Here is a 57671-nt window from a genome sequence, read left to right as displayed (position 1 = left end):
AACACTAGGATCTACAGACTTTAATTGCAGACATACACCACTAAAAATCGTCTTGAGATCGTTATCTACAAAAGGAATAACCTTATCTAAAGCCTGTTTAAATTCTAATGCTTTAATTTTGGCTACAGGTTCATACTCAGCTTTATCTTCAGGAAAAACATCTTTATAGGTTAACAACTCATAGCTATAAGTTCTTTTGCGATTGGCAACAGTAACTTTTTCTTCACCCAAAGTCAATTGCTGATCGGAAGTATCGAGATAAGAAGCCAAACTCTTAATTTGTTTGCAGCTAACCTGAACTGTTTCTGCTTTTAATGTTTTATTTGCTTTATAGGCAATTTCAACACTAACATCGCCTCCAACACTGAAAACACTCTTACCGTCGCCCACCTCAATTTTTAGTCTATCTACACCTTGCCTGTTGCTACCAATTGCTGCGTAGAGTAGCCCTAAACTACTCGTCAGAATTTTAGGTTTGATACTCAAAGTACATTTACCTGACTCAATTGTAGCCGCAGTTTTAGTAGCATTAGATTTTCTGCCAGTGTTCTTTGAAGCAGTTTTAACCATAAGTATTTATTTATTAATTTAATAACGATTAATCGTTATTTTTAAGGCGCAAGCCGTTTAAATATAGTTTTAAACGACACAATACTTGCCATGCCTCCCATTTAGGACTGTATTCACTTAGCTGGGGCTGCCTGAGTAAATAGGCAGGATGGTAAGTTACCCACACTGGATATTCAAAATATTGATGCGAACTCCGCATCATCTTCTCAAACTTAGCTGAGCTATTAATAATGGTTTTAGTAGCAACTTTACCCAAACAGAGAATTGCTTTGGGCTGCACCAGGACAATCTCACTTTGCAAAAAACCCCAACAGCTAAGACATTCTGCTTTGGTGGGAGTGCGATTGTTGGGGGGACGACAGCGAACCACATTGGTAATGTACCAAGAGTCCAAACCAACTGCATTCAACATAATATCGAGCAAAGCACCCGAATCCCCCACAAAAGCTAGTCCTTGTTCGTCTTCTTTTTGTCCTGGTCCTTCGCCAATGATGAGTAGGTCCGCTTTTTTATTTTTGCTATATCTACCAGCCACCACCTGAGTGCGAGATTTTGATAGTCCGCAAGTCTGACAACTACTGGTGTACTGTTCTAACTCTTGCCAGGAATGACAAGCCACATTGGGATTAAACTGTAAGCTACCAGAATCTTTTCCTAAAAGCGATTTTGACCTATATTTAACCATAAAAAATTAACCAGGTAATTACTTGGTTAATTTTTGCCGCAAGGCAATATGTATTTGTGACAAGTTAAGAGACTACGCTACCCCTGTTAAGGTGAGCGTTTGTACTAATAAATCTTCTGCTATCAAATATAGAAAAAATCATCGCCTCCGTGTAATTGCTGAAAAATTAAAACTATTTTTGAATGCATCAGTACAATCACTATTGAATAATAGTTTAAAACATAGATATCTTACATTAATATTTGATTTAAATAGTTATTTATGTCGCTCGCTCTTAATGGCTTTAGAATAGAACTTTCTTCGCCTATTTTTAAAGCGTATGTTCTAGATATGCGTGACAATAAGGAATTAAAAGCATTTAAACACGAACATGAAAATAATTGGTTTTTATATTGGCAGAAAGGAAAGCTATATGGATTCCCTAAAAAAATCCTAGAGTTAGAACAAATTCCTTTCAGTCAGATTTGCGAATTAAATTGTATAGAAAATCTAAAATTAATTAATAGAAAAATCACCGATATTCTTTCTGAAGTATTTCCAAAATATTCACTTTTTAAACAAAGACCATTTACCGTATTGTCTCAAAAAAATGAATTAATTAGTACTATTTCCAAGAAGTTAGATAATCCTCCAGGATTACTTTCTGCCTTCACCATAACGCCAAAATTAACAATAGAATCCAAGACCGTCGAATTGCGAGCGGATGAAGTATTTATTGGCTTGTTTCTCAAAGTAAGTACCTGTTGGGAAATTAAAGCTTTACTAAGCAACTTGCAGAGGGAAGGAGTAGATTTAGAGGGACTATATGTAGTTCACAGAACTTCTGAGCCTGGTAAACGCCGTCTTGTAGGGAAAATTAGTTCTTTTTGTAACGGATTAGTTCATCTATCGGAATCATATGATGGCATAAGCTCAATTAGCGAATATGAAGTGTGGTTAGAAGGGTCAAAAAAGTCTTTTACTCGTTGTTTAAAAATTATATTAGGAGATCGATACGGCGCATTTGAAAATGAGCGAGATGAAGCAACAGGTAATTTGCTAGACGGAGTTGCTCTTGAAGATGCTATTACAAAACTAGGAGAATATATTAAACAAAAATCACCTCTACAAATTACTCCTGATTTACAGGGACATATTGGAGATCGTATTGAAGCATTTAATGATAGTAATTACAAAAGCATCATTCAAGCTTCACCTGTGGAATTTTGCTTTGATGCTGCACGCACGAAAAGAGATATATATCCTTGGAGAGGAATTTGCAATTATGGTACTTTTAGTCGAGATAGCTTTGCCAGAAAATCTCCTGAAATTGCTGTATTTTTCCTCGATACTGTGCAAGGTGCAACAGAAAATTTCCTAAGAAATTTTAAAGACGGAGTAAGTATTAAAAAGCAAATACCCGAGCGCTACGGAACTATGGAGAGAGAAGAATCTCGTTACACGGGTGGATTTGCCAAAATATTTGGTCTTTTTAATCCTAAATTCACACTGTACAAGATTCCTTGGCTAAAGCAAAGCAATCTACCACCTGCGATTGCTTATAAAGAAGAAATTGAGAATGTTTTGAGAGATATCGACAAGAAACCTGATGCTGCAATAGTTGTGGTTTTAGACGAACATTCAAGATTACCAGATTCAATAAATCCCTATCTTCAATCCAAAGCTCTGTTATTGATGGCAGGAATTCCCGTACAAGGTGTTAGAGAATCAACGTTAAAGCAAAGCCAATCGTCTATACAGTACACCTTGCAAAGTTTTAGCGTTGCTCTTTATGCCAAAATGAAAGGAATACCATGGACAGTAGACCACGATCTTACAATTAGCGATGAATTAGTTATTGGAATAGGTACTTGCGAATTATCAGATAACAGATTTCTGGAAAGACAAAGATTTGTAGGAATTACAACAGTTTTTCGCGGTGATGGTAATTATCTTTTAGGCGATTTGTCAAGAGAATGTTCTTATAATGAATATCCTGATGTTTTGAGAGAATCAACAATATCGATTCTGAGGCAAATTAAGCAACGTAACGGTTGGCAACCTGGAGATACTGTTCGCTTAGTATTTCATGCAGCCCGACCACTGCAAAAAGTTCAGGTTTCTAAGATCGTTAAGGAATGTGTTGAAGAAATCGGTCAAGAACAAAAAATTGAATTTGCTTTTTTAACGATATCTCAAGCTCATCCTTTCTTTGCTACTGACAAATCACAACCAGGAATCAAGCCCAAATACAAGAGTTATCAGGACGGAGACGCTGTAAAAGGCAAATATGCTCCAGCCAGAGGAACTATAGTACAGTTGGGAAGGTTCACAAGGCTTTTATCAACTAATGGCTCTCAGCAGGTCAAAAGAATTACTTCTCCTTTACCTACTCCTCTTTTGATACACCTAGACCGCCAATCAACCTACAATGATTTAACTTATCTGAGCGAACAAGTATTAAAATTCACCTCCTTATCCTGGCGTTCTGTACTTCCTATTTCAAAACCTGTAACTATTTACTATTCCGAGTTAATTGCAGAGCTTCTCGCCCGTTTAAAAAGTATTTGCGGTTGGTCTCCAGCCCTATTAGATATAAATTTAAACGCAAGTAAATGGTTTCTTTAATGAATATGATGGAGATAAGTTTTGGCTATCAGCTAGACAATTTAAAAAATCTCATTGAGGACAATTACAGTTGTAAATCTCCTGAAAGCGGTTTTGCTGAGTATATCTTTTTAAATTCTGGTAATGAGTTATTAAGTGTAACAGAGAATCATATTTTTAATATTTTTAATCAACAGAGGTTTTATCAAGCACCCATACTTGCAGCAATAGGTTATAAAATTGCTTCCAATATAGAAGAGCTAGATCGAGATTTATTGGCACTATGGAAAAATGGGTTTTCCAGACTGGCAACTAAAAATATATTTACTCCCGATAGAACTTCATTTTTCTATCGTCCTGTAGAGTTACTGGGAATATCTCTCGGAGCAATTAACTGTCCTGAAGTTAGTAATAAGAATTTAGATTGGTTAAAAAGCATTTTGCAAAAAGGTGAAAGTAAACTAGATGTTAATGACTATTGGGTATACTTCCTAGGAAATGTAGCAGCTAGTTCTCTTGACGTTATTTGGACACAAAAAAGCCAACTGCTACCAAAAGAGATGAAAATAGAAGAGTTGGCTTTGCTTAAGTTTCTTTGTAATTTTAATATTTTCATCCCTCAAGCTCAAGAGATAAAGGCTATGGAAGACAAAGTTAATGAAATTTTACTCGAACGTTGTTTATTTGAGCCTGAAATGCCGCGAGATATTGCTCGTGCTGCCATTATCTACTGTTCTTTGAAGCAAATTGTTACCCAAGTACTTCGTTCGAGTTGCCATCGGTATTATGAAGTAGCTAATAATTCCGAAGCAGCAATAGAATTTATTGACTGTATTAGCGATCGCTTTTCACTCGCCACCAAACAGCTTAAATCTCAAGATGAAATCAACTTATCAAAAGAAAAGCTCAAAAATATAAGTAAAAAGTTATTAGCAATCGAATCTGATGCCAGAAAAGCTTTAGAGGTAGTAAACAATATAATTGAACAAAAAACCTCGGATTTAGTCATTAACAATCAGGAAATTTTATTTATTGGAAATAATATTAATATGAGCGAATACAATTTACAAAATTCTAAGTTTGGTGGTGGTTTTGCAGCAGAAGGTAGTGTACAATCTGGTGGTGCTCTAAATGACTATTCAATCATTATCGCTCAAAATATCGATGATATAAACCATATAATTTCTTCTTTAAGAGAAGCCATACAACATTTTCCAAATGAACAAAAAGAAGATGCTGAAATGGAATTAAATGATTTAGAAGAAGAAATTATAAATCCAGAAAAGCAAGATCCAAAGAGGCTTGGAAGAAGATTAAAAAGACTTGCTGCTGTCGGTACTGCCGTGGCTACATTAGCTGGAGGTGCAGTAAGCATATCAGAAGATATTAATAAGTTTACTAACAATGTAATGGAACTAGGAGAAAAACTAGAAGTTCCATTTGAATTTACTAAAGCTAGACTTGATGATTAAGTGTAGCAATTTCGGAACTTGGGTAATTCCGCTTCTCTGGAGCAGATAATTGTCAATTGTTCGCATTGTTAATCATCTGCTTCACATCTTGATAAGTATTTTCATCAAAACGCTTATCATTACGCATACGCTCTAGCAGTTCATGATTACACTTTCTTTTAACTACCACAATTACTTTTTGCATAGTTGAATTAGGTAAACAACCATCCTCTCTAAAAAAATCTTTTTTGTAAATCTCTTGCAGAAAGCTTGGATTTAGTCCAGATAAAACATCCAGTAAACCAAATGCGATCGCTAAAAAACACAAGTTTCTTTTTGAAGTATTGCTTTTGCTTTTAAGTCAAGTCGGAAATTACAAGTTTGTAAAACTTTATTACTTCGTTAAATATCAGAAACTTTTATTAGTACAAATGCTCACCTTAACAGGGCTAGCTCTTAGCCTTGGAAGCACTTTGATACACTTTAACTACAAAGATGAAGAAAGATTATGGTTAAGTCACTCCCAATCAAACAAGGTATTAAAGCTAGTAAAAATGAGGATTTGACAAAAAACAAATTTTCTTAACTTGTCATCAATGGACAATATACTTGTAAAATTTAACGCTACTGTTAACGAGAACTACATCGCATCCCAAAAAGAGACGTTATGAATCATATCTTCTACCGAATCGCTGCTCCAATTTACGGGAGTAGGGGGATGCAGGGTGTACCAAAACGGAAAAGTTTGATACTCAACCTCTACAGTTTCAGATCCGTCTTCTAGGAAATCTCGAACATAACCACGATAGTCTTGGATAGTTAGCTGTAGTGCGCGATAACAAGCTTCTTCAATTATAGGCACCTCTTCGCCCTGTTCTAAGGCTTGTTTTACCGCATCAAAATCAAACCCTTTAGGCACTTTGACCTGGTGGTTGGCAAAGTTTTCACTCATGATCGATAAATCTAGATTCTGTATAGGACTAAAGTACGACCCAGCTCATTAGCTAAACGAGGGTTGAAACAATTAGCTAAATCTAAAATTTGAGTTGTAACAATAGGATTATATCGGAAATTATGAGCAGCAAAACAGACTCTAACTTCAAAGTTAGGGTTTTTAACCTAGCTCACAACAACTTTGACGGACATCAAGATTTAGGCAATTGTCTCCTATCTCAATTAGTTCCTGACATAGCAGAACAGGCGATCGCAGTGAAGATCGATGACGGGCTGCTGCGAGCCACGAAAGATCGAGACTACAACCTCCAAAGGTACTTTGACCAACTAAACAAGCTTAATTTGGAAAACTGCACCGAAGTCTTATTGGCTTCTGGGGGAACAGTGTTCATGGCAGAACCAGAAGTAGTAGCACGAGTCCGCGATCGCTTTTTTGCTTCCCAACCCGACCACTGCTGTCGATATGGATCTTTGCTGGTATCTAGCTGTAAAGAAGGGATAGCTAATTTAGAGCAACCAATCACCGTCAAAATTGTTGATTTTGAGCATGAAAATGAAATGGAGCGTAAGGTGGCAAAAGACCTGGGAGTGGGGGATTGCCACGGCAAAATATCTCCTCGTTTAGCCGACCGGTTAGGAGGTAAACCCGATACCCCATTCCAATTTCGCCTAGCTAACTCCAGTCCCGATAGTCCCTTGCCTGCCTTTATCGCTAAAGGTACGGTAGCAGTAGACCAAAGACGTACCTCCAATCGCGGATACGACTTGGTTCTCGACCGTAGCTCGGTTAAAGGCTGGGCAAAAAACACAGGCCCGATGAAGGTCAGTCAAACCAATAATCAATGGAAACTGACTCCCAAAGCCAACCTCAATCAGCAACAGGTCAGAGACTTAAGCTATTTACCGCAGATTCTGCAAAATCTAGGTGTTAACTATCAAACTGATAATCATGGTAGTTATATTCTTAATAATCCCAGCAAACAAGCTTTGGATACCTTAGCCAATGTCTATGACTGGGGAAGCGATCGCCTTGCCTGTGGAGTTTATCAAATGCCCGAATTAGTTATGGGAAATAACTCCAATGCTCAACTACAGGACTACAAAAACTCTTGGCAGTTAATGCAGTGGTATTCCCCTCAAGCGATCGAGCAGGATATTGTCCCGTCTACTATAGCTGAAGCAGAGTACCTTAAGTCGGTGCAGAATGATTATCGTCTTTTGGCTCAGTATCTTGTAGCCAATCATGACCAAAAACAGCAGTTAAAAAACTTAGACGAAGAAGAAGTCGAAAACCAAGATCGAAACGAATTTGGTTTAATTGAAGTTTTGCGGGCTGACACCAGGGGAGAATTAGCCAATCATCCTAAAATCGTGGCATTTTGCCAAGAACAGCTCCGTAATAGATGGGCAGAACTAGCTACCAAAGGAGCAAATACTCTAGAGTCAGCTATGGCTCAACCTGCCGCTCTCAAGCCAGGAACAGTGGTGGCTTCCCATTTAATCAATGGTACTGAGGTAATTGTCACCCGTTATCCCATCATTAACAAGGACAATATCCGTCGTTATCTAGTCGATAACGAGCAAGCCCCCGAATTGATGAACAGTAAGGGCTGCATCTTTATCAATCCCGATGATGCCATGAAATATCACCAGTGCGATTTTGATGGCGATCAACTTGTATGTTCCCCTGTTGACCTGTTTCCTACTATCGCCCAAGAAACCCGTACAGCTCAAGTTCATCTAGACGGTGAAGGTAACGACATTAATCGGGACTTCAACCCCGTAATTAAGAAGAAGAAAGAAGCTTATGCTCAAAGCGACCTTAAGCAAATGGCACTGGCGGTTAGGCTCAACTCAATTGGTCGAATTGCCAATGCGATTGGACGGGTAAACTGCGCCCAACCCAATCCTGAAGCAGATCTCCAAGACCAGCAGTTCTTTCTCCAGCACAAAGCTGGCATGATGGATGTCCTATTTGACTCTTTGCAGATAGAGGTAGATTCCCCTAAATCTTCTACTCGCTATACCGATTATTATCCCGACTTAAACAAGCAGTTAAAAAGTCCTGCCTTTGCCCTACCGTTCTTCGACTTTAAATCAGACGATCGCGTCTATAGTTCAGCTGTGATGCCTATTGCTCAAAATGCTTCTGTAGTAGACATATTACCCCATAGAATCAATCAAATCTGGTCGAGTTGTGAACTAAAAGAGATGGCTGCTAGCCAGTATAACTACCTATTGCAAAACAATGATTCTGCTTTAGATGACATATCTAGAACGGCTGTTAACCAACTGGCAGGTAATATCCTCCAACAGTATAGCGATACGGTAAAAGCTGTCATCCAAGACCCAAGTTCAGATTCCAAACAGAGCAAAGAAAAATTTGCCCAAACCTATGGTGCGATCAAAGAGCAAATTATGACTGCTCAATTAAGCACTGTAGCTAAGGATGAACTTGCAGCAACTATCTGGCAAAAACAACATACTGATAAGTCCGAAACTTCTTGTCGTCGTAAAAGCCTTGATATCTGTCGTCACTACGATCCTAGTATCTATGCTTACCAAAAGGATAAGCATCAATATCAGCGAGATCTAATCAAAGATCGGCCAGCTTATATCGTTGAAGCCCCTTTTGAATCTAGTCTTTTTGCCAATCAAGGTAGAAGAGACTGTGCCACCTATATTAAGGAAATGCTGGAAGCTCATGGTCAGGATTTTGAGGCAACAGTCCACCCAACTAAACCCTGTGTAGTCTTTGCCGTTAAAAACTTGTCTCCCAATGTCAAGCAGATGTTTGCCCCTTTTAACGATCCAGCGATCGCCAGACATCACGATCTGATTGATGTCAAAAAAGCCCAACAAAACTTATTCAACCAAGACCGTCAGCTATACAATCAGTTATTTTCTTTTTCAACAGGAAGTAAAAAATACAATGCTGTTAGTATCACCCCACCCAGACATATGAACTGGGTAATGGGTCAATCTAGTCGCAAAGCCTCTTTAACATTTTCTATTTTGCCAGAGCGGATCGCTAAAGCCCTAGGACAAGAAATAAGTCAGGTCAAGTTACTCGGTAAAGATAAAAATGCCTACGCTGGGCATGATTTTAGCTCTGTCCATTACCAAGGTCGAGAACTCAACTTTACCGTCACCTCTTTTAATGACCCTACATCAGATCGACATGGAGATCCCATAGTTTATATGCAAAATCCTGGAGACGGTAACTACTATTGTTTAGCTATGTTTGCCAGAGAATCTAGCAAACTGCCAATCAACGCCAGTTTTCAAGGTCAAGTATTTGAGAGCGGTACGAGTGTTGACCTCTATATCAAACCAGGTTCAATTGTAGTTCCTGTTAAGGAAATGCCTCAAAGCCCTAAAAAACAGGTTAGTAAGGCTCGTCGTCAAGAGAAAGCTCAAGTACAAAGCTCTAACAAATCTCTACTTGCTTCATTAAAAAATAGACACAGCCAAAATAGGCAAAATGCACAATTAAGCTCAAAAAAGCAGAATATCGTAGCTAATGTCCAGTTTAAGAGTCCAGAAGCTAAAAATAGCGAGAAACAGCTAGAAATTTAGCTCTTAGCTTTTAGCTTTTAGCTTTAAGCTTTATTCAAATCTAATCAATAATTAGCCAATACTCAGACTAATTTAAAACATCCAAAATCATGGCATACACTAAAAAACTAAACAATCGCATTCAAGACCCCAATCAAATCAACTACGTTAAAAGCATTTTAGAAGCCTCAGCTCAACAGTGCCAAAACGAGGGCATGTATAGCCCCGAAATCTATCAAGCTACCGCACAAAACATGGCAGATACTTATTCTGCTCACAGCTCTAGCTATCCCCGCATCACCTTTGGCAATAAAGAACAGCAATTGAAAGACCAAAATTCAGTACAAGAACTCACCGCCACAATTGGTGATAAAACCAGTACTAGCTACTTCCTAATCAAAGATTCTCTTCCCCAAGGTACAAAGGCTAGCCAAGAACAATTAACCTATTACCGTCCCGATGTGGTTTCCAATCGCATTGCCACTAGTTTAGGTATCGTTGTCCAACCTTTTGTTGTAGCGACTCCCACCATTCCTCCCATCCCTCCTATTTCTATTGTTGCGCCCATAGGTCAAGGGATCCCTAACCCCATTCCTATTAATTCCGTTCAACCAGCAGCGTTTCAACCAATGACTCAACCAGGTATGTCGAAAGTGGAAATACTGGCTCAACAAATGGCTCAGGTCAATCAAACTTCTGTTACTCCCGTTGCCCCTGTTCAAACTGCACCAAACCCTGCTTTAGATAACTTTGCAGCGATGGATACAGATGTGGCAAAAGGAGCATTTCCTCCAGTAGCCCCTACCATGACAACTCAGGCAATTCCATCTATTCCAAATATGACAGCTCCAAACGTAGTCCCTGTAGCGCCAGTTATAAACCAGAACCCCTATGCGGCAAACAATTCAGAGGAAAAATTAGTAGTCAATAGGGTCGCTGTTGCAGCACCAATGGTTCAACCACTTACTCAGACTAAATTTAATGCGAACGCTGTTGCACCTATGCCCGTTACTTCCCCAGTTGAACCCATGCACAATCAAACATCTGCCCAGAATCTTAAGGGTATTAATCAAAACCTTCAGGCAGTAGGCAACTTCAATCAAATGCTGGGTAAAGCACTTAAAGATATGTCGAGAGGAGAAATTAATCCCATTCAATTATGTGGTGACACTCTAAATATTATCGGCAACTTCATGAACGGTATCCCTAAAGGTATTCATGAGGCTAGATTGCAGAAAATCGGTGAGCAGATGAAACTCATTCAAGAAAAGAGAATTGCCCTCGATGGCAAGATGGACTTGGTGGGAGACAACCTAATGTCATCTCAAGTGTCACCTAATACCATTGCCGATGCTACCGCAATCCCTGCACCCAAATCTCAAAATACAGCTCAAACTGGTGTTGTACCTGCTCCTACTCCTGCTAATGCTCCCGTCGCCCCTGCTTCTACTTCAACAGAACCCGCAGCAGATCCTATGACCAAGACGATTGACGACTTGTTAAAATCCAACGTATCTATTGATGACAAATTAACTGCGATCGAAAAGACATTAGACAAAATGCTAGAGCAGCTAATCCAAATAGAAAAGAATTTAGAGGCAATCCAAGCATCTCTTGAGGTCAATAAACCTCAACAAAACCAGTCACAAAATATGGTGCTAGAAACTGAAGTAAAAACCCAAGTCAACGACGTAATCAACAATCCTGATGCGGAAGTACCCGTAATAACTGAAATAAATACAGAAATCACAGCAGAAGCGAAAACCCAAATCCAAGCTGAGGCTGATGTTGAAGTACCCCAATTCACGGTAGCTCCTACCCCTGATGAACAAGATTCTGATATTGCACGAGAATTAATGAACATGATCGCCGAATATGAAGGAGACTTAGATAGTCTTAACAAACATCTGATGAAAAACAACCTGGTTGTTACTGTTGCCGCAGAGGGTAAATCTATTATGGTCTCTGAAGTTAATGGCAGTATAGTCAGTCCAATCTTGACCGCAGACGCAAACGGAGAGGGTTGGAACATAGATCGTTCTATTAATGACACTAAAACTCTTGAATTAATGGAAAATTTTGTTGAGGCGGAAGAATTAGCCCAAAACAGTTTTGAACAGGTTGACGAACAAGAGGTTAAAGCCCCTATGGAAGAGGATTTTTGTATCGCCTAATCGCCATACTACGATACAATAACTTTGCAAGTGCAATCGCCATAGATTAAATGCCTGTAAACCCCAATCTCTACCCCGACAACTGGCAAGAATTAGCTCGGACAGTGAAAGAGAGTCAAAATTGGTGCTGTGAGTGTTGTGGCAAGAAATGCTATAAACCAGGAGAAAAACCCGATGATTTAACTCGTGCGGAGTGGACGGCAGATATTCTTCAGGTACACCATCGCAACCATGACACTATGGATAATCGATTATCTAATCTGTTGTCTGTCTGTGCAGCCTGTCATTTAGATTTACATAGGGGGCGGTATAGCAGCGTTAGTGAGGGTCAGTTGTCGTTGTGGTAAGTGCGATCCGTAGGGTAGGCGGAGCCTAATCGCCTTTTTATTTAAAACTTCTCACTGTAAAACTGACCCATTTGATCAACAATCCCATTCATCATAAAGTTAAAGAAGGCGACCTACACCAAAGCGATGGACACCTTTATGTCCAATTCGGACACGCCAGATTTGAGCATCAGGATTCCGCTAAAGTAATCGATTAGAAGCGGTTATCGTGTCTTTGGCAAGCTCAAACATTCCTATCTCGATATCGATCGCCACAATCTTCCCATGATTTCCTTCCTCAACTTAGGGACGCACCTGAGATTTATAAATCTCGTTGCCCTGCCGAGCAAATTCTTCTTTAGTGTAGAGGAGTTGATTAACTGTCATTGGCTTAACCTCATTTCAACGTTGCTTATTTATTTTAGCTTAGGTATAACGCTGAACTTTGGGCTGCTGAAAAACTTAGAAAGTTTACAGTTAATTTAAAACTAGGGTGATAATGTGACGAACTGAGTAAGAAGTTCAGCAATACGAGGGTGATATTCGTTAAAGTCTCGGTCAAGAACCTTTACAAAATTAATAAAAGCTGATTGTTGTTCCTGAGCATTGATTTCTATCACTATTCGTCGCGCAACTATGTCATCAAGAATTGTTCCGCACATTTGTATTACACGACGCATTACAAAGAAGCGATGATGTTTTTTACCAAGCTGTACGGCAGCAAGTACAACATTGGCTTTACACTCAATGTCACCCAATTCAAAAATTTGCTCCAAACGACGAATGAGAACGTCACAAAAATCCCATGCAAAATCTGAATTTCCGATCCATTCACAGTAGATACTAGCAATAGTCTTAAAGAGATCTGTGTCAAGTAAATTAATATGAGTCAAAGCTTCTTCATTGAGATCTCGCAGAACTGTATACCGATCACTTTCATCAGCTTCGTTAGAAAGAAAGCGGATAAACTTCATAAGTTCTGTGCTATCCCATTTAGTAACTTCTGAAACAGCTTCAAGCCAATCTGCTGCTTCAGGACTTGGAGTTATGGTAGGTGCTGAACTAAGAAGAGTCAGAAGTACCCCACGTAATGCCCTGACACTTTGAAATCGCTTTTCTGGTCGAATCTCCGTACACTTTTCAATAATCCCACCAATTTCACCTGGAGCAGAGTATCGCTGATAAGGCACTCGCTGACGATTTCCATAGATATCATGAAGGATACATCCGAATGCATAAATATCTGCCGAAAAAGTAGCATTACGAAACTCAATTGACTGCTCAGGCGCGCAGTAGCTTGCAGTCCCCCAATTGGAATCAATAGATGTTAGCTTCGTAGTTGTACCTTCAGGCGGTAGGACAAGACCAAAATCACTAAGCTTCCACAAGCCTTTTAGAAATAGAACGTTAGCTGGTTTCAAATCACGATGCACATATCCTAGCTCATGAAGTTCCTCTAATGCGTTCAACACATCTGATAATGCTTGTCGTGGAACAATTCCAGATTTTTTTGATTCTTGAATTTCTTGATATAAGTTTTTTTCAGCGAGAGGCATTAAATAGTATGGTTCATAGTCGTTGAGTTCTTCTTTTACAACTGGAATAAAAGAACTTGATTTTAGTGCAGATTGAACACGAACCTCACGCTGAAAACGCTTGACTAGTTTCTGATATTCATATTCCGATGAAGTAAGAAAGGCTGGGTTAAAAATTTTACGCGCATAATGTTCACCGTTAGCCAATTTAACTTCTTCAACTCGACCAAAACCTCCGCGACTAATTTCTCTAATTACTTTCATTATCTAGAAATTTTAGGAATCTTATCTTGATTTAGACTGCACTATCCTAACCTCAACATTCCCCACTGCATACTGCTCCTTAAAAAGTGAGATCGCCCTATCCAACTCACAATAATTCAACTTCAAATTACTCCCAATCAACGGTAGAAGTTGTAGTGTCTAAATCGGGAAGCTGAAAGCCAATGATTGCTAAACCAAAGGCTAAAGGGTTAATAGTGCCGAGGATTGGGGAAGTTCTCGATAGGGCGCGATCGCAGCGTGAGTAATTGCCATCATGGGCGGGAAAGAGTAGAGTTACTTTACCAGTTTGAGTTGTGGTGAGAGCGATGTCTACGGCTATGCTCTGCAAATCGTCAGTTATTTAGCTCACTATAATTGTTAATTTTTAATTGCATTTGATGAAATTTTTATTTGCTTGTTTTTGCTTCTTCTAGACATACTTTTATCAGCTTCTTTATAGTCATTTCCAGAAGGAATACATAATTTATAATTGCTATTTGCTTTGAGATATTCATCTTGTAGAGAGTCAAAGGATTGACTTAATTCATTAGAATCAATAATTTCATCTCTATATTTAGCCAATAAACTTCCACTTCTATGATAAATACTTGCATACACTTCACCAGCACTCAGATGTAATTCTGATTCTTTTTGCCAGTTGAAAAGTGTCTGAATACCAGCTAAAGCTGCTCCAACAATGGCTAAAATTTTGATTGTGATTGCCAATTGATCTGGATTGTTAGAAAAAATCAAATTAATTAAAGGAGAAAAGATTAAAATATTAGCTATTATTATGGACACACCAATATTTGTATGCTTTTGTCTTTTTCTGTGGGCAGCATTAAAATGTGCTTCTTTAGCACTTCTAGAGTTTCTTTCTAAATCCAATAATTCTTCGTAAATATTTTCAGCTTTGTTAATAGTATTCATATTCTTAATTATTTTATTTGTTAAATATTGCTATTTTCCCAACCTCTTTCTCGCACCTCTAACATTCCTCAACTGCTTCAACGCCATCGCACTTACCAAACAAACACCACCAATATACAATCCCTTATTCTCCGTTCCCATCCCAATAAATCTAACTACTGCAAAAGAAAACAGCATCGCGATAATCACGGGCATAATCACCACATAGTTCGTGTATTTGTTATTGTCTGCACAAATGTGCATACAATAATTTAATGAGGTATCAATGGGACAGAAACAAGGCATTAAGCAACTTAAACAAACATGGCATAAATTTTGCTGATGCCATATCAGTCTTTTCAGACGAATTAGCAATCACCCTTTTTGATGAATGAACTCAGAATATGATTTTAGTCAAGGCTCACGGGGTGCTGTTGAACCAATTCCACCAGGAAAAAGCCGTATTACGATTCGCCTAGATGATGATGTCTTGGCATGGTTTCGAGGGGAAGTTCACGAAAGGGGCGGTGGCAATTACCAAACATTAATTAACGAGGCACTGCGACAACATATCCAACAAAAACGTGAACCGTTAGAAGATACATTACGGCGAGTTTTGCGAGAAGAACTAAAGCAAGTAGAAAAACAATAAATTTTTCAAAAGCTCTCAAATTGCTCCCGAACTTTAGTACGAGGAGCAAGGCAAAAAAACTGTAGTTCTGTGGAACTAAATATCGATTAAAGACGAGTCAAATCTTAGGGTTACCAAGGTTGACTCGTTGCTATTTTAGATATGTAAAGCACACAAACACATATAAACTACAGTTGTTTAAACAATGAATAGCACTTTTAACGTAAAACCCCAACCTCAAGTAAAAGAGCGAGTACAAGAAGAATTTCAATTTGAACCTCAATCCAAATCCAAAAACGGTAAAAAACTTTATTCCAAACAGTTCATATCCAGCTTCCGTATCGAATCCAAAGATATACCTTTTGTCGCTGTCGGTATTGCAGGCAGCATCTACTTGGCGGTTACCGATCTAGTCTTGTTGGTTACTATTCTCTCAAGTTTTTTGGTAGCAGGGAGCATCTATTTCATCTCAGCCTGTTTGCCTCTAGTAAGTAAAAAGCTCAACTTGAGAATTTCTATCTGGCACATTTTAACAATTGTTTTCGGTTTAACTATGGCTTTTAGTGCTTGGCAACCCAGTCACGCTTTATTCCTAACTGGATTAGAAACAGCAATTAATGGTTTGGTAACGAATGGAGGAGTGGGCAGTATTAGTACGACTCAAATCGCCACTTTATTTACCTTTGTCCGAATTTCCTTAGTCTTAGTTGGTCTTGGTGGTGGTTTTGCAGCTTGGCAACAGCAACAACAAGGTCAATCCATGACACCTATTATCATGTTCGTCGGCGGTTTGTTCGGTATTGTTCTGGCGATTGATATCCTGACAGCGGTAATTGCCACAGGCGCGTAAAAACTTATTTTTGTCTCTTGAATGAGTCTGGTTTTTAGCTATAAGCTCTAAGCTCTAAGCTTTAAGCTTTTTGAGTAAACCTCCTAACATTCTGTTGATTGTGTAGTATCTTTGACTTAAATAGTTGGTATTGATTTAAGTCTATATAGCCTAAATCTCTAGCTATTAAATGTTGGCAACGAAGTTCAAAAGAACTTCCCATTAGAGATATCAACTAATTTGGCTTATTAAACGCTGCGCGATCGCGCAGATCGTCGTAGACGATGACTGGGTTGCTACCCATCCGCTTTCTCTTCAGCAGGCAATTTCTTGGTCAATTTATATACACATCTTTTTCTAAAGCTTACAGCTTATAGCTTATAGCTTATAGCTAAAAACTAATTAATCCCGAACCTAGTCTATCAAGCAACCTACTACAAAGTCATGGAAACTCTAGAAAAGCTGATTTCAATCAATCCTGCCCTTAACCGTAAAGCCAAGTTCTTTGGCTTCATGCCTATCTCTCAGGTTATGCCCCTGGGAGTAATTGCCTTCTTCTGCTTTTTAATTGTGGGCGCAGCGGGAGGAAAAGACAAGCACTTTGGAATCGCCTTTGGCTTTATGACTGGTACATGGCTTCTGGCAACTGGCGCTCACCCCCACTATATGACTGACAGGATGCGTCCTTTTCCTGGAAAAAATTGGGCTTACACCAGACTTCCTTATGTATCACCCATACCCGAAAACCGACCAGCCCAACTACGCGAAGTAATCAAAGATGACGAATTAACCCTCAGACCAAAATATATCGCTCAAGCTATGCAAAACGGTAGAAAAGAAATTTATGCCCCCTTTGTAGGATTCCAACACCTAACTTCTTTGATCAAATATTCGTACCAGGGAAAAGATCGGGGGGCATTATTGCTCAAAAAAGGTCAACAGTATCAGATTGTTTTTTGTTTTAAATTGACTCCCTGGCACAGTATCTTCACCCCCAAACAGGCTTACACATATATAGAAGCCACAGAAACCGCCGCCAAAGAAATTATGCCAGCAGAAAGCCTCACTTTTTACTGTGAGAAGTATGCTGATGACACCCAAAGAACGGCTCAACTCAAGCAAGTAATCCCTAACTGTGACTCCGAAGGCGTAACTATTCTCGCCGAATCAGAATTAGGAAAAACTCAATCTTTAAGTACCAACGGTCTCAGACAAAACCTCAGCTATACCATCACCTGCACCTATACCTTTAGTCGAGGTGGTGACGTGGGTACGGATTTTGTCTCTACCTTAATCCGCATGGGCAACAAACTATTATCCACAGCAGCAGGAGATAAAAATCAGCTACAGCAAAATTTCTATCACGAATCCCTTGAATCTGCTTATAATCAAGGCTTTTTAATCTGGCAGTCCATTCTCAAAACTGCTTGGAAACTAGACATCAAACCTTTAACTGTAGACCAAATTTGGAACTATCTCTGGTATCAGTTTAATGCTCGCTCTACTACTCCTAAAACCATTCCTAATTATTGGACTTGGAATGGTAAAAATTTAGGAGAAGTAATTAACACTCCTGTTCATCCTTTATCAATTCTGGCTCAAGGTATAGATCATATCCATTCTACGCCCCAACACAATCAACGCCATGACGAGATAGTTCTACCTGGTCGTCGGCAAATCTGCGGTGTTATGACCATTGAAGAAATTTCTCGCAGAAAGTTAAACACCATCGAACAGCTAAATCATCTATTCGAGATCGTACAGAGTGATGATGTAATTGACACAGAATTTGTCATTCAACTAAATACCGTTTCATCACAAGCTTTAGACCAACAGCTCGAACAAACTATCGCTCAAGCCAACAGTGCCAAACTCATGGCCGAAGAGACAGCCATCGGCAGAGATGTAAAGTCAGAACAAATGTTGGAAGAGTCCTTTGAGGCTCAAAAGCTGGTAGGAGGCGGGGGAGCTGGTATTTATCTTTCCTTCTTAGCCAAGGTCTATCGAAGCGATCGCCAGATCCTTGATGAAGCCTGTTCGGAATTAGGTCGCAGATTTGGTGGTAATCTTAAACGTCAAGACAGTGCTGTATGGGCACTGTGGCTAGAAACTTTACCCATGACTATTGGGCGTATCCTACATAAAACCAGTATTGTCGAAGACCGCAGAATTAAACTTGACAACCTATCCTACTATCGTTATCTACCCAATCTTGCTCCAGAAGATGTCCACCAAGACGGTATCGAACTAATTGTCAAAGGTGGCAAACCTATCTATCTAGATATGTTCCGAGAAAATACCTTACGAGGTCTAATCATTGGTGAATCTGGTTCGGGTAAATCTGTAATTGCCTGGCGTATAATCCTTGACTTTTTAACTAACAATATTCCTGTAATCGGCATGGATAGTGCGGTAGGGGGAAATAGTAGCTTCCGTTGGGCAATCAAAATGCTTGAAGGAGCGCACATAGACATCAGCCGTAACGCCAGTAACTTAGTTGAACCTCCAGATCTTCGTGACTACAAAGGAGACGACTATCAAGTCAGGTTCAAACAGTGGAAAGAAACAGTCAAAAATACCCTAACTAACTACATTATGTTTGGCATTGACGACCCTAAACTAACCCAAAGAGTTGAAAGTACTATCGTAGCTACTATTGAAAAATTTATTAACAACAACAACATTAAAAGACGGATCAATCAAGCTTTTGAAGCTGGATATGGTAGCCCCCAATGGGATAAAATCCCCGTTTTAGCTGATTGGCTAACCTTTTGTACGAAAGAAAAGCTCAATTTACGCAACTTTGAAGAACTGGACAAGCAGGCGATCAACCAAATTCGTACTCAAGTCACTACCCTGCTTAGTTCGGCTTTGGGAGATACAGTCGGTCGTCCCAGTACCTTTGACCCTAGAAATCGCCTGAAGTTTTTCACGATCGTCAACCTAGAATCAGCAAGAGACCAGGTGCTGGTAGCTCAAACAATTCAAAGTACCTGTATTCGCCTAGCGCTCCAGTATCCTAAATCCCTAATTGTGGGCGACGAGATAGCAGATTTGTTGAAAAAGGGCAGCTTTGCTAAAACTTGGGGTGCAATGCACGCTATGGCTCGTAAATCTGGGATATCTCTACTCACCATCAGTCAAAATATTGAAGAAATTCAAAAGTGTAGTGCCGCAGCCGATATTCTCAAAAATATCTCGTTCAAACTTATCGGTCGGATCACTACTGATGGTGCTACTAGTCTAGTTGAGTCCCTCAAATACCCCGATTTAGTCTACGAAAACTCCACCAAAGCTTTTAACACCGACAAAGAAAAAGGCTGTTCCCACTGGCTACTGGAGATGCAAAACCAGTTTTGGCAGACACAGTTTTTTCCATCATTACTAAACCTAGCAATGGTAGCCAATGGTACAGATGAAATCAAAATCCGTACCGAAATTATGGACAGGGCGATCGCTAATCAGACTAGTCGTTGGGTAGCCTTGAAAGAATACGGTAAAGCGATTACCAAAAACTAACGGGTTTAAAGCCTTACATCGGAGCGCATTCACGGTTAAACCGCACCGAGGCCCTTGCACCCAATGCGACGGGTGTAAACGCCTGTCGGCGAACGGGGCTTACGCCCCATCGTCATGCAAAGCATGACTCTGAGCCGATAGGCTCTGTGGGTCGCTCCTCCTTTTAAGGCATCCAGTTTTTGGTAGCTATTAGCCATTAGCTCTTAGCTCTTAGCTAGAATCACCGTTCCCTTTAGGGCTTTGCCCTAGCTCTTATCCGCTAGCACATATAAAAAAAATCATGAACAAATTTAAATTAATTATTTTGACCCTCAGTTTAAGTTGCTGCTTAACTACTTTAGTTCAGCCAAGGGCGATCGCTCAATCAGATGGAAAAGATCTTGTAATCAAAGGCTTACCTAAGATTAATCGCAGTGCAGCCCAGTCCATTGCCGACAAATTAGGTTTGGGAAATATATTCAGCGGAGTTCTCGACTTTTTTGCAGGTATTGAAAAAGCTAACGATCGCACTCTTGATGTCCAAACCCCCGACTGGAATGTTGTCAAAGATACAATCGATTCTAACGACACTAGAGCCAAAGAACTAGGTAGGCAAATAGAAGATAGAACCACTGATAGTTGGCTCATTAACCAAGATGAATCAGAAGAGGTTCAGCGCGCCTTGATTCAAGATGCCATATCTACTAGTACTACTTCCACTGAAGCACAAGAAACTGCTGCGGCGACTCTAGTTGAAATTGAAGCTGTTCTGCAAAAAAGTGGAGCTTTATCTAAAGACTCAGCTGAAACTGATGTATCCCAACAAATTCTGCAAAATATGTCAGAGCAGACAGGCATTAACACTCAATTGTTGGGAGTAATCGCCTCTCAAAACGTTCAGTCCCAAAAAGATCGAGCTCTTTCAGTCAGCCTCCAAATCCAGACTGCCAGACAAAACTCAATTGCCAATACTCGCGCCCGTCGCGAAGCTTCTGTCGCTACTGACTTAGGGATCTCCGCTTGGGGAGCAATTTCTACACCAATCTTTCTCTATGAGGAAACACCCTAAATCATGGAACTACTGGAAACCTTAACTAACATCACTACATTTGCCGAGATACCCGACTATGGTGCAAATCACGCTTTGGATATCCTGCAAAACTATAGCTATATCTCTAACAAATTAGGGGAATCATTCCAAACCCTATGGGACGGCATTATTTTTGACACTAAATCTTCTTACTGGAGAGCAGTAATCTCAGGAGCATTAGACTTTGCTTTATTAGGAATATTCTTATTTGCCTGGAACGGTTTTAAGAGTGAAAACGATAATCGTCAAAAGCTAATTGTTGAAGGTTTTGCGATGATTACAATCCTCGGCATTCTCTTAGGAGGCAACGGTTTTTTTACCAGCCAAATTTTAGCTGTTACCCATTCTTTTGACGTCAATCTCAATAGAACTCTAGCTAAAACCCAGGTGCTAGACCTGAGCATAGCAGATGCCCTAAAAGACATCGCCCTCAGTCAAGCATCTCAGGATCAGGTCAATAAGCTTTTAGCCGAATGTCAGGTACTTCAGGCTAATGAATCATTAGCCTGTTTAGAAAAGCAAATTCCCGAGATTGAAGAAATTGTCAAACAAGCAGAGCTGCAAGACCCGATCGCTAATAGTCCCGCTGGAAAGTATGCCCGAGGTGTTTTGGACTACCTCAAAGATTTGGCGAGCAATGCTGCTTCAGGAAACGGGTTAAAAGCTGCTTCTTTAGCAGTTAATAACCTATTTTTTGGCAACCCATTCATTATGGGTGTCATCAAACTAGTGTTCGGCGGGATACAGCTAGCCTTTAACTTTGCTCTAGAAACAGCCAGTATCCTCCATGCACTGCTTTTACCTTTAGTAATCTCGACTATTTTTACCCCTTTAGGTCCAAAATACACCGAAACATGGATTCAAGGCTACGTCCAGATCGTATCTATCAAATTTCTCTACATTGCTTTAATTGGCTTAACGGCACAAGCGATTGTTTTATCCCAAGCTCAGTTTGCTACGGGTATTTCCTTTTTGATTTTTAGTTCCGTTATGGGTCCAATGGTCGCTTTTTTGATGGCAAAAGGAGGAGGAGCGAACTTAGCCAAGTTTGTTGCCAGTAGCACTACTTCAGCCTTATCCAACACGGTTCAAGGCGCGACTACCCTAGCAACAGGAGGAGCTGGAGGAATCGGCTCATTAGTGGGCAAAGGTCTATTTAAAGCTGGTAGTAAAGGACTCGCCCGCCGAACTACCCAACGTAGCAGATAGTTAATTAAAAGGCTTATAGCTAAGGCGCGTTTTGGGTATGAGTATTCACACCCAAAAGCCGCCGTTACAGCTTATAGCTTTCGATAAAGTCAACACCAATTTATTAACCATGAACAATATAAAAACCAAACTTACCCAGACGAGCAATCAAAGAGTCGTTTTATTCCAGTTAATCTGCTTAGTCATGCTGCTATTTAACACCATGATTTCCTGCTCCAATAACAGCAAAATTAGCAAAGTGAACAAAAAGCAGATCATTGGCATCCAATTAGCAGACGGTCAAGTGGTCAATGCTCAAACCACTAAGGTAAGCGATCGCACGGACGCAACTATTTATAACTTTGTTGAAAAGTGGACGTATCTATCTTTTAACTGGACGACTAATGACCTCAAGGTAGAGGTAGAAAAAGCCAAATCTAAAGTGCCAGGTAACGTCTACGCCTCTACTTTTGGGATTACGACCAATAATGACTTTCGCAACTCTTACATCAAAGAATTTTCGGAGTTAATCAACAAAGCTACTCAAAACATAGGATCGATTCAGTCGGCAATTAACATTGACTACATTTCCCAAAAGCCTACCAAAATCAAAGACGGCGAGTGGGAAGTCACAGTAGTCTCTACCTGGATCGGTCTCGATACAACTAGTGGAAAAGAAGTATTCCAAATCCCTGTCAATAAAAAACTCCGCTTAAGAGCGATACCCATTGCCGGCAAACCTACTTTTCAAACTCCAGAAAATAACTCTCAACTACAAACCATCGTTAACGAAATCAACCAATACGGACTACAAATCATTTCTATTGAAAGCTATGACCCACAATAATTCAACCAACCAACTCATGGAAGATGTTCCACCAAGCGGAATTGATGCCTACGCTCGTCACAGCGTCACTGACTACACTCCCGAACCAGTATCGGTAATCGATACTGGTTCAACACCTCTTCAAAGTCCAACTATTCAAGATATAGTAGCCCAAAGAGAAGATAATCCTTTCCTTCGCCTAGCGGTAATTGCTGGAGTGATGGGTATTATTGCTGCCTTTTTGTGGATTATCTTTGCTATCTTAAGTCCCAAAGCTCCTGAAGTAGCCAAAGAAACACCAACAGAAGAGAAGGCAGAAGCACCAGTAGAACCTGATTATCAGGCTAAACTAGCTTTTCGCGACCAGTTCCATTCTTTAGAGGTAAAAACTGAAGTCGTAGAACCTCAAATCGATGCCACAGAACTTCCTCCTGCTGTCACTCCACCCCCTTTACCTACAACCTCTCAAACCATTCCTCAAGCTCAAATAGTAGCTCGTCCTATTCCTCGTCCAGCACCTCCTATTCCTACTCTACCTATTCTCCGAGCAGTTCCCCAGGCAAAACCAGGGTTCAAAACAACTTCTAAACCAATTTCTAGTATAGACCCCGAAGAGCAATGGCAAACTATAGCTAATTTTGGTACGGGAGTTTCTTCGCGATCGCTTGTTTCGAGTACAAAATCTCCAACTATTGCCAACCGTCGCGATTCTCTGGTTGCCCCCATTAATCCTGCTGTTAATCCCGCTTCCCAACCAACCGTTTTATTGGCTAGCAATAACAGCGTATCTCAGGGAGAATTAGGAATTTTGAATCGTCAGAAACAAGCAAGTTTTCCCCCAGCAGCTCAACCACTCAGGTTAAATCGAGCCATTACGAAGGGAAAAATCGAACTCCCCCTTGTTTGGGATAGTTCCCTAACAAGCGAACAACAACAGTCAAATCAAATCACAGTGGTTTTAGAAGAACCGATTTACGATTTGAATGGAGATATTGTTTTTGATTCAAACTCAGTGGCAATTCTCCAAGTTGATTCGATTAACGAAGCTAACGGCTTAGTCACAGCCTACGTTACTAAAATAGAAGATACGACTTTTGCTCCTGGAGAACTAATTCTGCGTAACCAGAAAAAATCAGCCCTAGTTGCCAAAGCCAGTAAGCGTAGTAACTTTGGTAATCAACTTTTAGTCGGAGGAGTAGACACCCTCAGCAGCTTTGGTCAACAAATACTCATACCCGAAACCAACAGTACCGTATCTAATGGCAGCGCTATTGTGACAAGTCAGAGTCGCAATAGTCTCGGACGAGATCTGGCAGGTTCGGCTCTAGATGGTTTTGGTTCATCCCTTAGCAACGAACTAAATCAAAGAAGTAGTCGTAACCAAATCGGCGACGGCGGCACTATCTTTACCTTGTCCGCAGGTACGACTGTATATCTAACCAACATTCAACCCATCCAGGTCAACCGATAACAATTATGAACAAATTACTATTTAAAAAACTATTGTTAGCTGGGTTATTAACTGCATCTACCTTTATTCTTCCTGTAGCAGCAATAGCTACAGAAGCTCCTGTCAAATACGATCTCATCTCAACTGATGATGCCACTAAAGGAATAATTCCCATCACCCTCTATTTTGGCAAGATTGTCAGCATCGACTTTAGTGATGCAGGAGAATATATCACCTACATCGCCCCCAGTGACAAATCGCAGTTTGCTTTTAACTCGAACTCACCTGTAGAGACGAAAGAAGCCCAAAGTATCTATCTTCTACCCATCGAGAAAATTGATTTTCAAGGGACTTATCAAACCTCTCACCCCAATCTGATTGTCAAGACTATCAATAGTTTGGGAGAGTCTAAGCAATACAATTTCCTGGCTAGCTTTAGTTCTGGAGTCATGGCGAGTACGGGGATTAAAATCATGCCTCCTGTTCAACCCACACCCTTAGATTCCCATGAAATTCGCGTATCCGCTGGTCAAACCATTAACGCTGATGCAGTAGAGCGGGGACTGAAAATAGCGATCGCCAAGCAGTTGGTTAAAAGTGATGACCCCGTAGTTAATAAAGTCCGTAACTTCGTGTTTATGTTACGTAACGGCAACAGCGTCAACGAGGCGATCGCCCAGACTGGAATCAATCCTAGCGTAGTTGAATCGTTAGGTGAAATATATCTTGAGGTGGAATTACCCCCAAGACTAAGACAAAATGCGATCGTTACTGGTTCAGATTCCAAATAAGATTTAGGTTATTTAGAATCATTAGTCGAAGAGATTGAGCAAGAATCAGATTTGGCAATGCAAAACAAACTTTATCAGATATTAGAAGAGTTAAAAGGGGGAGAAAACCCACGCCCAATTATTGATAAATACGATCTAAGTCCTAAGTGGTTTTGCAAAATTATGAAGGCTTATCTCGCTCAAAATAAATAGTAACAATGACTAAGATACTCTTAACGAAGACAAAAACGGCAATTTGCTTAGCGGTAATAAATAAAAATAACTCAGTCAAGGTTAAACTCGGCTCAATTATTTTTATTGCTAAGGCTCAATTTCCAAATTTTTTCTTGAGTCAATTGATTTTTGTCTTAAACTGATCTCAAGATCGATTTCTTGATATTTAACCCTTTTGTCCGCTATTTCTTGTATAGCTTGAGAAAATCTGATTGTTCTGAACTTTTCCCATTTTGGATCTTCTAAAGTATCAATAATGTCCAAAGGAACAGTTTTAATTATGTCAATATCATCCTTAAGCCATACTTTTAGTCCTGCATCAGATTTAGCAGTTTTGAGCATTTTTTCAATCAACTTAAGTCCATCTCTAGGATCATTCTCTATGCAAACATCTTTAATATATTGATTAACAATCAAAAGAGAAATTTGCAGGTGTTTTTTGTCTTGTCTCCCTGCTTGGGGCAATCCAGTATAGGACTTTAGCTTTCCTTCTAAGCATAAAATTGGATTGAGTACTTTTAAGTTAACTCCTATTAATTTATCTTGACCGCAAAAATTGATCGCGCTGTTAATAACTTCATCATCACCCAAACCATACACTGAAGCCAGAAAATCAATTCTTAATGCTTGGTTCTTATCGTCAGTAATTAAAACTCCAGTGTTAGGAGAAGGATCGAAATTTTTATTGAGTGTTAAATCACCTCCTAAAATTCTTTGAATTTCAACTGCTTCAATCCTTCCACCAATAAAATCCAAGTCTTCACTAGAAAAAGGGAGAAATTTATTTAATTGTGGAATTTTATCTCGATAAGCACTAGCCCAAAGGTTGATGGCATGACCTCCTACCAGAATCAAATCCGACTGTGATTTTATTTTAATTAAAATTTCTCTAATTTCTTCAGGAGTTTTCTTTGACATTATTTATCCAAGATTTTGGGATAGGAATTGAATCATCCCAGTCTACTGCTTCTGATATGTCAGGCTGCCACATATCTGCGTAAATTACATCATTAACAATTTGTTGAGCCTCCCCAGGAGGAATAGAATTTATTTGTTGTCTAGCTTTAATTTTGGCTAGATTGAGATCGTTTTGTTCTGTCATACGCTTTTTCATTTGTCTATTTATTCATTCATTATAAGACTCATAAAGTTCACCACTCGCCGATCGCAACGGACTTAGCTTTTTGTGAATATTCGCGATGACGAATGCGAACACGTGAATACAATGCAGGCACTTCAGCTACCAGAAACACGGCAAACGTTTAAAAGTCCTCACACGATTTTTGAAATGCTGGCTACCAACGCAGATGGAATTGAGTGACTAACGTTCCGGTTGAGCGGCGATGAGAGAACTTAAACGCTAGACGAAAAGACTCTGAACGTCCGCTCCAACCACGTTGTTATACGGCTGTCGCCACTGAATGTCATCTACCAGTACTCATGTCTTGAGTAGCTTCTGTTCTCTTATTTTTGACTGCGCGGTAGTACCAACGACGAAATCTCAGTGAGGGTTCATCGGTAGACACATTATATCCTTCCTTTACATTGAGAACTTCACCTATTTGTGCCTCAACCATGCTACGATCGTCGTCGGATGCTGCAAAAAACTCATCAAAATCAAAGTTACTCCGATCGATTCCAGGGTTGGGTAGAAGAACCTGCATAAATCGCATTTGCTGGGTATTAATCGGAATTGCAAAGAAATGGGGAAGAAGAGGCATTCCGTCCAGATTTAGAACGATATTATTCGGCTGATGCCAGTCAATTTCAGTTCCAGAAGATAAGGTATTGAGCCGATTAGTAACCGTCATCCCATTTGTCGTTGAAGTAACGCTGATTTGGGCGATCGCATCTTTGTGTGCTGCGTCATTTAGCTCGCCACCAAATGAATTTCGATGAACAAAAGGGAGATGCAGATAATCCAGCGAAATGTCAACCGCCTGTGTCCAATGAGCATTCCAGATCTCATGGTGAATTACATAGCGATCCTCGGACTCTAACAAACTTGACGGCAACTCTGGTTCTGGCACATTTTCTGTTCCTGTAAAAATCCAGAGCATCCCTGCAATCACTCTGACCGGAAAGCTCCCGATCGACAGTTTTGAAAGGTGATTTGGGTTAAGTGAGTTGAAGGGAACCTGAACACAAGCACCATTTGAGGCAAATTGCCAGCCATGATAGGGACATTCAAGGCAACCGTCGGCTGTCACTTGTCCCTGAGAAAGCGGCGCACCGCGATGAGGACAGCGATCTAGAAACGCTGCAAACTGATCAGACGAACTCCGAAATAGAACGAGTGATTCGCCTGCTAATTCAACTGCAATAGGAACTGTTCCGATTTCAGCGACAGGCAATACAGGAGTCCAAAAGTTAGGAAACATCTCAAACATAGCAAAATTGACTCCATCACAAGTTCTTGAATGTTATCCAACATAGAACTCTGCTCCTGACAACGTTATGTCAGTGGCTGGAATCCAGATAATTTCATTCTCTCAAGTTGAAATTCTGTGTAGGTATCAAGATTGATTTCTTGACTTGGAAATTCAAAATCTGAAGCGAAATCAAGAGCTTGAATGCGATCAATGCGGAAATCTCGGTACGTCTCTCTAAGCGTACACCATGTTCCAACCGTCCATTTACTGCCCCAATAGAATAGTCCCAACGGGAAGATAGTTCTCTGAGATAGTTGCTCATCCAAGCTCAAGTACTCGATTCTGACGGCTTGTTGCTGTTGAATAGCTCGATAAAGAGCATTCCAATATCTTAAGCTTTGGTCATTCAAAAGATTACCTAACGCTCGAATAGATGCGCGAGTTGGATCAACACTGCGTGGTGGCAACACTGCTCCAACTTTGCTGAGAAGCGTTTTTGCTGCTGCCTCCAAATCAGTCCCAGTCGATCGCGACAACATTTCAATCCCCAACAGTAGAGCGGCAATCTCATCATGAGTTAGAGTGAGCGGCGGTAACTCAAAATCTTTATCCAGAGCATAACCGACACCAGGCTCACCGTAGATTGGAATACCACTCACCGAAAGATCATCAATATATCGATAAATCGTACGCACAGAAACACCAACTCGTTCAGCGAGTTGTCCTGCTGTAATGGGTTGGTGGGATCTGATGAGATTCACCAGTTGAAAAAGACGGTCAGCTTTCCTCATGCTGGACATCAATTGATCTTAATCATCAAGGCAGTATAACCCTTCCCATCAACCGTATCGCGCTCCTATACGTAAAAACTAAACTTAATCTGGAACATCTACAGACATCTTTTGAACCTCTGCCAAGACTGATAAATCAAGCTGCCTAACTATTTATTATGCGGAAACTTTCTGGATATTAACCCTATATGGGATCAAAAACAGAAACTTTCGGTATATCTACCCCATATTGAATGATATCAATAAACTTTCTGGATATCATTCCAGGTCAAAATCTTCTAAAAAACTGCAAGGGACGAGTCAATGATGTCATTCGTCTCAAACATTAATCTTACAAAACCGAAAAAAGCTTCGTTAACTAGATTAAGTAAAATTATAATTACTTGAGTCCAGAGTAGCGATCGCATCTAGTTTTGTCTTCTCTAACACGAGAATTTTGCCACCCTGCTCAAATTATGGGATCTTCTTCTTGCTTGGTTTCTAAATAACTAAAATCAGTTTCTCGAAAGCTTCTTTCGGTCGCTTCCAGCTCGAAATCTGTTGCCAACTCATCCAAACCATCAATTATCCTAACTGGATTGTCAACACTTAAAGCCTCATAGCAACTAGCTCTCCATTCTGGCTTGTTTTGAAAATTGACGATCGCTTCTCTTAAAGGTTGTCTTACTCGATAGTTGGCTTCTGCTGCCAAGATTGATTCGGTGGGAATTGGTCTAGATAAGCGTAGTATTGTCAGGTCGATCAAATCCCTGGCGTGAGTAGAAGAATCCATATAGCGATCGGCATTAGCTAGTAGTTTGCTAGTAAAGCGATCGGTTAAATTGAGCAAGGGAAGTCCTAATTCTCCAATCTCACAAGGATTGAGTTCAAAGCGATTTTCGGCAATGAACTCTAATTTAATTGGAGGTAATTCTCGATCTAAAATTAGAGGCATTCTGATGCCATAAAGATCCTTTTTAATTTCGCCAATGCTCAGGCGATCGCTCTTGAGTAGTTCCTTTACTCGTCCCTCATCAACCCACCGTCTCAACCGATTAAAAGAGTCTAAATTGCAGAGAAAATCTAAGTCGTAACTAAGACGGTAGCAATCTCGCTCCAAGCTTAACATCGTGCCACCGCCAAAATAAGCTTGGTATTCAATTAAAATCTCTGGATCGAGATTGTTAATAATTCCTCGAACCTTCTGGTAGAAATGCTGTTTGTCTATTTCCATTTGTTCTGGTAGTAGGGATGGGCGATTGTACGCTTGAGCCAGTAGGTGAACAAAATTTAACTCGGCTTTAGTTGCTCTGCCAAGTAACCCCCTAAACCTCCATCTAGTTTCATAGATAGACAACATTTCCTTTAAAGAAAGATTATAGGGATTGGCAATATTCCAACAAAGAGATTCTAGTAATGGTAGTGAGTGAGGAATAGTTAAATTAAGCAGTTCCTTTGTCATAATCTTTATTTTTAGCTGTCATCCGAGCATGTTGATGACATCCTTCCGTCGGCTTTTTTAATTTCTGAATTTGTACCGTCGCTCCACTGCGTTGTTAGACCGTGCCACACCGATCGCTTTCAGCAACGATCACAAAGCTTCGATTTTGACGATATCACCCTCAATAGCTTCAACCTGCAATCGATAACCATAGAGCATCGCCATTCCGAGCAGAGGTTCTGTTTCTGATTCTGCAATATAAATGTCGCGGTACTGCCCATCCCAAATCACAACCGCAGTGTACAAATCAAACAGAGTTTCGCTTCCATCTCCCAATGTAACAATGTCAGATGCACTCCAAGGTAAATTCAGGGCGGCAATAATTGTAGAGGGTAAAGACAGAAACCCAGTGAATCCTGTATCAATCACTGTTTTAATTGCTTGCAGTTGCTGATTCGAGTTACCTACAACAACAGTCAGCGTTGCTTCACGCCGTGAATTTACTACTCCTTGCATCATGGATTTTTCTTCAGACTTCGCGCTCCAAAATGATCGACAGTGCGGTGTCCGATCCGAAGCACCCAGGGTTGGGCATCGGGATGTCGCTCAAACAGTCGATTGGTTGCGGGAACTACATTTTCATCAACCTCAAAATCTCCAGTTTCGATATCGATCGCCACAATTTTGCCCTCGTTGCCGATTTCGACTTGCTGCCGAATACCAGACTCATAGAATTCTTGCCCCCGTCGAGCTAATTCTTCTTTGCTATAACGTCGTTGGCGAACAGTCATGGGATTGCCCTCGGTTTCAACATTGCTTCTTCATTTTACCCTGAGTTATGGAGAGGGCGATCAAAGGGAGGTGAGCAAGAGCGAAGTTGTTGAGTTTCCTTCGTCAACACAACCTAAAGCTGCGTGGTGATACCAATTTAAATTGAACAAAGGGCAGATGAACTAAACTAAAAGGGAGTTGTTTAGTAATTTACATAGATGGTTGGTGTAACATCAATTGAAATCAAGGAAAGTTTGGATGAGCTGGCGGAACAGTTACGTCAAGTCAAATCACCGAGAGCGAAGGAAAGATTGCAAGTTCTCTACTGGTTGAAACAAGAAAAGGCACCAAGTATTAGCGCAATTGCCAAGGCGATCGCGAAGCATCGAAACACATTGCAAAGTTGGTTGTCGATGTACCGAAAAGGTGGAGTAGAGGCAATGTTGGCAATCAAGACATCATCTGGGGGAGTACGAGTAATTCCTGAATGGGCAGAAAAAACTCTGGCGAAGCGTTTAACAGAGAATCGTGGATTTCAAAGTTATGGAGAGGTGCAACAGTGGTTAGCGGAAACTTTGGGGATCAAGGCGGAGTATCATGCAGTCTATCAAATGACTCGCTATCGACTCAAAGCTAAACTGAAGGTTGCTCGTCCTCAAAATTGTAAGCAAGATAGCGAGAAGAGATCGGCTTTTAAAAAAACCTTGCAGACGACCTCAAGTTGCTAAGTCAGTATGATCGCCAAGTAAAGCAGGATGAGCGCCCGATTCGCTACTTTGTCCAAGATGAGAGTCGCTTTGGGCTTCATACCATTGTCGGGCGATTGATTACGGCTATTGGTGTCAAACCAATTGGGCAATGGCAGTGGTTATTCAAAGCATTCTGGCTCTACGGTGCCGTTGAACCTCGAAGTGGAGAATCTTTTTGGCTGCAATTTTCTCATGTTGATACCCAGTGCTATCAAAGATTTTTGGATGAGTTTTCTCAGACTTATCCTGATAGTCTCAACATTCTTCAAGTCGATAATGGGCGTTTTCACAAGGGCAAAGATTTGATTCTGCCAGAAAATATTATTTTATTGTTTCAACCACCTTACTGTCCTGAGTTGAATCCAATTGAGCGATTGTGGGAACACATAAAAGCGGATTTAAAGTGGACTTCGTTCAAGACTTTGGCTCAACTGCAAACCAAAGTCGATCAACTTATACGTGATTTGACACCAGAAGTGATTGCTTCTATCACGGGTTATTCCTTCATTTTGGATGCCCTATCTGCCTTGGATACCATTTAAATTGGTATGAGATTTGTAAGATGCAGAGCTTCATCAAGGTTGAGCGTGATTTGCATGAGTTCCAAGTTTAGAGCTAACAAGCATTGTCCCCATTATATCCCACTACCCAGATCATAATCTTTATAAACCAGAAATCCAAATATTCTTATCTAGTAAGACTTTCATCCCTAATTTTTACGATGTCTCACTTCTTTTACCATTATGGTAATTTCTTCCACAGTAAGTTGCTCTTCGTCTATACCCAATTCATCTATTCTTTTCCATAGGAAAGATAGATTATCTAATTTGCCGTTTAATTGTTCTTTCTTATTAGCCACAATAATTGCTAATTTCCAAATTGGTTATAGTTTAAGTATAGATCTTGTTTTTCATCACTTTCTGCCTAGATCGGTTCGGCTTTTTGAACAAGGCGATCGATGTTTTCTTGACTAATCCAAGTCGAAGTCATTGAACCCCGAAAAATATCTACCTCTACCTGCATCCTCTTGAGTTGAGAATTAAGCAGTTGGTGAACCATTTCCCCTGCTACAATCGCCATTTGAGAATTGATATTGAGGCTTTGACCGTTAAGTAAAGCTTGCTCGGCGCATGAAATATTCTCATCCTCATCTACTTGCAATAGTTCGGGATATTGAATCGTAGGCAGGGGCAATTTAATACAGGTAGCAGGTTCTAAAACATAGTCGTCAAGTTCAGTAGAGTACCAGTTGCCGATCGCAACCTGCCCGTGGGTATAGCTATTACCACAGTCAAGCCACCAGCAAGGCTTTTTGGTTACGCCATGAGCGAACATAGATGCGTGCTGAATCATTAATTCTTCTATACTTGCCCTAGCTTGAGCATTATCAACACAGCCAACTATCAAACTCGGCTTGTAGGTAGTAAGTTCAATCGCGTCTATAGAATCTGACATTGCTGTAATAGCTAATTTTGGGAACATAGTTTTATAGCGCATTGCCAACACCTGCGCCTTGTTGTAGCCCAATTCTGCCAGGCAAAAGTTTTGTCGATACAAATTCTTTTCTTCAACGCGATCGAAGTCAATCAGGGTCAAATCTATTTGTCTGCCAGTCTCATTGAGAAAGTTAGCAATACGACATAGGTGCGGAATTAGAAAGCTACCAGTTCCACCACAGCCCACTACATAAATTTGTATGTGGGAAAAACCAAAATAGATGGGCTTGGCATTGAGAATCGACAGATCGCTGAAATTTAGCTGTAACGGATTAGAAAGGGAGGACATGATTACAGTACAAACTAATATTTTCGTAAATTAGGTTGGATGAAATAGGCAAAAATAGTCCGTGAATACAGACTCGGCTGACAATCTCCAGTTGGTCATTGCTTTTGCCAATCACTGTACTAATTCGGCAACCATCCTCTTCTAGATCGTCAGTACCAGAGAAGAACGCTCGTGCAGCACCGTGGGAGTGAATTTCAATCACAGCAGGTTCAGGGAAGCGATCGCCAGCAATACAGGTACTAGGAGTACATTCTTGTTCGGGGTAAAGAACTTCCCAGCGATCGCCTCGCCAGTAAAGATAAAATAGCTGTTCTAAGTCTGGTTCTTGTTGAATCTGCTTGATAATAGCCTTTACCTTTGTCTGGGGTACGGGAGGAACTAATAGCTTAAACTCTTGCTTAAACTCCGGTAGACCTGGAGTGTGAACTTCACGGTGACACACTACCGCTTTAAATTCTTGTCTGGTTACAGAACGAAAGATACCATTACCTGCCCAGGTAAAACCTGTGGGCAAATTATTACTTGTTAAATTGCCTGCTACTGAATGACTTAACAGCATCATTATTATTCAATTATTTGTTTATGAGCTGGAGAATTTTGGTTAAACTCCAGCCATTAGGAACTAAATCTTGTTCGGGATAGACAGTGACTAAACTTTGAGAAATGTCTATTAATTTGCCGACGATTGAATTGGGGTGAGATAGTGACTTTCCCCCACTCAAGTCATAGTTAAATTTAGATGAAATAAAGTTAGCCCACATCGTATCCGTATCTTTATTGGGGGACGAAACATTCCCCCAACATACCTGTCCATCAGAATTAATATTGGGCAAAGGAAATTGATATAGCTGAGAATTTAAGCTCAACTGTCCTTTATATGCAAAAAGCCACAAGCGAGACTGTCTATGAACGATTACAGCCCCAGGCAAAGGAACGTTCAAGCTAAAATTGTCAAACCTCAGCAAATATTGATTTGGCAATACCGAACTTACAGTCAGTATTTGTCCGTTGTATTGACATACTTTATGCAAAGCTACGTTTGGCTGCAAATACCAGTCTGACTGAAAATCTTTTTGCCCTAAGATTTCAATTAAATTGGTAAAATCGATTTGCTTTATATAAGTATGACCATCTTCAGAAGTAGTAAATACTGCTGAATCCTGAAGAAAAATTAGCAGCGCTTGAGCCTGTTTAATTAGTTGCGGAATCATCGGCAAGAGCTTTACGAAAAATAACGTCTATTACCTTTTGGGCGACAGCGCAATTATCTTCAAACCAGCGATCGAATAATTCTAGCTGCCTCATTAACCCCAAAGCTTCTCGATAATGTTCTTCTAAGGTAATTACCTCAAGTTCAATAAGTTCGTATTCGTTATCTGACTCAAAGTGATTATCAAGCCATATATTATTGGTTACGGCTAAGACATACCGTAAGACATCAGGCAAAATTGACAGGGGATGACCTATAAAATCGTCTAAGGTTCGTTCGACAAAATCGACGATGGACTCGTCATAACCCAAACTGCCCAGATACTCGTCAATAGTCATGTGAACATATAACCAGCTTGAGCCGATGCCCCCGTAGTAGCAATCGTAGTCACTATAGGGAGCAGGCATAATGGCAATTTTCTCCAATCCCAAATAGGGTCGTTCCCGTTTTTGTAATTGGTAATCGTCATCGGGATCGAAACAGGGGAAGCAATGCTCATTTAACAGCTCGATTAAACGACGATCTATTATTTCTAACGCATCATCATTTAAAATCAAATTTGGGCTTAATTGAGCATATTCTTCAGGAAAGAGGTATTTAGTACCTTTAATTCCCCTAAATCTATGGGATATCTGTTTAGATTTTGCTAAAAGACTATTCATATTAAAGGCACGAAATTAGTCTTGCAAAAATACAAACGTCTAATCGCTGCACTAATCTGATTCTTTCGCTGTTCACAAATCAATTGAACCTGATCGAAGTCTAGAGTTTCATAAATTTCTGACCACTCACTTACGGTCAATTCTTCAGTTAACTTAGTATTTAGACTCTCAATCCTAATTGGCAACTCATCTTCGGGAAAATCGCGTAGCAACTCTAATAGGAGGACACGGGTGGCGAACTCGGTTCGCCACCGTGAGATGTCCGTTTGATTACTACCTTTTGTCCCGACTCGCTTGATGATTTTAATCGAACCATCTTCTAATCGCTCTAATTTGCTGTTAGCCATCCCTGGAAAACCAACAGAGAGCAAGTCTAAGATTTGTCGATCTTCTAATCCTTCAAGCTTACTCTTCTCGACAGAATATTTCTGTCCTTCATATTCGATCGTTACTGTATTGGGTTGAGTTTTAACGCTGTCATTTTTATTAGTCATTTTCAAATCAAGCTCTTAGCAAATTTAACTTTCTTAGGGGTCTTCTTAGTTTGTTTTTTTGTACCACTGGTATTTTCAATTGGCTTAACTTTGCGTTCACCATTATTTCTTAGATTTCGCTTAGACAATTCCTTATTCTTGTGGGAAATATCAAATTCAGGCAGTAAATCTAATACCGCCTGAGTTAAATCACTAGGAACTTCTTCATATCTAGCTATAGCAGGAAAAGACTCTGAGTAACTTACAGTCAAACAGTGAATATTTTCCTGTTGGTCAATAGTAAAAACAATTTTCAAAGGATACTTACAGTCTTTTAAAGATTCAGAAAGACTTAGATTTTTTTGAGTCATAAGTGTTTTTAGCTCCTGTATCTTCGCAACTAGACATTGACATTTTCTAGAGTTATCTTTTTATTAGTGGTTATAAATTAAAAGGCGACAGCCTACTTAATATGGAAGAATTGATAGTCGAACAGCATCGAGAATACTATCCCATGACATTCTACCCAAAATGTTTAACTAAAATTCTCGATCGATTCAAAAAACCTCAGCTAAAAAATAACCCTACATTTTGTCTACAACCAATATCTATTTGTATTCCCAAAATACACTACTACGGAAAACTTAAACTAATTCAGTTCTACTTTGGTAGCATTGGTGTCATTATTTTTCTTTTCTCAATCACTATTTCATTAGTATTTAGCCATAGACTTGGGATATATCTTTTTATCTTGAACATCTTATTTTTCTTAAGCTATTTTAGCTTGCAAATTTATGAACAAAATTTAAAGAATGACTTGCGACAAATTAATAGAGAAATAACATCTAGAAAATATTTCATTAAGCAATCAAAAAATAATACAAATAATTCTAAAAGCAAGACTATTTTGTTGTTGAACACCCTAAACAAAAGAGACAGTATTTACGATTTTAAGATTAATAATAATGCCGAAAAAGGATTTTCCGAAGCTTATTTTTTAAATTATCTCAATAAGTGGTTTTCTTATCCCTGGCGCATAATTGAACATTGCCAGTTTGAAGACGAGCAAGGCTATACTCCCACAGCTGATTTTATCTTAATTAATGACGACCTCAAACTCGCTGTAGACTTAGAAATTGACGAGCCTTATTCATTTAAAGGATCTTTACCAATTCATCTAGTTGAAGATCCAAAATACATCTATCGGGACAAATTCTTTCTCAAACTCGGCTATATCGTGATTCGCTTTGCCGAATATCAAATAGCTAAGCACCCTGACTATTGCTGTTTGCATATAGCTAGAGTGCTTAACCAGTTTTTGGATCGAGACACAAAAATTACACCTCCTAATTCAATTAATATTGAGCCATTGACCCCTCAAGAATGGAAGGTTAAAACCTGGACTCAACGTGAATCGCAAATAATGGCTGATAACCATATTCGAGACACCTATCTCGAATCTGTTAAAGCTTTTAATCTCAAACAAAATCAGCATTTAAGGCTTACCTGTAGCGATCTGAATGAAGAATAAAGTCGCTTCGCTCCACCTATAAGCCGTAAGCTATAAGCTAATCAGAAAAGGTAGTGAAAGGCGATTAGCATTACTGCGCAGGTAGTCAATCAAAAGGCTTACAGCTTAAAGCTTTTGATAAAAGCACTTTCTCTTCAGTTTGAGGATCTGGTACGAGTTGACGATTGGATTTGTAGCGATTGCACATTGGGCAAGCCAAGCACAGATTTTCAAAAACTGTTTTGCCCCCAGCCGAACGAGGAATAATATGTTCGCATTCAAAGGTAACAGGCATCAGTGCATGAGCAGTATGGCAATAAGCACAACAATCTGCAAAGTGACTACGAATTTCTCGCTTTAAACTTTCCGCAATGTATTCGCTCATGAAGCTGTCATTAATGATTCCAGTTTTTTCAGAGTGAATCTAGCCCTAGTTTTTAGAATCATTAATCGATCTATAACAAAATATTAATTTTTTGTAGAATTTTTAGGTAAGAAGTTAACTACATCTTACCAGTCAATTTATATGCGCCCCAATAAATAATAGGGGTCAGAGTAAGGTGTTTCTATTGCATTTGTTCGAGCTAATTTATTAAACCTAACTACGGCAAAAGAAAACAGCATGGCAATAATCACGGGCATAATCACCACATACTGAGTATGTTCTGGTTTATCCTACTTCAGCCCCAGCTTCTCATTTGTGATAATCTTCCTCGCTAACATCGGATTTCTACCAGCTAGAGATCGTCTACTTTTTGTCCAAAAAACCTGCTTCCGCCCGTAGTAAATAACACAGCACTAATGAAGGCTCTTTTTTGAGACATCTTATCTAGAGTATTGAGAATATCGGGAGAATAAGATTTGTTGTACTTGGTTTCTCTGTTGTTGCAGTTACCAAACCCATTACCCACTACTTTTCCCTGATAACTTAATTGGCATTCGTGAGCATAATAAAAGATATTATTGGCAAAATCTAGTTTAATAGAAGGAAGGACAAACAGCTGATAGTTCAGACCAAAGAAGCGACAAATCCTTTCTGCGCCTGCTTTAGTTAAAGTAAACGTATCTCCATTCTTCTTGCTTGGAATTACTCGACAGTCTACATTTCCCTTAAACTGAGCCAGCAAACTTTGGTAGGCGTGAAAATAAGTTTGAGTATCTACAGTAGCCAAACCCATCTGAGCTTGCTGCTGTAGCAAAGGTACACGTCCTTGAGTTGAGTACTGATTTAATTGGTCAACTGGAGGTACAGCTCGATCGCTCACCTCGTATTGTTGAGGATTTTGCCCTTGATTGTTACTCGAATATAGTTGATATGAGATAGGTAATTGTTCCATGAATCATCAAAATTCTTGCTCGATGGCTAACCCGCAAGGGTATTGAGGTTTAACAATAGCTTTTAGCTTTTAGCTTTTAGTAAAGCTTGGGTTCAAATAGTTGCGGACGATGCCCTAAAGGACGTCCTTCGGTCGCGAAGCGAGTGTAAAGCTTACAAGTCCTTACTTTCTTCTCAGAGCGGGAGTGATGAAGAGTCTCCAATTAAAAGTAGTTTAAATCTAGTTTTAATTAAGCTAAAAGCTAACGACTAAGAGCTTGCCGCAAAGCGGTTTAATCAATTACTATTTCTGGAATAGCCTCGATTTCCGTCAGAAGGCTAAATTCCGTTTCTGACTCTTTTTCTGGCAATACCAATCTTAGATCTTTGCCCTGATGCAGCAGATCCAATCGTTCTCCTAATTCTTGTTCGCAAACAACTAAATCGTTGGTAAAAATTCTTCTTCTGCTAAAGCAAATACGATGATCTGCTTTGAGATCATTTGTCAGAAGACTGATAATTGAAATCTTATTCGGCGGCAACTTTAACTGTTGGCATAAAATATAAGCCTGGGCTGTAGCGATCGCATTAACTTCTAGACCAGACCAGTCTATTATCAACATATTGTGATCTTGCATTGCTACTAAATCCAGTAAAGATTCGAGCCACCCTCCCTCAAATTGCCAAGCAACCTGATAATCCCAATGCTGATTCAACTTTTTGTTAAACACTTCGGGAAAAAGTAACTGGCATTCGGTCATTAATCTGGCAAGATAAGGATTATTTTCAACTATTTTCTGAACATCAATTCCCATACTTATTTGTCTCAATAAAGTTCTGAGTTTTGGGGTGACTGGCATTCCCCAACCCAGATCGCGATAAAGCTCAGACAGATTGACAACAACGTGGTTGGACTCGGCGACGCAGGTTCGCCGTCTCCCACGTTCAATTTCAACTCCTGTCTTTTTTGAGTCGTTCATTTTTTATTTAATTACACAAAAACTTCCCCTAACACTCCCGCTAGGGACAAGCCAATGATTTGCAGCACTTAAACTAACCTTTGAAACCTCTGACTAATTCTTTTACCCTGCTCAGATCTAATTGTCTTGATATATTGTTCCAGTTCTTCTGAGGATGCTAGCTTCACTAGTTCAGTAACACTAGAACCCACAACAGAGGTCAAATCAGACTCATGTTTATCGATAATCGAACCAGTTTTCTGGTCATACCAAAAAGCATCTCCAATCAAAAACAAATCCTTGGTACTGCGAGAGAGGGCAACGTAAAGTAGATTCTGCTCTTGTTGTTCTTGCCATTCTTTTTGACCTTCCCATAGTAAAGGTAGGGTTAAAGGTTCGGCTATATATACTCTTTCGCTTTCCATGCCTTTAGCTCGATGAACGGTAGATAACAAAACTGCCTCATCATCTTCCGAGCCAAACAACTGTTTAATATTTGAGGATAATTCTGCCAAGGACTTACTCTGAAAATGATTATAAATCGCCTCGATTGCTTTGATTTGGTCTTTTAGCTGTAGCAGTAAAATCGCCCCGTTATCATTCTGTTCGTAAATAGACTGTTTGAATTTCAAATAACTCTGGGAAAACTCAGCCAACTTTTGAAATTCAAATCCCGTCTGCTCGGCAATATCTTCTAAAAGATTCAATAGATCCTGTTGTAGAGAGCTACCGACTAAATTACTGGGAATACCTCTAATAATCATCTTCAAATGAAGATCTACTAAACTACTGCTGCATCTGGCAATCACTAAGTCCCCAGGCGTAATTCGACTATCTTTTGTCTCATCCCACAGTTCCACTTCCTTAATCACGTTAATACTTCCTGGAGGAGCATTGTCTCTAGGTACGATGGGAATTTCAGGATAGAGCTTGTTAATCAATTTAATATGAGTCTTAGGACATCGATAGCACACTGGCAGAGTGAACTTTTGAGCCTGAAGTCTAATTTGAATATTTCTAAAGCTATCGGTATCCGCCCCACAAAATCCATTAATCGATTGAGCCGGATCGCCGACAAATAGCATTTTGGCTCTTTCGTGAGCCAAAGACAAAACAAATTCGAGCTGTAAACGACTCATATCCTGAGCCTCATCAACCATTACCCTTTGGGCGAATTTAAACCCTGGCATTTGGTTAACTTGCCAGACTACAGGCAGCCAAAGCATATCAGTATGGTCGATCACAGCTTCGGTTGCAGCAGCATCCATTCCCACTCTAAATAAATAGTCAATTCTTTGACTAATTTGGGCTAAATGTTGTTTGTCAATGTCTAAAGCGTAGTGACTAATTAACCCAAACAAAGCTTGGGGGGTTAGAGGAGATAAAGTTAGCCGAACGAATTCAAATAGTTTGAGAAAACTGCTCAGACTAACTATCTTAGCCTGCTTAGGGTCGCTGCCGTTAAACCAGTCCAAGCTTTTAGCTAGATGGCGATATTTGGATTCTTCTACCTCTAATCGTTTGACCCCAAGATACTTTTTTAACACCTGATACCCCGCGCTATGAACGGTAGAGATCGAGTATTGCCAACGAGAGTCAAGCTTTTTAACTAAAGCAGTCTTATTTTTTTTATTAAAAACCAAAACCAAACAGTCTTGAATTTTTACGTTACTCGTCGAAATCGCATCAGCAGCCAGCTTGAGTAGCGTACTTTTACCCGAACCCGCTACAGAATTGACCACAGCATCTCTTACATCCGAATCAGCTTGTAACCAGTCAATAACTTGTTGTTGATGAGTGCTTGGTTGCATAAAACCCCCAAATTTACTTCTTTGCTGAATATTCTGCGTAAGCAGTCAAGAAAGAAATTTGTTTCTTTTAAACTCCTATATATTATGAGTTACTAATTGGGAGCGATCGCCCATTAAGATATCTAGCCCAAACCCCAAACATTTTTATCCAGCAGGTACGTCATGCTTTATCTAAATCACATTCTTTAGTACTCATATTTAGATTTAGAAACGAATAATGAAGATCGGTTTTAAACTGTTACCGATTTGTTAAACACACTGTAGAACAGATTTTGAAAATGGGTAACTACTTCAAATATTTGTGTAGCGCATAGTTGTCTAGTTCTTTTTACGCCATAGAGCTGTTCGATATATTGCAAGTAATCTTTCTTGGTTAAACCTAAAGCACCAACTAAACCTTTAATTTGAGGAAGCACTGCTTTAACGTAAGAATCGGTACTTGATGCGCAAATTAGACTGTCTAGAGCAACTAAATATTTTTCTTCTGTTTCAATATCTACTTGCTTGACGTAAACCATGATTTGCCAATTATCATCCCTCAAAGACGATGAATGATAATTGGCTAGAATTTTCACCCTCGCCCCTGGTTTAAGATTTATTAGCTCATCACTGCGACAATTAAACGCCGAACGAGAACTAAGCTCTATTCCATGATAAAAATAACTATTCTTTCTCTTTGCTTTACGAATTTCTTTGAACTTCGTCTCTGAAGTTTTAGTTTCACTAATAAACAAGTTTCCTAGCTTTTGTTTTATCTCTTGCTCGATTAACTTCAGGTTGAGTATAAATACTCGGTACACTAAATATGGAGTAAGCCCTACACAACACTTCATAAATGTGCGATCGCTTTGAGGAAACTTTTGCGTAGCCTGAATTACAGGGATTTTACTAGATTCGTTTTGAAGCGTACTACAAACTTGCGGTGCGATCGCTTTTTGAATAAACTGTCTAGTCTCTTTTTGAGGCTGTCTTTTTTCTGTATTACGCCTTCTAGAACTTATAAGTAGCTCAATTGTAACGAATATTTTTTGAGCGATCGCACTCAAGCAACCCATTGCTAATTTAAAGCTAAAACCTGGCTCTTTTTGAGCTATCGCCTCTTGAGTATATTTGGGATGCCAGAGGTCGCGATATTCTGGCTTATTAAGGGTGTTGCGACTAAACTTAGTGCCAAACATCACTTGGCACTTTTCATTGATAAAATTCATGCGTTTAAGCACTCTTTTATGCATGATATCTAGGGGATAATCGGTCAAAATAGTTTTTAATCTAGACATGGTTTCATCGCTGCGCTTTTGGTTAACCCATCCCCATCTGCCTCTATGCGCAGCTTTTACTTTTGGCTCAACCCCCGACAGTTGCTCTTGCTCTACCCATAGTTCGGTAAAGTTTTGCTTTCTTTGGGGACAACTTGCCCAGATACTCCAATAGTTAATCGCTGAAGTTGCCCACTCAAAAGCGCGTTTTTCAATTTCATCTTGATGACCGCAGTGGTCTTGATACCCTGGTAGGTCTACAACCCGCTCGCGAATAAATTTAGCCAAATTTGGAATAGTATCAGAGCCGTAGAATACTCTACCTAAGTTAGCCAAATTCTTGAGGATATCGTTAGTTTGTCCAGAGCCAGTAAATCCAAACCTCAAGCTGTACTCGATATCTTTTTGCCATTGAGCGCGACCTTGTTTATTAAGGGCAAAATTACAGTACCAATCGCGAGCCGTATTGCAGCATTCTTTTAATAGCTTAAAATCTTGGCGAGCGCAAGAGCTATTCATCAGCTCGACAAATTCCTCTGCCCCTCCTGGAAGTGGTTCAAAGGTTTTAGGATCTAGTAGAGTTGCTCCCGATCCTGGCTGCATAGGTACTCGCAAGCCATTAAACAGCGAAAACCCGTCGCCTTTTTTCTTATATCTTTTAGTGTTGGGAAATATTTCTAGTTGCCCAGCCTTTATTTCAAAACAGTGTTCGCTTAAAACTTTAAACAACGCACAGGCAAGATTAAAGCTATTTATCCCTAGGGGCAAGAAGAAAAATAAGTGTACCCCTTTATTACCGCTAGAGCGAATTAAGATAGTTCGCTTGATGCCGATTTTATTTAGAACTTTGAGCAGCCTACGATAACGCTTGGGGTTAACTAAAGGATTATTGTTACTGTTTTTATCCAAATCCAGACAGCCAAATTTGGTTTGTCCGCCGAAACGCAAGCCCAAGCTTATTTTGGGATCTTGCCAGTAGTTCTCAAAATTTCGGGGATTTAAGATATATCTATTCTCGGTGTACCAGCTTTCTCCTTCTCTTTTGAGAATGAAATCCCAGTGATGACTGAAGAATTTTAAAAGTTTGGTAACAATAGGCGAGACTGGTAACAGCCTGGAATGATGGCGATTGTTTTTTGGTGGTTTTACAGTTGGCATAATCTCTCTTTTGAGAGAAAGCCCCTTGTCAGATTAGCCTTATAACTGCTAGGATCATTTACACATAAAGATACAAAACTATCCAGGTGTCCAACCAGATATTTGTAATCTGCGTATGGCAACATACGTTTTTCACTCCTGTTTATACTGCCAGGTATAAACATTAAGGGTGAAGTTGAGTGTAGATGTTCTCTTCGGTGAGTCTAATCTGAAGAGACTTCTCTCAATATTTTTTAAATTTAATAAAGGTTAGTGGTCTTAGTAGAAGATATCTTTCCAATTGTCTTCACTAGCCTCGGCACGTTAAACCCATCTAGTTTTAGCCAAAAATTAGTCTCTTTAAGAACACAAAGTTTTGATGTATTGGTAGCGTAAAAATTATTCTGTGTCATAATTTAGGTAATTAATTGTAAATGATTGATTTGATGACAATCTCTGATTTAAGGGGTTTCATCTACTCACCCGATTTGTTGCTGCAATTCGGGTCTATTTTTTTTGACATTCTATTTTGCACTGTTAAGCTAAACCAAGTGTTATGGATTTGTCGAGGAAGCAAATGTTATGATAAGGAAAATATAATTAATTACTCGCTTATCGAACCATCTACAATTTACCACTCGTAAATTAATCTTTTACCATTAATTAAGTAAACTGTAATAAAAGTTAATGCTACTCCATCAAGCCCTGGATGAAACCATCAAGTATTGTCGAATGTCTGCTAAAGAGTTAGCGGAAGCTTCAGGTGTGTCCAGTTCTCGCATTTCTCAATTTAGAAATGGGTTATTCCTTGAAGGCAAAGGTAGTGACTTAACGAGTAGAGCTATTAACGATCTGATCGATGCCGCTACTTACATCGATCCAAGAGCCAAACAGGTGTTTTCTTTCTTTTTAGCCGATCTAGACCCAAAATCAGTTCGATTGGGTTCTTCAGCCATGAATCTCAGTCAGCTCGAAACAATGAAGCCTGCTGAAATCTCTCAATTGCTAGTAGCGATCGCCGATACTTTGGATAAGCCCAAGTCACCAAAAAACAAAACAAATAATCGCTCTTTAGTAAACGTTTTAAACGCTTCTTAAGCTCGAGCGACAAAATATGTTGCCTAGCATACCTAAAAGTGAGAGTATGAACAACGGGTGAAAGAAGGCAAATAATCTGTTTCCCTTAGTGATTCAAAGCTAAGGCTTATTTTTGCTGGCGAATGCCTAGCTGATAGTTTGTGAAACTTATAGGTGTAACTACAGATGACAGGTAATATTAATGCTGCAACAATGGATACCTCTTCCACGAACGTAAAGGAATTTTTACAAGTGAACAATGCAGATGAAATAGATTCGCTGATCTCTCAGTTATCGGCAAAAGAGAAAGCCGAACTGATGCAAAAGTTGTTAGGACAATCGGGACTAATGGTAGTAATGGGTGGCTCTAACGTGACTACTTCTGATGTAGTTATTCAGATACATTCTACTTCTGACATCGATATAAGCGAACTTTTAAGGGCAGTTGCTACTCGTATTACCCAACCTAAAAGTCCTCCACTCAATGATCGACCTATTGATGGTCACGGCGAAGATAATTAAAGTTTTTGAAGACAAAGGTTATTGATACAATTGAGATTAAAGCACAACTTTTTAAAACCAAGATTAGCTGGGTAGGCACAATTTTAATAAAAAATTACGACTTGCGATCCCGAAAGTAGCGATCGACGATTTAATCGAGTAGTGCTTTTTTTGTCTCACTAATTTCAGGAATGTAAGCTTTTACGAATCGGAAGCAACCGACTTTTAATAGTCTAGGTATTCATCTTCTTATAACAACAAAAGAAACCTATTCTTTAATAAGGAAAAAACAACAACAACCGTACTGAATGACATAGTATAGTGATTCTACTTTCAGTTACATGAAGTAGAAATGATTGTAATACAGAAGGCAATTGACCCTCAAACAGGAGAAAGATACAGTTGTGTATTCGATTGCCGAACTTGCTTACCAGTAGAGCCGATTCAACGCTACATCAACTACTGTAGAAGACGACAGCTAGCAGCTAATACAGTTTCCACGTACATTCATCGGCTAGTAGATTTTTGGCACTGGCTAGAAGACAAATCCCTTAACTGGCAAGATGTTGGCTTAAACGAGCTAGCTGATTTTGTTAACTGGTATCTCCTTGGTGGCGAAGTTGAAGTTATCTCTGAATCTGTAAGAGAAGTAGTATCTAAACGCAGTCCGCGCACGGTCAATCAAGCAGTTACAGCCATTCAAGGACTGTACGAATTTCACACTGTAGAAGCTAGAATTGACGAAAAGAAATTCACGTCTCTGGCTCATGGCTGGGGAAAACGAGGTGGTTTTTTAAGGGGTATTGTCAAAAGCAGTCCCGAAAGAAGAAAACAAATTAAACTCAAAGAACCAAAGGTCTTTCCTGGTTGCTTAACAGACGAACAAGTAGCCCAGCTAGCTAACGCTTGTTATACATATCGAGACAGATTAATAGTGATGCTGTTAAGAGAAACAGGTATCAGAAGAGGCGAACTTCTAGGACTTTATTTAGTTGACGTACAAGAGCTTGATAGTAGAGGCAGAATTCAGATTGTTCGACGCGATAACAATCCCAATGGTGCTACTGCCAAAGGTAGAGAGCGAGAAATTCCGATTCTACATAACCGCCAAGAGGTACAATCCACTTTTGCTGCCTATTTACTAGAAGAGTATCCCCCAGAAGCAGAAAAACTCGCTCACGGAATGCTATTTGTCAATTTGGATATAAAAGTATGCTGGCAAACCCATGACCAGTGCCAGGTTAAATCAGCTATTTCATCAACTAAGTAAGAGAACGGGGATCGAAGCCCTTCCTCACCTATTCCGTCACACATTTGCTACCCGAATGCTCCAAGCTGGCTATCTGGATGAGTACGTACAGCAGCTATTGGGTCACAAGTCTATCGCTACGACAAAAGATATCTATTCTCACGTACTGGATGAGATGAGTTTGGATGCTTATTTACTCGGAGTAAAAAACGAGAACGAGGAATAATCGATGTTACCGATTGAAGCTTTACAATCAAGAATTGCCAAGTCTGAGTTGGGTCAAGAATGGATTTATCGCCCTTTGCTAGATAAAGATGTTTGGTCACTTGAAGAATTAGGTTATAGCCAAGACGAATTAAAGATGAGAGGAGCTAAAAATCTCCACTTTGAAGACTTTTCCTTATCTTGGCTGAAGTTGCTAACCAAACTAACAATCTTATCTACCATTAGAAAAAAACACAGTTTAACTACGGTTAGATTAAGAGTATGTTCCTTAAAACAGTTCGATAGCTTTTTATTAGAATTCGGCTACATTCAACCAGAATTGATAAACGGTTGGCTGATTGAAAAATTTATTATTACTGGATGCCAAAAAAACAGACGAGCGGCTATTAGCTATGTCTCAAAGTTATGGGCAGAAGAAGGTTGGTTGAGACTACCTTACACCCATCGTAGATACCAAGAAGAAACACCATCAATTAAGGCAATTCCCGAAGAAGTACTGCATCAAATATACGAGAATTTTCACCTTTTCCCACCGCCGTTAGAACGGCTATTTAGATTACAACTAGCTCTGGGTTGTCGGATTGTAGAAATGCTGAGTCTGCCTCGTCAATGCCTCAAAAAAGAAGGCTCACAATGGTTTTTAAAAAGATGGGTACAAAAGCGCAAATATTGGCGATTTTATCGAGTTCATCGCAGCATAGCTGAATTAGTGATTGAACAGCAAAAGTTTTTGGATCAACAACTCGGCGAACTGTCTGAATTCAACAAATTGTTTTGCCGACTTTCTGTTTCTGCGATGGATGTTAAGGAAATTCTAAGAGCAGGAACGGACAGATTTGATGTAGAGCCAGTCTACTTTTCAACTGTCCTTACTTATGATTCAATCTGGCGTTGGCTGGAAAAATTTAGTGAAAAAGCAAATTTAACAGATAAACAAGGGCGAAGATTTAAACTAACGAGTCATAAATTTCGCCATACCAAAGCTAGTATTATGGCAAACTTAGAAGCTGAAGATGAATATATTGCTGCGGTACTAGGTCATGGCTCGTTAGATATGCTGCCTCACTATCGTCAACGTTCAATTGAAAGGTTAGAAAAAGAAGCTAACGCCAAAGGCTATGTCGATAAGTACGGTCGCGTGACTAGCTTTAAACCAAGAAAGCGCAGATACGAGAGACTAGCAGAATTACTCAATGTAGCCACACCACTTGGCGAATGTCATCGCCCGACGATGTTAGGAGATTGCCAGTACCGCTATGCCTGTCTGAGTTGTGACCATCATCGAGTCACTTTAGAAGATAAGCCAAAACTAGAAGCTGATGTCGAACGTTTACAAAAAGACTTAACACAAGCGCAAACCGCAGAACAAGAGCAAAGAGTCACAGAAATTAATCGCTTACTAAAGTTATTGCAAGACAGACAATTCGGCTTAGAACAGCTAGAACAATTACAACCAGAAAATCATGTCTAACCGCAAACATCCATCTATTTCTCAGCATCAAACTGAATCTGGAATACTAAAGGTTAATTGGCATTGCGAATACAGAGGAGAATATAATTGCCCTGAATGCGAGCAAAAGAATATTAAGAGTAAACTTACTTGGTCATTCAGGAGTAAAAGTAGTCTTTGCCAACTTAGATTGGGATGTAACTTATGCCAAAAATCTGTCGCCCTAACTTGTCAGATACCTGGGGTGGGTAGAAAACACAATCCCATTTCTCAACACCAAACCCAATCTGGAATATTAAAGGTTAATTGGAATCGAGAATACTTTGGGGAATATAATTGCCCTAAATGCAAAAAGAATAAAAATGAAGAACATAAGCTAAACAACTACCACAGGAATCAAGATTCAGTTTGTAAGCTAGTTTTATTCTGTAAAGTTTGTCAAAAAGAAATTTCTCTTACCAACTGCGTTCCCGCTCCTATTGCACGTTACCGCCCTAAAATAGAATGTCCCAATCCTCTATGTACTGGTATAGGACATAACGGGCAAAAAGGATGGGTATACACCAAATACAGCAAATATTGTAAATGCCATTTCTGTGGTATTACTTTTAATTCCAAATCGACCTTTCCTCATAGCTGGCTTGGTAGCCAGACAGAAGAAACATTATCTACTTTTTGTTTTGATAATGATGTTTGGGAGTTAAGACATTTTTATCAGAAACCCTCTACAAAAATACTTAACTTTCAGACTATTAAGCCGATTTGGTATCGAGAAGAGTTGAAAAAGTACTTCTACTATTTAATTAAGTCAAAGAAATTTAATAATGAAAGTTCTCTTGTAAGCAGAGCAGTAACATTCAGGCAATTCGGTAAAATAATTACTAATATAGGTCTTAAAAACCAAGACCAAATAGATAGAAATGTAGTAAATCTATTTTTAGATAGCTCTTTAAGCAACGCCAATAGTACTATCAATCTAAAACTATCTAACCTCAGAGATTTCTTTGACTGGTTAGATTTAGAAGCAAAATATCTAATTCGCGGTCGCGACTTCCTAAAAGAAAGCAAAAACGATCCTGATTGGCTAGATGAAGTGAGCCGTAAGGTTATTAAACAGCATTTAGATAAAATACCCGCACCTATCGCTTGTCATTACCTCGTTCAAGTTTACACTGCTGCTAGACCAGGGGAGGTATGCAAACTAGGTTTTGATTGTCTGGTTTCAGAAAATGGTAAGTGGTACATTAAATTCTTGACCAACAAAACTAAAAGATGGCTTTCTCTTCCTGCTAGTCGAGAAATTAGACAGGTAATAGAACAACAACAGCAGTGGATTCGAGAAGTTTTAGGTGAAGACTATTCATATTTGTTTTGTCATTTTCGTTCGATTAAAGACAAATCCTATCCAGCTTTTAAGAATATAAAACCTCTGCCCAAACCTCCTCCAGTTAATATCGACACCAACCCAATGGTTCGTATCATTCGGATGATAATAGAAAAAGAGAACATAAAAGATGCCAACAGACAAAAACCTGACTTTATCGGCAAAATAACCCGTCCCAGTAAACTACAAGAGGTTCGTACCAAATTTGGCATAGAAGCAGCCAGACTCTATGCTGGTCACAAAAGTCCGAACACAACATTCCAGCACTACACACCACCAACTAGAGAGCAAATAGCTGAAGTAGATTTACCATTTCAAGAACTTCTACTTAATCTCGACAACAAATTTCTACCTTGGCAATCTCTACCCGAAGGTTTACTCAAAAACCCTAAAGCCTACGAACTAGATCTTGATATACCACCTCGTTTGGTAGTTTACGGACATTGTACTAAAGACCCCAAAACACCCTGCCCAGTTAATCTTTACCCCAAGTGCTACGGCTGTTCCAGTTTTCGACCGAGTACGGCTAAATTATCCCTTTACGAACGCCAGTATAAAGGGGAACAGCAAAGATTGACTGAAGCCCGAAAAGTAGGTGCAGAACTAGCCTCTGAAGAAGCTTGCAGCACCGTCGAAGCAATGGATAAATGGCTACCAGAGTTGAGGAAGTTAGGTAATGGATAAAAAGCACAGTCGGGAAAAACAGGCTGAGGTTCTTCGCCGTACACAAGCTAAAAGAAAGGAACAGAAAAAAGAGCAGGTACTCAAAGCCATTGCTGAAATAAGACAACAAAAGAAGCCTCTAACCTTCAGAAATATAGCGACAGTAGCTGGTTGCTCAATTTCCTATCTTTATAAGTGGGATGAGATTAAAGCTTATATTCACGAACTTCAGCACCAAAAACAAACTACGATAAATTCCATTGAAGAGAATACCAAACATCAGCCGCGCAGTCTCAAAACCTTACACGAAGTCTCTAAACAAAAAATTTGCGATTTGTCAGTAACTATTAAAGACCTCAAGCGTCAAAATGAGAAACTAAGAGGTCATGTGACAGAGATATACGAACTACGAGATGAATGCCAGAGGTTAAGAACCCAGTTAAGAGAATTAATTAGTCCTAGTCCATCAAGTAAAGTTGTACCCATTCAAACTTCAGTTAAAAAGACTGTTCCGACCAATCCACCTGAAACATTTGAACCCATAGAGTTAATCATTGAATCAATTCTCGACATGGGAATTAAGGTAGGAAAAAAGCTCAAGCAAGAAATAAATAATCGCGAACCCGAACGAGTAATTTCTTCTATAGAGGCATTTAAACAATATCGAGATAGCCACGAGGTTAAGAGTCAAGAAGCTTGTTTGCTGTCAATGATTCGTACTGAGGCAGAACCTAATACGGAAAGTAAACCAAAAGCCAAGAAAGCTCAAACAAGAGTTATCTCTACGCCAGATGAACCGAATAAAAAACTAATATCTGCCAACAAACTCAAGCAATTAAGTAATTTGTTGAACAACAAAGATGAGCAGTAATAATCTTTCCCCGACCAACATAGAAGCTGAAGAAGCTATAATAGGCAGTATTCTATTCGACAGTAGTGCAATTAGCATTACTGCTTCTACTCTTCCCATTGAAGCATTTTACGTTGCTGCTCACCAACAGATTTACAAGGCAGCATTAGAACTACATGGGCAAGATAAACTAACAGATCTTCTAAGCGTGTCTACTTGGTTAAAAGACCACAAATCATTAACCAAAGCAGGAGGCACAGCTAAACTAGCCAAACTACTTAACCAAACTATTTCTGCTACCAATATCGACCGCTACATTGCTTTAATTCTAGAAAAATACCAACGCCGTCAACTGATAGTAGTAGCTAACGATCTCCAAGACTTAGCATACGACAATGCCATTGAAATAAAAACAGTCTTTAATACTTCAGAAGAAAAAATATTTAATCTCACTACCAACAAACAAGACAAATTCAAGCCTCTACCGATCGGTGATTGTCTAGCCTCTGTATTTGAGAAAATAGAGCAGGGTTCATCTCCTGCCTATCCCACGGGACTAAAAGATTTAGACGCTCTTATTGGTGGATTAATCAAACAGGATTTAATCGTTATTGCTGCCAGAGCGAGCATGGGTAAAACTTGGCTAGCTTGCCATCTAGCTAATCAGATTGCCACCGAGCAACAGAAACCTGTAGTTTTCTTCTCGGCTGAAATGTCCAAGGAACAGTTGACTAAGCGATTTCTCTCGATGCACTCTGGTATTAATTCTTACCGACTGATGCACAACGAGATTTACGAGGATGAATATGATGTTTTGGTCAGTGGATTAACTAAACTAGCAGAATTACCAATCATTATTGATGATACTCCTGCCATTCAACTAACACCCTCCAGAGTTCGTTCTGTCCTTCGTAGAATCCGTTCCGAGAATGGCAAATTGGGTTTGGTAGTACTGGATTATATTCAAAAGCTTGGAGACAGAGCGTGCCGTAATAGAGCGCAGACAGTAGGTAAGTTTTCTGGTGCATTTAAAGATATTGCCAAGGAGTTTGATGTTCCCTTTGTTGCCTTGGCTCAAATTAACCGAGGTGTTGAGTCTATGGCTAATAAACGTCCTTTGATGTCCGATATTAAAGATAGTGGTGATATCGAGCAAGACATGGACTTGGGGCTAATGCTTTATCGGGATGAATATTACAACCCAGACACAACAGAATCAGGCATTATGGAAATTATTGTCGGGAAAAACAGAAATGGGTCAACAGGCAATTGTTATATTCAGTTCGATCCTAGTATCGGTAAATTTGTGTCACTTCAATGTGTATGAAAAAATAGTTTCTCTTTTAATCGATAGTCAAATATTAAGAAAGAATAAACAGCACTAATAGCGATTTACTTTGTAGAAGTTTATAAATTAAATCTTCATTTAGTAGTTATTCTACATCGTGGAATATATAGAAATCTTCTAGTACCTGTAGTAACTTCTCCTCAATTGAATTAAGTTGGGAACGATTTAGTTTTTCTAGTCCCTTTAAGACCCATTTTGCTGCTTCATCCAATTCCCCTACTTCTGATAGAGCAGTCATTCTTTCCCCCAATAAGAGCATTTGTTCCTCTTGGTCACGGGTAAACTTCATGGGTGATAAGTCGTCTACTGAAACTACATATTGACTGTCCCAAGTATCCACTATACATTTATCTTTTCTAACTTCTGATATTACACACCAACAATTGAGCTTCCCTGACACTCCCGAAGTTATGCGACATATTTGACCCTCAGCAAAAGGATTAATAGTCGGATATTTTTGATGTAGGTAAGTTTTGACTGCTGTTTTTACCATTGAATAGGAAGGCACTTGACCCAAGGCAATCCCCACTGCCATCACCCAAACTTCACCAGCTTCAATTGGACTTAAATGAGCTTGGAAAATTGGTCTTAACTGCTTTTGTTTATTGGGATAAGGCTCATTTAGACCTTGGGTCTTTAAATACTCAACTATTTGATAATAAGTTTCTGCAGCACTCATACATCGTTCTATATAAAGCATGGTAAAGCCGAAAACAGCATCACAATATTCGGCAAAACTATCATAGTTATCGCGATACAGTTTTAACCGTTTAATAGTCCTTAAAGCCTGACCACGTAACACAAACCCAGTGAGTACCTGTTGCTCTAATTTATCCCTTAATGATAATTCTTGTGGTGATAAGACATACAATCCGTTTTATCCTTAAAATCAATTAATTCTCGATCGATTTTACAACTTTTAGTGCAAATAACAGGTATTCTACGTAGTAAACTTTATTCAGTCGATCCTTTGAAAGCGCGATCGTTATATAAAGCTGATTCGACAGACGATAATTTTAGCTGATTTATTTCTAAATGTCTGGGATTTATTACCGCAATAGTTTCTAGACCAGCAGGTACAGCTACGCTGGGTACAAGCAAAATTAAACTATTACCTTCATTTAGCCATTGGCTACCTATTTTTTGAGTACTTAATGGATAGGGATAGCAACTCCAATCTTGAGGCAAATTTTCAACCGTTAGGGTTTGACTCGATACGGTATCGGGTAAATCGTAAATTCCTAATCTATAATCACTTGGGATGAGTCTGGGATTTGGTAGATAATTTGCCATTTCCAAAAGAGCTACACTAGGAGTTGAAGCGAAATAAAGTACTGGTATTCCCGAGGTGTTCCATCGCGCTCCATTAAGAAAAGAACCTCCTTTACCAGTAAAGTTTTCTAAATATTTGCTTCGGGTAATTCTAAACAGCTTCACTTACGTAAACTCACCATACTCGATCGCGCCTAAAGATTCTCTAACTAATCTTCTCCCTTCAAAAGTGTCGCATAGATCGATCGGTAATTCTCCACCAATTGCGGGAATACTAGCGTGTAACCATTCTTTTGCTATATCCTCATTGCCAAAAACATTGATAGCTTCATTAAATACCTTCAGGGTATCTAAAACTCCCTCACTTTGAACTTTTGTCAGTAGTTTGGCATGGTATAAACGATTTAAGTTGCCCGAACTAGTACTCAACAAACGGACAAACAAGTCTCGCTCTCCTAAAGCTTTAACTGCTTGCTCGACAATTTTTCCAGGAACTCCTTGGCGAACAGCCTGAATATAGGCACCACGATCTTCGAGCAGCGTGGGACTCAGATCTGAATCTTCTAGCAGTAATGCAATGTTCATTTTGAGCTTATTTATTTATTACTTCAATTATACATCATTATGATTAGTGTTTATCATCATAATGATGTATTGCCTCCGCTCCATTATCGAAGAACCCGTTTTGCTGTAATATTTTAGACAAGTGTTTCACCTCAACCTATGGCAATTCGACGCTCAAAAGACGATCTCAGATTTGACAAGAGAGCTAGTTCTGTGGGTACTGTCTCAACTTTGCCTACGGTCAGAGCAATGAGAGACTGTTTTGAGCAATATCTTAACCTAACTATTGCTGATGGCAATGCCAGTGTGGATACGATTAAAACCTATAAGAGTCGCACCGCTCAGTTTCTTGACTGGTGTAAAGAGCAAGAACTTTATCCTGCGCTAATTACCCAGAAAAATATTATTGAATATCGCAAACACTTAGTTGATGAGTCGAAAACATCGACCACGATTCGTTTATCTTTACTTGCTATCAAGCATTTTTATACTGCTTGTTTGGCAGATAAATTGGTCAAGGAAAATCCGGTTGTGGGAGTGAAAGCACCAAGGGAAAAGCGGGAGGTTGGTAGCACAATTAATTATTTAGCTCTAGAGGAGCTACAACAGTTAATAGACAGTATTTTACCTATCTATAAGATTCGTGGGAAGGATATCACCAAAGTACAAGTATTACGCGATCGCATTCTCTTGGGTTGTATGGCACTCCAGGGCTGTCGTAGCATCGAAATGTATCGGGCTAATTTGGGAGATATTAGCGAATCGGGCGGTCAGTATTATTTCAAGCTAGATGGCAAAAACAGTATCCGAACCGTTATTTTACGCCCTGACTTGGGATCGGAAATAGCTCAGTATCGTCAAGCTCGCATGAAGGCCAAAGAAAAGTTAACTCCAACTTCTCCCTTATTTATTTCCTTATCGAATCGTCGTTATGGTCAAAGACTATCCAGGAGAGGAATTGGTTTTGTTGTTGATGGCTATCTAGAAAAATGTGGCTTGAAACATACCGATTTACGACGCGAAGCTAGTCCTTTAGGAGAAAGAAATCTTTCTCCTCATAGCCTGCGTCACACAGCAGGTACTTTGAGTCTTCAAAGTGGTTCTTCTTTACGGGAAGTTCAGGATTTTTTAGGACACAGCGATCCTAAAACTACTGCCGTCTATACTCATGTTCTCAATTCTCAGGAGAACAATCCAGCTTCCAAGATTGACATTGATTTTTAAATACATTAATCATTCCTGGTCAGACTAAATTTCCTAAGCCAAAGTACGCCATTCCTCGATTACAATAAGCTTCAATGTAATTCGGATTGAGTGCGATAACGCGCTCGAAGTCAGCAATTGCCCCTTGGTAATCACCGCGAGCAATTTTCTCTGTACCGCGAGCGAACAAGTTTTCAGCATTCATGCGAACGGCAAAAATTGCCGATTGCTACTGAGTAGGAGAAATGGCTAAAGCTGGTCTGACAAAAACCGACAATCCTCCAAAAGTTAATGTCATCACGGACATCTCAGTCTCGCGAATTCGATTCGCCCCACGTGTCCTCCCCAAGATAATGCCTGATGTCTTCATCGATTTCATAGCTGGATTGTTCTTGCTGTAACTTAGAACAAGAAAATTACCTCTCAATACCATTCTAGTAACAGAACACAGAATTAATCTGACATCAGACTTCTTTTACGCTTTAGAAGTTAACAAGCAATGCCGTACCGTACATTACTATCAATCCCGCACTAAATCCTGCCAAACTAATCTTAGATAACCAAGTACCACCAATTTTACTAGCGGTACGTGCCAAATACGAACCAACTTCTACAATTACTTGTAAAATTGCCCCTACACCAATGCCCATAAATATTGCCGCCCAGTGAGGAGAAAAGGCAAAAACGCCCAGCCAAGTTCCTAATACCGCAGGTAGTCCCGCTAAAGCAGTCAAGCCTAAAAAAGTAATGAAGGTCGGTTTAGATTTAACCAAAGGTGCAGCAATACCAATTCCTTCTGTTAAGTTGTGCAAAGTAAAACCAACTACCAAAAGCGAACCGAGGGCAGCTTCTCCGACAGCAAAAGCCGTACCGATTGCTAGTCCTTCTCCTAAATTATGAATGCCGATACTGAAAGATAGGTAAGTAGATAGGCTTTGTCCTTCAGGAGCTTTACCTCGACTGCGACCAATAGTTAAAATTGTCAAAAAAGAGATAGCTGCGATCGCCCAAACTAAAATGCTGCCCGCAAAAGCATTAGCTGCACTGTTAGCTAGTTCTAATCCCTCTTCCAGGGTATCTACCAAAAGAAAAGCCAGCATTCCCAAGGTTAAAGCGAGAATAAACTTCATTCCTTCCCCACCTAAAGTTTTGAGGGATGGATAAAACAGCATTCCCAGCCCTACAGGTACGACCCCAACGTATAATCCGAGTAAAGTAAAACCCCAAAGACGGCTGAGGGTGAATTGAGGCGTAGCTACAGCTACATCGATAGTATGTTCAAAACTAATTCCCGTATTGGTAATCAAGTTAAGATGATGGGTTTCGTTTTCTACCCAAGGATAGGGCAGATCGATCCAGGCGGTTGATAGTCTGGGTATAGCTCCTGGGGGCTTTTGGGTAAACGTCCAGTAAGACCCATCTACCTGCACTTGGGCAATCTGCATTGGTTCTGAACCTTCCGCCCTAACTAACAAGGAAATACCGCGATCGCCTAAGACAGTTCGCTCTATAGTCAGATTTTCTAATGGGGGAGCAGAAACACCCAAAGGACTGAGTGGATTAGTAGAGATAAAGATACCAATCGAAGTTATTAGAGCCACCAAGGGTAAGATTGCCCATAACCAAGTTTTTTTCATGTCACCACCTCGAAGGCACTCATCCAACCGAGTTCGAGGAATTCTGACTGATGGGCATGGAACATATACTGCCCTGGTGCGTGTTCTTGAAAGGAAAATTCTAAAATACCTCGCTGTCCCTGACACTGCATCACGGTATCGATGGTGCGAAGAGTAGGCGTTAGGGTCGTTCCACTATCGTAATAGTCAAAGAAATTACCGTGAAGATGAAAAGAGTTAACTGGGTCAAACTCCGTCACGTTAATTAAATAAACTCGCACGGGGCGATCTCGTTCGATACGGAGGGGGCGTTTCATAAATTCGTGGGGAATTGTATTGACGGCATAGAATTCGTTTTCTTCATCAAAGTTGGTATCAAAAGCATTCATTACCATTAAAAATTCTTGCCACTGTTTATTTTCAGAACTGCCCAACAATCGCGATCGCGCTTGTTGCTCTGCTTCAGGATGGCGTTTGGGGTCAGGATCGATAATAAATGCGCCGTAAAGTCCTTTGTGTA

At 39.7% G+C, this 57671-nt stretch carries 60 protein-coding genes (2 of these 60 only partly in view); 26 read left to right on the top strand and 34 right to left on the bottom strand.

Annotation, left to right across the window (positions count from 1 at the left end; all coding sequences use genetic code 11):
* Both KME09_21170 and KME09_21165 read right to left on the bottom strand, forming a co-directional pair.
* Positions 1 to 570, bottom strand: partial view of a hypothetical protein gene (locus KME09_21170; protein MBW4536450.1) — the 5' portion only. The gene continues 684 nt to the left of window position 1, outside the view; only the first 570 of its 1254 coding nucleotides appear in the window; the start codon lies at positions 568 to 570; its stop codon lies beyond the left edge, outside the window.
* Positions 571 to 598: 28 nt separating this feature from the next.
* Positions 599 to 1255: a uracil-DNA glycosylase gene (locus KME09_21165; GenBank protein ID MBW4536449.1), complete on the bottom strand. Its 657-nt coding sequence runs from the start codon at positions 1253 to 1255 to the stop codon at positions 599 to 601.
* Positions 1256 to 1585: 330 nt separating this feature from the next.
* Here KME09_21165 and KME09_21160 point away from each other — a divergent pair, with 330 nt between their 5' ends.
* Positions 1586 to 3862, top strand: coding sequence for a stem cell self-renewal protein Piwi domain-containing protein (locus tag KME09_21160; GenBank protein ID MBW4536448.1), 2277 nt, complete (start codon positions 1586 to 1588; stop codon positions 3860 to 3862).
* Complete coding sequence (locus KME09_21155; GenBank protein ID MBW4536447.1) at positions 3850 to 5313, top strand: hypothetical protein; 1464 nt, start codon at positions 3850 to 3852, stop codon at positions 5311 to 5313. Before KME09_21160 ends, KME09_21155 begins: the two co-directional genes overlap by 13 nt.
* A gap of 52 nt (positions 5314 to 5365) precedes the next feature.
* Here the strand turns inward: KME09_21155 and KME09_21150 are convergent, their stop codons facing one another.
* Together KME09_21150 and KME09_21145 are read right to left on the bottom strand one after the other, a co-directional pair.
* A complete protein-coding gene (locus KME09_21150; GenBank protein MBW4536446.1) occupies positions 5366 to 5620 on the bottom strand; it encodes a hypothetical protein in 255 nt (84 codons plus the stop codon).
* 312 nt (positions 5621 to 5932) lie between these two features.
* Positions 5933 to 6244, bottom strand: a complete 312-nt coding sequence (locus tag KME09_21145) for a hypothetical protein (GenBank protein MBW4536445.1) — start codon at positions 6242 to 6244, stop codon at positions 5933 to 5935.
* 122 nt (positions 6245 to 6366) lie between these two features.
* On the opposite strand from KME09_21145, the gene KME09_21140 reads away from it, so the two are divergent.
* From KME09_21140 to KME09_21130, 3 genes are all read left to right on the top strand, one after another.
* Positions 6367 to 9825, top strand: coding sequence for an RNA dependent RNA polymerase (locus KME09_21140; GenBank protein MBW4536444.1), 3459 nt, complete (start codon positions 6367 to 6369; stop codon positions 9823 to 9825).
* Between the two features lie 89 nt (positions 9826 to 9914).
* The gene (locus KME09_21135) at positions 9915 to 11978 is read left to right on the top strand and encodes a hypothetical protein (protein ID MBW4536443.1); all 2064 of its coding nucleotides are present in this window, start codon (positions 9915 to 9917) and stop codon (positions 11976 to 11978) included.
* A gap of 50 nt (positions 11979 to 12028) precedes the next feature.
* Positions 12029 to 12325: an HNH endonuclease gene (locus tag KME09_21130; GenBank protein MBW4536442.1), complete on the top strand. Its 297-nt coding sequence runs from the start codon at positions 12029 to 12031 to the stop codon at positions 12323 to 12325.
* 467 nt (positions 12326 to 12792) lie between these two features.
* Here the strand turns inward: KME09_21130 and KME09_21125 are convergent, their stop codons facing one another.
* The 4 genes from KME09_21125 to KME09_21110 form a co-directional block, all read right to left on the bottom strand.
* Entirely contained in the window at positions 12793 to 14103 is a 1311-nt protein-coding gene (locus tag KME09_21125) for a protein kinase (protein ID MBW4536441.1), read from the bottom strand.
* A 127-nt stretch (positions 14104 to 14230) separates the two neighbouring features.
* Entirely contained in the window at positions 14231 to 14452 is a 222-nt protein-coding gene (locus KME09_21120; GenBank protein ID MBW4536440.1) for a hypothetical protein, read from the bottom strand.
* Positions 14453 to 14481: 29 nt separating this feature from the next.
* Positions 14482 to 15024, bottom strand: coding sequence for an SLATT domain-containing protein (locus KME09_21115; GenBank protein MBW4536439.1), 543 nt, complete (start codon positions 15022 to 15024; stop codon positions 14482 to 14484).
* Between the two features lie 39 nt (positions 15025 to 15063).
* Positions 15064 to 15276 (bottom strand): hypothetical protein, encoded by a 213-nt coding sequence (locus KME09_21110; GenBank protein ID MBW4536438.1) that lies wholly within the window; start codon positions 15274 to 15276, stop codon positions 15064 to 15066.
* Positions 15277 to 15287: 11 nt separating this feature from the next.
* Here KME09_21110 and KME09_21105 point away from each other — a divergent pair, with 11 nt between their 5' ends.
* From KME09_21105 to KME09_21065, 9 genes are all read left to right on the top strand, one after another.
* Positions 15288 to 15407, top strand: a complete 120-nt coding sequence (locus tag KME09_21105) for a BrnT family toxin (protein ID MBW4536437.1) — start codon at positions 15288 to 15290, stop codon at positions 15405 to 15407.
* The gene (locus KME09_21100) at positions 15404 to 15664 is read left to right on the top strand and encodes a BrnA antitoxin family protein (GenBank protein ID MBW4536436.1); all 261 of its coding nucleotides are present in this window, start codon (positions 15404 to 15406) and stop codon (positions 15662 to 15664) included. Before KME09_21105 ends, KME09_21100 begins: the two co-directional genes overlap by 4 nt.
* A gap of 184 nt (positions 15665 to 15848) precedes the next feature.
* Positions 15849 to 16493, top strand: a complete 645-nt coding sequence (locus tag KME09_21095; GenBank protein ID MBW4536435.1) for a hypothetical protein — start codon at positions 15849 to 15851, stop codon at positions 16491 to 16493.
* Between the two features lie 423 nt (positions 16494 to 16916).
* Positions 16917 to 19991, top strand: coding sequence for a hypothetical protein (locus tag KME09_21090; protein ID MBW4536434.1), 3075 nt, complete (start codon positions 16917 to 16919; stop codon positions 19989 to 19991).
* 280 nt (positions 19992 to 20271) lie between these two features.
* A complete protein-coding gene (locus KME09_21085) occupies positions 20272 to 21039 on the top strand; it encodes a hypothetical protein (protein MBW4536433.1) in 768 nt (255 codons plus the stop codon).
* Positions 21040 to 21042: 3 nt separating this feature from the next.
* The gene (locus KME09_21080) at positions 21043 to 22269 is read left to right on the top strand and encodes a hypothetical protein (protein MBW4536432.1); all 1227 of its coding nucleotides are present in this window, start codon (positions 21043 to 21045) and stop codon (positions 22267 to 22269) included.
* Between the two features lie 109 nt (positions 22270 to 22378).
* Positions 22379 to 23095, top strand: coding sequence for a hypothetical protein (locus KME09_21075; protein MBW4536431.1), 717 nt, complete (start codon positions 22379 to 22381; stop codon positions 23093 to 23095).
* Positions 23082 to 24545: a hypothetical protein gene (locus tag KME09_21070; GenBank protein ID MBW4536430.1), complete on the top strand. Its 1464-nt coding sequence runs from the start codon at positions 23082 to 23084 to the stop codon at positions 24543 to 24545. The genes KME09_21075 and KME09_21070 overlap by 14 nt, the downstream gene beginning before the upstream one ends.
* A gap of 5 nt (positions 24546 to 24550) precedes the next feature.
* Complete coding sequence (locus KME09_21065; protein MBW4536429.1) at positions 24551 to 25315, top strand: hypothetical protein; 765 nt, start codon at positions 24551 to 24553, stop codon at positions 25313 to 25315.
* Positions 25316 to 25615: 300 nt separating this feature from the next.
* Here the strand turns inward: KME09_21065 and KME09_21060 are convergent, their stop codons facing one another.
* The 7 genes from KME09_21060 to KME09_21030 form a co-directional block, all read right to left on the bottom strand.
* Positions 25616 to 26446, bottom strand: coding sequence for a hypothetical protein (locus tag KME09_21060; protein MBW4536428.1), 831 nt, complete (start codon positions 26444 to 26446; stop codon positions 25616 to 25618).
* Positions 26427 to 26642: a hypothetical protein gene (locus KME09_21055; protein ID MBW4536427.1), complete on the bottom strand. Its 216-nt coding sequence runs from the start codon at positions 26640 to 26642 to the stop codon at positions 26427 to 26429. Before KME09_21055 ends, KME09_21060 begins: the two co-directional genes overlap by 20 nt.
* A 310-nt stretch (positions 26643 to 26952) precedes the next feature.
* Positions 26953 to 27918, bottom strand: coding sequence for an aromatic ring-hydroxylating dioxygenase subunit alpha (locus KME09_21050; GenBank protein MBW4536426.1), 966 nt, complete (start codon positions 27916 to 27918; stop codon positions 26953 to 26955).
* Positions 27919 to 27983: 65 nt separating this feature from the next.
* Entirely contained in the window at positions 27984 to 28661 is a 678-nt protein-coding gene (locus KME09_21045) for a YafY family transcriptional regulator (protein ID MBW4536425.1), read from the bottom strand.
* A 478-nt stretch (positions 28662 to 29139) separates the two neighbouring features.
* Entirely contained in the window at positions 29140 to 30132 is a 993-nt protein-coding gene (locus KME09_21040) for a nucleotidyl transferase AbiEii/AbiGii toxin family protein (protein ID MBW4536424.1), read from the bottom strand.
* Positions 30133 to 30261: 129 nt separating this feature from the next.
* On the bottom strand, positions 30262 to 30630 hold the full coding sequence (locus tag KME09_21035) for a clan AA aspartic protease (GenBank protein ID MBW4536423.1): 369 nt from the start codon (positions 30628 to 30630) through the stop codon (positions 30262 to 30264).
* Positions 30627 to 30902 (bottom strand): hypothetical protein, encoded by a 276-nt coding sequence (locus KME09_21030; protein ID MBW4536422.1) that lies wholly within the window; start codon positions 30900 to 30902, stop codon positions 30627 to 30629. The genes KME09_21035 and KME09_21030 overlap by 4 nt, the downstream gene beginning before the upstream one ends.
* Before the next feature lie 198 nt (positions 30903 to 31100).
* On the opposite strand from KME09_21030, the gene KME09_21025 reads away from it, so the two are divergent.
* Positions 31101 to 31610 carry a helix-turn-helix domain-containing protein gene (locus KME09_21025; protein ID MBW4536421.1) on the top strand — a complete coding sequence of 170 codons (510 nt, stop codon included), beginning with the start codon at positions 31101 to 31103 and terminating at the stop codon, positions 31608 to 31610.
* The gene (locus KME09_21020) at positions 31604 to 32173 is read left to right on the top strand and encodes an IS630 family transposase (protein ID MBW4536420.1); all 570 of its coding nucleotides are present in this window, start codon (positions 31604 to 31606) and stop codon (positions 32171 to 32173) included. Before KME09_21025 ends, KME09_21020 begins: the two co-directional genes overlap by 7 nt.
* 167 nt (positions 32174 to 32340) lie before the next feature.
* Here the strand turns inward: KME09_21020 and KME09_21015 are convergent, their stop codons facing one another.
* The 7 genes from KME09_21015 to KME09_20985 form a co-directional block, all read right to left on the bottom strand.
* Positions 32341 to 32490 carry a hypothetical protein gene (locus KME09_21015; GenBank protein MBW4536419.1) on the bottom strand — a complete coding sequence of 50 codons (150 nt, stop codon included), beginning with the start codon at positions 32488 to 32490 and terminating at the stop codon, positions 32341 to 32343.
* A gap of 65 nt (positions 32491 to 32555) precedes the next feature.
* On the bottom strand, positions 32556 to 33416 hold the full coding sequence (locus KME09_21010; GenBank protein MBW4536418.1) for a ThiF family adenylyltransferase: 861 nt from the start codon (positions 33414 to 33416) through the stop codon (positions 32556 to 32558).
* A complete protein-coding gene (locus KME09_21005; GenBank protein ID MBW4536417.1) occupies positions 33400 to 33978 on the bottom strand; it encodes a hypothetical protein in 579 nt (192 codons plus the stop codon). The genes KME09_21010 and KME09_21005 overlap by 17 nt, the downstream gene beginning before the upstream one ends.
* A gap of 10 nt (positions 33979 to 33988) precedes the next feature.
* The gene (locus tag KME09_21000; protein MBW4536416.1) at positions 33989 to 34627 is read right to left on the bottom strand and encodes a prokaryotic E2 ligase family D protein; all 639 of its coding nucleotides are present in this window, start codon (positions 34625 to 34627) and stop codon (positions 33989 to 33991) included.
* A complete protein-coding gene (locus tag KME09_20995) occupies positions 34608 to 35288 on the bottom strand; it encodes a hypothetical protein (GenBank protein MBW4536415.1) in 681 nt (226 codons plus the stop codon). Before KME09_20995 ends, KME09_21000 begins: the two co-directional genes overlap by 20 nt.
* Positions 35285 to 35782 (bottom strand): hypothetical protein, encoded by a 498-nt coding sequence (locus KME09_20990; GenBank protein MBW4536414.1) that lies wholly within the window; start codon positions 35780 to 35782, stop codon positions 35285 to 35287. Before KME09_20990 ends, KME09_20995 begins: the two co-directional genes overlap by 4 nt.
* A gap of 2 nt (positions 35783 to 35784) precedes the next feature.
* Complete coding sequence (locus KME09_20985) at positions 35785 to 36132, bottom strand: hypothetical protein (GenBank protein ID MBW4536413.1); 348 nt, start codon at positions 36130 to 36132, stop codon at positions 35785 to 35787.
* 542 nt (positions 36133 to 36674) lie between these two features.
* On the opposite strand from KME09_20985, the gene KME09_20980 reads away from it, so the two are divergent.
* Entirely contained in the window at positions 36675 to 37292 is a 618-nt protein-coding gene (locus tag KME09_20980) for a hypothetical protein (GenBank protein MBW4536412.1), read from the top strand.
* 85 nt (positions 37293 to 37377) lie between these two features.
* Here KME09_20980 and KME09_20975 read toward each other — a convergent pair whose 3' ends face one another.
* From KME09_20975 to KME09_20955, 5 genes are all read right to left on the bottom strand, one after another.
* Positions 37378 to 37656 (bottom strand): HNH endonuclease, encoded by a 279-nt coding sequence (locus KME09_20975; protein MBW4536411.1) that lies wholly within the window; start codon positions 37654 to 37656, stop codon positions 37378 to 37380.
* 352 nt (positions 37657 to 38008) lie between these two features.
* Positions 38009 to 38608, bottom strand: a complete 600-nt coding sequence (locus KME09_20970) for a hypothetical protein (GenBank protein MBW4536410.1) — start codon at positions 38606 to 38608, stop codon at positions 38009 to 38011.
* Positions 38609 to 38879: 271 nt separating this feature from the next.
* Positions 38880 to 39566: a hypothetical protein gene (locus tag KME09_20965; GenBank protein ID MBW4536409.1), complete on the bottom strand. Its 687-nt coding sequence runs from the start codon at positions 39564 to 39566 to the stop codon at positions 38880 to 38882.
* A 68-nt stretch (positions 39567 to 39634) separates the two neighbouring features.
* The gene (locus tag KME09_20960; GenBank protein MBW4536408.1) at positions 39635 to 41356 is read right to left on the bottom strand and encodes a UvrD-helicase domain-containing protein; all 1722 of its coding nucleotides are present in this window, start codon (positions 41354 to 41356) and stop codon (positions 39635 to 39637) included.
* 230 nt (positions 41357 to 41586) lie between these two features.
* Entirely contained in the window at positions 41587 to 43770 is a 2184-nt protein-coding gene (locus tag KME09_20955) for a hypothetical protein (protein MBW4536407.1), read from the bottom strand.
* Between the two features lie 666 nt (positions 43771 to 44436).
* Here KME09_20955 and KME09_20950 point away from each other — a divergent pair.
* The 8 genes from KME09_20950 (at position 44437) to dnaB (ending at position 52475) form a co-directional block, all read left to right on the top strand.
* A complete protein-coding gene (locus KME09_20950; protein MBW4536406.1) occupies positions 44437 to 44847 on the top strand; it encodes a helix-turn-helix domain-containing protein in 411 nt (136 codons plus the stop codon).
* Between the two features lie 231 nt (positions 44848 to 45078).
* Entirely contained in the window at positions 45079 to 45348 is a 270-nt protein-coding gene (locus KME09_20945; protein ID MBW4536405.1) for a hypothetical protein, read from the top strand.
* Positions 45349 to 45679: 331 nt separating this feature from the next.
* Positions 45680 to 46597, top strand: coding sequence for a site-specific integrase (locus tag KME09_20940; protein MBW4536404.1), 918 nt, complete (start codon positions 45680 to 45682; stop codon positions 46595 to 46597).
* Positions 46554 to 46802 (top strand): tyrosine-type recombinase/integrase, encoded by a 249-nt coding sequence (locus KME09_20935; GenBank protein ID MBW4536403.1) that lies wholly within the window; start codon positions 46554 to 46556, stop codon positions 46800 to 46802. The genes KME09_20940 and KME09_20935 overlap by 44 nt, the downstream gene beginning before the upstream one ends.
* A 3-nt stretch (positions 46803 to 46805) precedes the next feature.
* Positions 46806 to 48272 carry a tyrosine-type recombinase/integrase gene (locus KME09_20930; GenBank protein ID MBW4536402.1) on the top strand — a complete coding sequence of 489 codons (1467 nt, stop codon included), beginning with the start codon at positions 46806 to 46808 and terminating at the stop codon, positions 48270 to 48272.
* Positions 48265 to 50319, top strand: coding sequence for a site-specific integrase (locus KME09_20925; protein MBW4536401.1), 2055 nt, complete (start codon positions 48265 to 48267; stop codon positions 50317 to 50319). The genes KME09_20930 and KME09_20925 overlap by 8 nt, the downstream gene beginning before the upstream one ends.
* Positions 50312 to 51169, top strand: coding sequence for a hypothetical protein (locus tag KME09_20920; GenBank protein MBW4536400.1), 858 nt, complete (start codon positions 50312 to 50314; stop codon positions 51167 to 51169). The genes KME09_20925 and KME09_20920 overlap by 8 nt, the downstream gene beginning before the upstream one ends.
* Positions 51159 to 52475 (top strand): replicative DNA helicase, encoded by a 1317-nt coding sequence (gene dnaB / locus KME09_20915; protein MBW4536399.1) that lies wholly within the window; start codon positions 51159 to 51161, stop codon positions 52473 to 52475. The genes KME09_20920 and dnaB overlap by 11 nt, the downstream gene beginning before the upstream one ends.
* Positions 52476 to 52581: 106 nt before the next feature.
* Here the strand turns inward: dnaB and KME09_20910 are convergent, their stop codons facing one another.
* The 3 genes from KME09_20910 to KME09_20900 all read right to left on the bottom strand — a co-directional run bounded on the left by KME09_20910 (position 52582) and on the right by KME09_20900 (position 54353).
* Positions 52582 to 53367, bottom strand: a complete 786-nt coding sequence (locus tag KME09_20910; protein ID MBW4536398.1) for a hypothetical protein — start codon at positions 53365 to 53367, stop codon at positions 52582 to 52584.
* An 83-nt stretch (positions 53368 to 53450) separates the two neighbouring features.
* A complete protein-coding gene (locus KME09_20905; protein ID MBW4536397.1) occupies positions 53451 to 53933 on the bottom strand; it encodes an RES family NAD+ phosphorylase in 483 nt (160 codons plus the stop codon).
* Positions 53934 to 54353, bottom strand: coding sequence for an MbcA/ParS/Xre antitoxin family protein (locus KME09_20900; GenBank protein ID MBW4536396.1), 420 nt, complete (start codon positions 54351 to 54353; stop codon positions 53934 to 53936). It abuts the gene before it with no gap.
* Between the two features lie 138 nt (positions 54354 to 54491).
* Between KME09_20900 and KME09_20895 the strand changes: the two genes are divergently transcribed.
* Complete coding sequence (locus KME09_20895) at positions 54492 to 55556, top strand: site-specific integrase (protein ID MBW4536395.1); 1065 nt, start codon at positions 54492 to 54494, stop codon at positions 55554 to 55556.
* Between the two features lie 19 nt (positions 55557 to 55575).
* On the opposite strand, the gene KME09_20890 is transcribed toward KME09_20895, so the two are convergent.
* The 4 genes from KME09_20890 to KME09_20875 all read right to left on the bottom strand — a co-directional run.
* The gene (locus KME09_20890) at positions 55576 to 55740 is read right to left on the bottom strand and encodes a tetratricopeptide repeat protein (protein ID MBW4536394.1); all 165 of its coding nucleotides are present in this window, start codon (positions 55738 to 55740) and stop codon (positions 55576 to 55578) included.
* Positions 55741 to 55764: 24 nt separating this feature from the next.
* Entirely contained in the window at positions 55765 to 55914 is a 150-nt protein-coding gene (locus tag KME09_20885) for a hypothetical protein (GenBank protein ID MBW4536393.1), read from the bottom strand.
* Positions 55915 to 56017: 103 nt separating this feature from the next.
* Entirely contained in the window at positions 56018 to 57172 is a 1155-nt protein-coding gene (locus KME09_20880; protein ID MBW4536392.1) for a metal transporter, read from the bottom strand.
* Positions 57169 to 57671, bottom strand: partial view of a multicopper oxidase domain-containing protein gene (locus KME09_20875; GenBank protein ID MBW4536391.1) — the final stretch only. The gene runs 577 nt beyond the window's last position; only the last 503 of its 1080 coding nucleotides appear in the window; its start codon lies off the right edge, out of view; the stop codon is at positions 57169 to 57171. The genes KME09_20880 and KME09_20875 overlap by 4 nt, the downstream gene beginning before the upstream one ends.

This window comes from Pleurocapsa minor HA4230-MV1, assembly GCA_019359095.1.
Taxonomy (GTDB): domain Bacteria; phylum Cyanobacteriota; class Cyanobacteriia; order Cyanobacteriales; family Xenococcaceae; genus Waterburya; species Waterburya minor.
This window is presented reverse-complemented; position numbering and strand designations above follow the sequence as displayed.

Bases quoted from the DNA above. Each gene is read 5' to 3' on its own strand.
- KME09_20880 (MBW4536392.1), bottom strand. From the start codon at position 57,172: ATGAAAAAAACTTGGTTATGGGCAATCTTACCCTTGGTGGCTCTAATA.
- KME09_20890 (MBW4536394.1), bottom strand. From the start codon at position 55,740: ATGAATGCTGAAAACTTGTTCGCTCGCGGTACAGAGAAAATTGCTCGC.
- KME09_21145 (MBW4536445.1), bottom strand. From the start codon at position 6,244: ATGAGTGAAAACTTTGCCAACCACCAGGTCAAAGTGCCTAAAGGGTTT.
- KME09_21090 (MBW4536434.1), top strand. From the start codon at position 16,917: ATGGAAACTCTAGAAAAGCTGATTTCAATCAATCCTGCCCTTAACCGT.
- KME09_21040 (MBW4536424.1), bottom strand. From the start codon at position 30,132: ATGACAAAGGAACTGCTTAATTTAACTATTCCTCACTCACTACCATTA.
- KME09_20925 (MBW4536401.1), top strand. From the start codon at position 48,265: ATGTCTAACCGCAAACATCCATCTATTTCTCAGCATCAAACTGAATCT.
- KME09_21065 (MBW4536429.1), top strand. From the start codon at position 24,551: ATGAACAAATTACTATTTAAAAAACTATTGTTAGCTGGGTTATTAACT.
- KME09_21130 (MBW4536442.1), top strand. From the start codon at position 12,029: ATGCCTGTAAACCCCAATCTCTACCCCGACAACTGGCAAGAATTAGCT.
- KME09_21160 (MBW4536448.1), top strand. From the start codon at position 1,586: ATGCGTGACAATAAGGAATTAAAAGCATTTAAACACGAACATGAAAAT.
- KME09_21135 (MBW4536443.1), top strand. From the start codon at position 9,915: ATGGCATACACTAAAAAACTAAACAATCGCATTCAAGACCCCAATCAA.
- KME09_21125 (MBW4536441.1), bottom strand. From the start codon at position 14,103: ATGAAAGTAATTAGAGAAATTAGTCGCGGAGGTTTTGGTCGAGTTGAA.
- KME09_20920 (MBW4536400.1), top strand. From the start codon at position 50,312: ATGGATAAAAAGCACAGTCGGGAAAAACAGGCTGAGGTTCTTCGCCGT.
- KME09_21050 (MBW4536426.1), bottom strand. From the start codon at position 27,918: ATGTTTGAGATGTTTCCTAACTTTTGGACTCCTGTATTGCCTGTCGCT.
- KME09_20960 (MBW4536408.1), bottom strand. From the start codon at position 41,356: ATGCAACCAAGCACTCATCAACAACAAGTTATTGACTGGTTACAAGCT.
- dnaB (MBW4536399.1), top strand. From the start codon at position 51,159: ATGAGCAGTAATAATCTTTCCCCGACCAACATAGAAGCTGAAGAAGCT.
- KME09_21095 (MBW4536435.1), top strand. From the start codon at position 15,849: ATGAATAGCACTTTTAACGTAAAACCCCAACCTCAAGTAAAAGAGCGA.
- KME09_20995 (MBW4536415.1), bottom strand. From the start codon at position 35,288: ATGAATAGTCTTTTAGCAAAATCTAAACAGATATCCCATAGATTTAGG.
- KME09_20940 (MBW4536404.1), top strand. From the start codon at position 45,680: ATGATTGTAATACAGAAGGCAATTGACCCTCAAACAGGAGAAAGATAC.
- KME09_20935 (MBW4536403.1), top strand. From the start codon at position 46,554: ATGACCAGTGCCAGGTTAAATCAGCTATTTCATCAACTAAGTAAGAGA.
- KME09_21035 (MBW4536423.1), bottom strand. From the start codon at position 30,630: ATGATGCAAGGAGTAGTAAATTCACGGCGTGAAGCAACGCTGACTGTT.
- KME09_21005 (MBW4536417.1), bottom strand. From the start codon at position 33,978: ATGATGCTGTTAAGTCATTCAGTAGCAGGCAATTTAACAAGTAATAAT.
- KME09_21070 (MBW4536430.1), top strand. From the start codon at position 23,082: ATGACCCACAATAATTCAACCAACCAACTCATGGAAGATGTTCCACCA.
- KME09_20930 (MBW4536402.1), top strand. From the start codon at position 46,806: ATGTTACCGATTGAAGCTTTACAATCAAGAATTGCCAAGTCTGAGTTG.
- KME09_21000 (MBW4536416.1), bottom strand. From the start codon at position 34,627: ATGATTCCGCAACTAATTAAACAGGCTCAAGCGCTGCTAATTTTTCTT.
- KME09_20965 (MBW4536409.1), bottom strand. From the start codon at position 39,566: ATGAACGACTCAAAAAAGACAGGAGTTGAAATTGAACGTGGGAGACGG.
- KME09_20970 (MBW4536410.1), bottom strand. From the start codon at position 38,608: ATGGAACAATTACCTATCTCATATCAACTATATTCGAGTAACAATCAA.
- KME09_20955 (MBW4536407.1), bottom strand. From the start codon at position 43,770: ATGCCAACTGTAAAACCACCAAAAAACAATCGCCATCATTCCAGGCTG.
- KME09_21055 (MBW4536427.1), bottom strand. From the start codon at position 26,642: ATGAAAAAGCGTATGACAGAACAAAACGATCTCAATCTAGCCAAAATT.
- KME09_20975 (MBW4536411.1), bottom strand. From the start codon at position 37,656: ATGAGCGAATACATTGCGGAAAGTTTAAAGCGAGAAATTCGTAGTCAC.
- KME09_20985 (MBW4536413.1), bottom strand. From the start codon at position 36,132: ATGACTCAAAAAAATCTAAGTCTTTCTGAATCTTTAAAAGACTGTAAG.
- KME09_21080 (MBW4536432.1), top strand. From the start codon at position 21,043: ATGGAACTACTGGAAACCTTAACTAACATCACTACATTTGCCGAGATA.
- KME09_21140 (MBW4536444.1), top strand. From the start codon at position 6,367: ATGAGCAGCAAAACAGACTCTAACTTCAAAGTTAGGGTTTTTAACCTA.
- KME09_21025 (MBW4536421.1), top strand. From the start codon at position 31,101: ATGGTTGGTGTAACATCAATTGAAATCAAGGAAAGTTTGGATGAGCTG.
- KME09_20885 (MBW4536393.1), bottom strand. From the start codon at position 55,914: ATGAAATCGATGAAGACATCAGGCATTATCTTGGGGAGGACACGTGGG.
- KME09_20895 (MBW4536395.1), top strand. From the start codon at position 54,492: ATGGCAATTCGACGCTCAAAAGACGATCTCAGATTTGACAAGAGAGCT.
- KME09_20900 (MBW4536396.1), bottom strand. From the start codon at position 54,353: ATGAACATTGCATTACTGCTAGAAGATTCAGATCTGAGTCCCACGCTG.
- KME09_21110 (MBW4536438.1), bottom strand. From the start codon at position 15,276: ATGCACATTTGTGCAGACAATAACAAATACACGAACTATGTGGTGATT.
- KME09_21075 (MBW4536431.1), top strand. From the start codon at position 22,379: ATGAACAATATAAAAACCAAACTTACCCAGACGAGCAATCAAAGAGTC.
- KME09_21100 (MBW4536436.1), top strand. From the start codon at position 15,404: ATGAACTCAGAATATGATTTTAGTCAAGGCTCACGGGGTGCTGTTGAA.
- KME09_21155 (MBW4536447.1), top strand. From the start codon at position 3,850: ATGGTTTCTTTAATGAATATGATGGAGATAAGTTTTGGCTATCAGCTA.
- KME09_21105 (MBW4536437.1), top strand. From the start codon at position 15,288: ATGAGGTATCAATGGGACAGAAACAAGGCATTAAGCAACTTAAACAAA.
- KME09_20990 (MBW4536414.1), bottom strand. From the start codon at position 35,782: ATGACTAATAAAAATGACAGCGTTAAAACTCAACCCAATACAGTAACG.
- KME09_21060 (MBW4536428.1), bottom strand. From the start codon at position 26,446: ATGTCAAAGAAAACTCCTGAAGAAATTAGAGAAATTTTAATTAAAATA.
- KME09_20950 (MBW4536406.1), top strand. From the start codon at position 44,437: ATGCTACTCCATCAAGCCCTGGATGAAACCATCAAGTATTGTCGAATG.
- KME09_21030 (MBW4536422.1), bottom strand. From the start codon at position 30,902: ATGACTGTTCGCCAACGACGTTATAGCAAAGAAGAATTAGCTCGACGG.
- KME09_21010 (MBW4536418.1), bottom strand. From the start codon at position 33,416: ATGTCCTCCCTTTCTAATCCGTTACAGCTAAATTTCAGCGATCTGTCG.
- KME09_21085 (MBW4536433.1), top strand. From the start codon at position 20,272: ATGAACAAATTTAAATTAATTATTTTGACCCTCAGTTTAAGTTGCTGC.
- KME09_21165 (MBW4536449.1), bottom strand. From the start codon at position 1,255: ATGGTTAAATATAGGTCAAAATCGCTTTTAGGAAAAGATTCTGGTAGC.